Below are 54568 nucleotides of genomic sequence, written 5' to 3' on the forward strand. Positions count from 1 at the left end.
GACGTCGAGGTGCAGCATCCCGCGCAGGCTCGTGACCAGCCACAACCGCTCGTAGTCGCTGCCGCCGGCGTCGAGGCAGATGACCAGCGAGACCTCGCCGATGCGGTCGGCCAGGTGCTCGACGTAGGCGGGCAGGTCGGGGCTGCCGGACTCCTCGCCGGTCTCCAGCAGCAGCACGATGCGGGCGTGCTCGCCGCCGGCCGCGTGCACGGCCTCGATCGCCGTTGTCGCCGCGTAGCCGGAATAGCCGTCGTCGACCGAGCCGCGGCCGTACAGCCGGCCGTCGCGGATCACCGGCGTCCAGGGGCCGAGGCCCTCGGACCAGCCGCCGACCGGGGGCTGCTTGTCGAGGTGGCCGTACATCAGGACGGTGCCCTTGTCCGCCGCGCCCGGGGTCGCCGGGACGTCGACGAGCAACAGCGGAGTCCGGCCTTCGAGCTGTACGACCTCCAGGCTCGCCCCGGGCAGGTCGCGCGCGGCGATCCACTCGCGGACGTGGTCGACGGCGGCGGCGAGGTGGCCGCTCTTCGCCCACTCGGCGTCGAAGGCCGGGGACAAGGCGGGGATCGCCACCAGCCCGGACAGACTCGGGATGACGTCGTTGGTCCACGACGCCACTACGGATTCACGCACGGATTTCTGCTCCACGCGGCCATCGTGCCACTGTGACAACCGGGGCTTCGCCCCGAGCCGGGGGCTTCGCCACCCGGACCCCCGGAAAAGCCGCAGGTGGTCCGACAGTGCGGCACATCACAACGTCGCAGCCGACGCCGGTGATCACGCGATCACGCGAACGTGCGACGCCTGGTGAGCGCGCCCATCGATTCCCTACTCTCGTAGGTCCGATGCTCGGGCTTCCTAGCGTTTTCCCTGTTCAGGGCCCTTTTCTCAGCAACAAATCAGCAACCGCGTCTCACCAAAGCGTGGACCTTCGTGCCAGGATGTCGGCGTGAACCGTCAACGCCGACGGTGACCGAGCGCTTCGGACCCGATGCGCTGGTCCCCGCCGGTGCAGTCGCTGTGGTCGCCACAAGCGGCCGCCAGAGGCACCGACACCGAGGAGTACTGCGCATGCCGTCCGAACAGTGGACGCACCCGGAGCCCGGAGACGGGCCGGCCGCCGTAGCGGCCCAGCCGTCCCCCGAGCAGGTGATCGCCGGATTGCGGGCAACCAGCGAAGGTGGCGCTGAGCTGACTCAGCTGCTCACCCCCGAAGGCGAACGGGTTCCCTCGCCCCAGTTCGACAAGTACGTCGAGGACGTCGACGCCGAAGCGCTGCGCGGCCTGTACCGCGACATGGTGCTGGTGCGGCGGGCCGATCGCGAGGCCAACGCCATGCAGCGCCAGGGCCAGCTCGGCATCTGGGTCCCGCTGCTCGGCCAGGAAGCCGCGCAGATCGGCTCCGGCCGGGCGCTGAAGAAGAACGACATGGCGTTCCCCAGCTACCGCGAGCACGGCGTCGCGTACGCGCGCGGGGTCGACATGAAGGACCTCCTGGGCATCTTCCGGTGCACCGACCACAGCGGCTGGGACTACCAAGGCCACGGCTTCCACCCGTACACCATCGTGATCGGCAACCAGGTGCTCAACGCCGCCGGCTACGCGATGGGGCAGAAGTTCGAGGGCAAGGTCGGTGACGACGACGGCGAAGCCACCATCGTCTACTTCGGCGACGGCGCCACTTCGCAGGGTGACGTCCACGAAGGATTCGTCTGGGCCGCGGTCTACGACGCGCCGCTGGTGTTCTTCTGCCAGAACAACCAGTGGGCCATCTCCGAGCCGACCGAGCGCCAGTCGCGCCTGCCGCTGTACCAGCGCGCCCGCGGCTACGGCTTCCCCGGCATCCGCGTCGACGGCAACGACGTCCTGGCCTGCCTCGCGGTGTCGCGCTGGGCGCTCGACGAGTGCCGCCACGGCAACGGCCCGGTGCTGATCGAGGCGTTCACCTACCGGATGGACGCGCACACCACGACCGACGACCCCACCCGCTACCGGCTCTCCGACGAGCTGGAGGAGTGGAAGCTCAAGGACCCGATCGAGCGCGTCCGCGCGTACCTGGCCCGCAACGGCTACGCCGACCACGACTTCTTCGACAGCGTCCAGGCCGAGGCCGACACCTTCGCCGCCGACCTGCGCGAGTACACGTTCAACATGCCCGAACCGCCGCCGGAGCGGATCTTCAGCAACGTCTACGCCGAGGGCAACCCGGTGCTGGACGCGCAGCGCGAAGAGTTCCTCTCCTACCTCGACGGCTTCGTATCGGCGGGTGAGCACTGATGTCCGACCTCCAGAAACTCACCATCGGCAAGGCCCTCAACCTCGGCCTCCGCCGCGCGATGGAAGAAGACCCGAAGGTCCTGATCATGGGCGAGGACGTCGGCAAGCTCGGCGGCGTCTTCCGGATCACCGACGGCCTGCAGAAGGACTTCGGCGAGCAGCGCGTGCTGGACACGCCGCTCGCGGAGTCGGGCATCATCGGCACCGCGGTCGGCCTGGCCGTCCGCGGCTTCCGGCCGGTGTGCGAAATCCAGTTCGAGGGCTTCATCTTCCCCGGGTTCGACCAGATCTCCTCGCAGCTGGCGAAGCTGCACTACCGCACGCAGGGCAAGGTCAAGATGCCCGTCGTGATCCGGGTGCCGTTCGGCGGCGGGATCGGCGCGGTCGAGCACCACTCGGAGTCGCCGGAGTCGCTGTTCGCGCACATCCCGGGCCTCAAGGTCGTGTCCATTTCGAACGCCGTCGACGCCTACTGGGGCATCCAGCAGGCGATCAAGTCCGACGACCCGGTGCTGTTCTTCGAGCCGAAGCGGCTGTACCACTCCGGTGCGCTGCGGGCCGAAATCGACGTCACCGGCACGCCGGCGCAGGTGTTCTCGTCGCAGGTCGTCCGCGAAGGCACGACGGCGACGGTCGTCGCGTACGGCCCGTCGGTGAAGGTCGCCCTCGACGCGGCCGCCGCGGCCGAGGACGAGGGCAAGTCCCTCGAGGTCATCGACCTGCGCACGCTCTCGCCGCTGGACCTCGGCCCGGTGTTCGAGTCGGTGCGCAAGACCGGACGGCTGATCGCGCTGTCGGAAGCGCCGTCGGAGTCGTCGCTGACGTCGGAGATCGCCGCGCGCGTCCAGCAGGAGTGCTTCTACTCGCTGGAGGCGCCCGTCCTCCGGGTGACCGGGTTCGACACGCCGTACCCGCCGGCCAAGCTCGAGGAGCACTACCTCCCCGACCTGGACCGGGTGCTGCACGCCGTCGACCGTTCGCTCGCCTGGTAAGGGGGATTTCCGCGCAATGCCCACGTACAAACAATTCCCCCTGGCCGACACGGCGGAGGGGCTGACCGAAGCCGACATCCTGAACTGGCACGTGCAGCCGGGCGACACGGTGACGGTGAACCAGATCGTGGTCGAGATCGAGACCGCGAAGGCCGCCGTCGAGCTGCCGATCCCGTGGGCCGGGGTCGTCACGGAACTGCACGTCGAGCCGGGGCAGACGGTGGAGGTCGGCACACCGATCCTCACCATCGACGTCGACCCCGGTGGTGCGGCCGCGCCTGCTCCGGCGGCCGCCGCTCCCGCTCCCGCCGAGGCGGAAGAGGAGATGAAGCCGCTGGTCGGGTACGGCTCGAAGGCCGTGGTCACGCAGCGGCGGGCCCGGAAGAGTGCGGCTCCGGCGGCTGCTGTCGCCACTCCTCCGGCGCCTGCTCCTGCCCCTGCCCCTGCCCCGGCTCCGGCTCCGGCTCCGGCTCCGCGCGGCGGGTACGTCCCGCTGGCCAAGCCGCCGGTGCGGAAGCTCGCGAAGGACCTTGGCGTCGACCTGCACGCCCTGACCGGCACCGCCGAGGGCGGCGTGATCACCCGCCAGGACGTCGAGCAGGCGGCCAACGGCGCGGCCCCGGCCGCCGCGGTCGCCTCCACTGTGGACTCCGGCTACGACCCGGCCACCCGGGAGCGGCGCGTGCCGATCAAGGGCGTCCGGAAGATGACCGCGGCCGCGATGGTGCAGAGCGCGTACACCGCTCCGCACGTCACGGAGTTCCTGACCATCGACGTCACGCCGATGATGGAGTTCCGCGAGAAGCTGAAGAAGTCGCGGGAGTTCGCCGGGGTCAAGGTCACGCCGCTGACGTTCGCCGCGAAGGCCGTGTGCCTGGCGGCGAAGCGGACCCCGGACGTCAACGCGGTCTGGGACGAGCAGGCGCAGGAGATCGTCTACAAGGACTACGTGCACCTCGGGATCGCCGCGGCGACGCCGCGCGGCCTGATCGTGCCGAAGGTCCGCGACGCCGACTCGATGTCGCTGAAGGAGCTGGCTCAGGCCCTGACGGCCCTGACCGACACGGCCCGCGAGGGCAAGACGTCCCCGGCGGACATGGCGAACGGCACGATCACGATCACCAACGTGGGCGTGTTCGGCGTCGACACCGGAACGCCGATCATCAACCCGGGCGAGTCCGCGATCCTGTGCCTCGGCGCCATCAAGGACCAGCCGTGGGTGGTGGACGGCGAGATCAAGGTCCGCAAGGTGCTCCAGCTGTCGCTGAGCTTCGACCACCGCGTGGTCGACGGCCAGCAGGGCTCGGAGTTCCTGGCCGACGTCGGCGCGCTGCTGGCCGACCCGGCGATGGCCATGACGTACTGAAGTTTCCGCAGGTAGAGGGCCGTCTCGGAGTACCGGGGCGGCCCTCGCCGTTTTCGCCGTCGGCGTATTCGTTTGACGGAGTGAGCACTCACTCCGCACACTGGTGGCATGACACCAGCACCCGAGACCCGGCGCAGAGCGCCGAGCATGAGCGCCGAAGACCGGCGCGCCATGATCGTGCACGCGGTGCTGCCGCTCCTGATGGAGCACGGCACGAACGTCACGACCAGCCAGATCGCCCGCGCCGCCGGCATCGGCGAGGGCACCATCTTCCGCGCGTTCAAGGACAAGGACGAGCTGATCGACGCCTGCACCGCCGAGGTGCTGCGCCCCGACCACGTCCTCGACGCGATCGCCGAAATCCCCATCGACCAGCCTCTGGCGGACCGGCTTGTCGAGGCCGCCGAAGCGCTCGGCGCCCACTTCGAGCGGATGGGCGCGCTGATGGGCGCCCTGCACGCGTCCGGCCGCGTCAAGCACCGCGACCCGGAGCAGCGCCTGAAGAACCGCACGATGAAGGGCGGCCGCAGCGAGTCGATGGCCGCGATGCGCGGCGCGATCACCGAACTGTTCGAGCCCGAAAAGGACCGGCTGCGGCTGTCCCCCGAGCAGCTCGCCGCGCTGTTCCTGACTTTGCTGTTCGGCGGCCGCCGGATGGCCCCGATCGACGACGCCCCCACCACGCGCCAGGTGGTCGACGTCTTCCTGCACGGCGCCGTGGAGGCCGAGTGATCCCGGGCGGTGGGGGCGGCATGGAGTTCATGCTGGCTCGGCGAGGACGGCGGCGGCACGCCGTGACCGTGCCGGAGAGCGGGCTCACCGGGCCCGTCGACATCCCCGAACCGAAGCAGGACGACCAGCCGAAGGACCTGCGCTCCCGGCTGCGGCGCGCGAAGACGTCCGTCGCGGGCACGGTCCGCGGCCTGCCGAAGGTCGTGAAGCTGACGTGGCAGGCCAGCCCGGTCCTGACGATCCTCCTGGCGCTGATCACGCTGCTGTCGGGGCTCCTACCGACCGTGACCGCGTACGTCGCGAAACTGCTCCTCGACTCCGTCGTCGCCGCGATCCAGGGCAAGGGGACCACGGGCGACATCGTCAACGTCGCGTTGTTCCAGTTCGGCGTGCTCGCCGCGACCGCGATCAGCAGCGCGCTGACGTCGATCGCGCAGTCGCTGCTGCAGGAGCGCATGACGCTGACCATCCGCCACCAGGTGATGGCGCACGCGAGCGAGCTGCACCTGGCGTACTTCGAGGGGTCCGCGTCCTACGACATGCTGCGCCAGGCCGCGCAGGAGGCCCCGACGCGGCCGCTGTCGATGATGAACTCCGCGCTGGGGCTCGTGCGGACGCTGATCACGTTCGGCAGCATGATCGCGCTGCTCGTGGCGATCAGCCCGCTGCTGGCGCTGGTCGCGCTGGTGGCGCCGATCCCGGCGTTCATCTCGCAGTCCAAGTACGGCTCGCGCGCGTTCTGGCTGACGTTCCTGATGTCGCCGATCAAGCGGCGGATGGACTACCTGTCGTCGCTGGTCACGACGGACACCTACGCCAAGGAGACGAAGCTGTTCGGGCTGGGCCCGTACTTCGTCGACCGCTTCCGCCGGCTCGGCGTCGTCTCGTACGAGCGGCAACGGAAGCTGACGATCAACCGCAACATCAGCTCGACGGCCTGGGGGCTGCTGAGCACGCTGGCGGGTTCGGCGATCGCGCTGTACATCGCCCTGGAAGCGGTCGGTGGCCGGCTGACCCTCGGTGACCTGGCGTTGTACACGGCCGCGGCGACGTCCGTGCAGACGTCGGTGTCCGGGCTGTTCACGGCGTTTTCCGGGATGTACGAGAACAATCTGTACCTGGACACGCTGTACCGGTTCCTGGACACGAAGCCGGAGATCACGGCGCCCGCGTCACCCCGGCCGTTCCCGTCCGTTGTGGACGGTCACATCGAGTTCGACTCGGTCACGTTCGCGTACCCGGGTTCGGAGGAGCCGGCGCTGGAGGACGTCAGCTTCGAGATCCGCCCGGGCGAGACGGTGGCGGTGGTGGGCCGCAACGGCGCGGGCAAGTCGACCCTGTTCAAGCTGCTGTGCCGGTTGTACGACCCCACGGGCGGCCGCATCCTGCTGGACGGCGTGGACATCCGCGAGTACGACCCGGACGAGCTGCGCACGCGGATCAGCGCGATGTTCCAGGACTACGTGACGTACCAGGGAACGGCGGCGGAGAACATCGGCCTTGGCGACCTCTCGCGGCTGGAGGACCGGCCGCACATCGAGGATTCAGCCCGCCGCGCGGGTGCGGACGAGCGCATCGAGCGGCTGCCGTCCGGTTACGACAGCCCGCTGGGCCGTTGGTTCGACCAAGGAGTGTCGCTGTCCGGCGGTGAGTGGCAGAAGATCGCGCTAGCGCGGGCGTTCCAGCGTGAGGCGCCGATCTTGATCCTGGACGAGCCGACGTCGGCGTTGGACGCGCAGGCCGAGCACGACCTGTTCTCCCGCCTGCGTGAGCTGTCCGAAGGCCGGACGACGCTCTACATCTCGCACCGGTTCTCGACGGTTCGGCAGGCGGAGCGGATTCTGTTGCTGGAGCGCGGGAAGGTTGCGGAGTACGGGACGCATGAGGAGCTGATGGCGGCGAAGGCCGGGTACGCGGACTTGTTCACGTTGCAGGCGCAGGCGTACCTGGACGAGGTGCCGGTCAAGGGATGAGCACGACCTTGCCGATCCCCTCGCGGCTCTCGACGCGTGCGTGCGCGGCGGCGACGTCGGCGAGGGGGAAGGTGCGGTCGAGCACGGGGGTCAGCGTGCCGTCCGCGACAAGGCCGAGCGCCTCGGCGCGGCCGGCCGCGACCCGCTTCCCATAGGCGTCCGGCCCACCGAAGCCGATCAGGGTGATCCCGCGGGCGATGAGGCCGGCCACGGGAAAGACCGGGAATTCGCCACTGAGCATGCCGTAGGCCAGGATCCGCGCGTGCGGCGCGAGCTTCGCGGTGAGCTCGGCGGCACGCGGGCCGCCGATGGACTCGAAGACGACGTCGACGCCTTCGGGCACCTGCTGCCGCCAGTCCGGGTCGCGGTGGTCGATGTCGGCTTGGGTGTTCCCAGCGGTCGTGACGACCCGGGCGCCTCGCTGCTCGGCCAGCCGGGCCAGGAACCCGCCGATGGCACCGGACGCGGCTTCGACCAGCACGGTTTCCCCTGATCTGACGTCCGCGGTCTTGATCAGGGCGAGCGCCACCGAGGCCGGAACGGCAGCGGCGACGGCCAGCTCGGGCGAGAGGCCGCCGGGCACGAGCGCGTACTGGCTCGCGGCGACGACCTCGGCGTACGCGCCGCCGGTGTAGGACATGGTGACGACCCGCTTCCCGCGCATGCTCGGGTCATCGGCGTCGAGGACGATCCCTGCGGCCTCGTGCCCGAAGACCGACGGCGGCCCGGCCGGGATCAGCCCGGACCGCAGCTGCGTCTCGTAGAACGGCACGCCGATGGCCTCGGTCCGGACGAGGACTTCGCCGGGGTGCCGCGCCGGTTCGGGCCGGTCTTCGACCACGAGCACTTCCGGACCACCCGTCCCGTGCTGCACGACTGCGCGCATCGCATCCCCTAACTGGACCACCGGTCAACTTACGTCGGCCTACTATATGGACCGACGGTCAACTTGTCGAGGAGGTTCGATGGAACGCGCGGACGCGGCCCGCAACCGCCGCGCGATCCTGCGCGCGACGGAGGAGTTGTTGTCGACGCACGACCTCGCCGACGTATCGATGGACCGCGTCGCGGCCGCGGCCGGCGTGGGCAAGGGCACGGTGTTCCACCGCTTCGGCAACCGCGAAGGGTTGATGCGCGCGCTGGTGGAGTCGCGGGTCGAGGAGTTGTCTGTCGCGTTGACCTCGGGCCCACCTCCCCTCGGCCCAGGCGCACCCCCCGCTTCCCGCTTGGCGGCGTTTTTCGACGCGGTGGTGGAGCTGGCCACCCGGAACGTGAAGGTGATGGCGGCGTTCGAGCAGGCGTCGACGGACCGGTTGAACAGCCCGGTCTACGTGGCCTGGCACGCGCATGTGTCGGGGTTGATCGCTGCGGCGTCACCGGAGTTGGACGCCGACCTGACGGCGCACTTGCTGCTGGGGTCGTTGCACAGCGACTTGATGGTGCGGTTTTTGAAGACGGGCGAGACGGATCGGCTGGCCGCGGGCCTACGGTCGATGGTCACGACGTTGCTGCGCTGACCACCTGGGTGTGGTGGGCCGGCAGCAGCGTCCCGCCGCGCAGCTCGACCCGGCGCCACGGGAGGACCACCTCGCCGTCGTGCCGGTCGACAACGGTCACGGTGTCGAGCACGCAGTCGACGAGCCGGACGTGTCCGGCGACCTGGCTGAGCTCGAGGCGGCACCGCTCGAACCGGCAGTTCTCGGCGGTCACGGGCAGGGCGTCGGTGTCGTAGCCGTGCTTGCTCGAAAGGTCGAGCTCGAGGTCCGCGAAGTCGCAGCGGTCGAACACCACCCGGCCGAAGAGGAAGTCCAGCTGCGAAAAGTCGATCACGGTTGCGGAGAACCGGCAACGGAAGAAGGCCATCGACGAGGACTGGAAGAGCGCGTCGGCGAAGTCCACCTTTTCGCCGGCGAACTCCGTGCCGACGAATTCGGCCTTACCCTTGGTGAGGGTGAGCCCGGCGAAGTTCGTCTCGGCCGCGGTGAAGCGAGTGCCGTGGAAGCTGAGCAGCTTCCCGAACTCGGCGCCCGCGAAGGACGCCACCCCGCCCACGAACTCCGCCCCGTCGAACAGCACCTCGCCGCTGAACTCCAGCCGCGCGAAGTCGGCGTTTTCCAAGGTCACGCCGGTGAAGTCGAAGTCGAGTGCGGACCACGACGTCTTCGCCGACGCCCGGGTGTGGTCGCGCACCATGCGCAGGACCGCCTCCCGCACCTCGGTCTCGCCGTCTCGTTCCTGGCGGATCCGGAGGTAGCCGCACAGGACGTCGACACAGACCTGGCGCTTGTCGGCCCAGTCGTCGGCGAGGCCGGCCATCGCGTAGACGCCGGCGAGCCGGACGGCCGGGCTCTCACTGGCGAGCTGCTCGGCAGCGCTCCCGAAGCGTTCGTTGAACTTCTGGACGACTTCCCGTTCCGCGCGCTCGACGGCGAGGGCGTGTTCGTCCTCGGCCACCCGCTGCTTCCGGTAGCCGACGGCGAGCAGCACGACCCCACCGAACCCGGCGACGACGGAAAGCGCGATCTTCAGCAGGTCCAGCAGCTGGCCGACGTCGAAGGCCCCGGCGCTGGGCAGCCGCGGCCAGCCGAGGAACCAGAGCAGGCCACCCCCGGTGGTCGCGGCGACGAGCAAGGCCACGACCAGCCAGCCGAGGACGGACATCGCCATCCCGCGCCGCCAGAGCGCCGGCTGCCGCTTCGGCCGAGTCCAGACGACACCGCGGAACGCGGAGCGCCGACAGGAACCAAGCCGGACCACGAGCAACGCCACGAACAGGCATAACACGATCAGGAGCCAGCGGAGCCAGTCGGACACGAAGGGTGAGACTAGCCGCTGGTCGACGGCGACGGGAGCAAATCGGACAGGCTGCTCGTTGTAGGGGTATGGCTGTCGCGTTCCTGCTTTACGTCTTCGCCGAGATCGCCGCGATCTGGGCGGTGGGTTCGGCCGTCGGCGTGCTCGGCACGCTGGGCCTCCTCCTGGCGGGCGCGGTCCTGGGATCGTGGCTGGCCCGCCGCGAGGGCGGCAAGGCGATGAGGGCTTTCATGGCCGCAGCTCGTTCAGGGCGCCCGGCGGAGAAGGAACTCACCGACGGGATGCTGGTCGGGCTGGGTGGGGTGCTGATCCTGGTGCCCGGGTTCGTTTCGGACGTGCTTGGGTTGCTGTTGATGCTGCCGCCGTCGCGCGCGGTGGCGCGGCGGTGGTGGTTGAAGCGGATGGAGAAGCGTGCAGTCCGGTTCGCCAACCAGCGGCGGGGGCCGGTGATGGTGGTGGACAGCGAGGTCGTGTCGTCCGATGAGCCGCGGCGGGACCAGCCGCCGGTGATCGAGGGGCGGATCATCGAGGGCTGACCAGCGGCGACGACACGCGAGCAGATGTTGCTAGGCGTTTGCACGTGCAGACTCTAAGATCGAACGCGTGTTCGCGCTACGAGATCGCGGCCTCGACAGCCGAGACGGCATCACGCAGCGGCACGTGTTCCCAGATGCGGACCACCCGCCAGCCCGCGTCTATAAGCGCTTCGGTAACCAGCTGGTCACGACTCATGTTGCGCCGGAGCTTCGGTGTCCAGTACCACTCGTTGCTGGTCGGGTGGCGTCCATGCTCCGGGCAGACGTGCCAGAAACAGCCGTCGACGAAGACCGCGACCTTTCGCTTGGTGAAGACGATATCCGGACGAACACGCACGCCTTCGAGCACTATCGGCAGGTCCTTGCGGTACCGATAACCAAGCCGATGCAGTTCCTTGCGGAGGGTCACCTCCGGCTTGGTGTCAGTGCGCCGGTTGGCTCGCATGTTGCGAGAGCGGCCCTCGCTGGCAGCGGCGGGATAGGGCTTCGCCCTGGTGACCTCGCCCTCCGCAGGAGATGGGACTTCAGGCATCGGCTAGGGACCTCACAGCTGCTCTCATGACGCCAGATAGTCTCAGGCACTCTTTCGCGCTACGCCACCTCGAAGGGATAACGATGACCGGCACCACAGACGACGACACCTCCTACGAGGTCGTTGAGCTCTGCGCGGGCGCCGGCGGGCAAGCACTTGGCCTTGAACTCGCCGGATTCAAGCACCGGCTCGCGGTCGAGCTGGACGCGAACGCGTTCGAGACCCTTCGCAAGAACATCCCCGGTGAGATCGAGATCAACGAACAACCTCGCCCGATCGTTCGGCAAGGTGACGTAGCCGATCCAGCTATCTTCAAGCCCGAGGAGCACCGGGAAGTGGCGCTCCTGGCAGGCGGCGTGCCATGCCCTCCCTTCACCATTGCAGGGAAGCAGCTAGGCGCCAATGATGAGCGTGATTTGTTCGCGTGGGCGGTGGAGCAAGTCGACAAGGTGCGGCCACGCGCTTTGATGCTAGAAAACGTCCGTGGGCTCAGCCTTCCCCGGTTCTCGGGATACCGACAATACGTCCTCGATCGCCTAGCCGAATTCAAGTATGTCGCTGAATGGCGCTTGCTGAACGCCTGCGACTTCGGTGTTCCTCAGCTGCGCCCACGGTTTGTCCTGGTCGCCATGCAAGAAGATGACGCCAAGTACTTCAAGTGGCCAGAGCCACACTCAGAGCAAATCACTGTCAGCGACGCCATCTCTGATCTTATGGGTGTTAATGAATGGGAAGGGCTCGAAGACTGGCAGAAACTCGCCAGCAAGATCGGTCCGACAATCGTCGGAGGCTCGAAGAAGCACGGAGGTGCTGATCTGGGTCCCACACGAGCCAAGCGCGCATGGGCTGAACTGGGGGTGGATGCGATGGGCGTCGCGAACGCCGCCCCAAGCAAGTACGACAAGTTTGATACAGCACCCGGACCAAAGCTGACAAATGAGATGGTAGCCCGAATCCAGGGCTGGCGCCCCGAGTACAAATGGGAGTTCACAGGGAAGAAGACCTCTCGTTACCGCCAGATCGGTAATGCCTTCCCGCCTCCAGTCGCCGAAGCCGTGGGTACGGCGATCCTCAGAGCACTCAAGCACCAAGGCGAAGTAGTGCAACGAGAGAACCCAAGCCACGACCCGGTGTACAAGGTCCTTCGCGAGCAAGGGGGCCTTGTTCCCGCTAGACTGATCGTAGACCTTGCTCAGCTGAAAAATGGTATACCCGAACTCGAAGAGCGGATTGCCCAGCTCGGACGCGACTTCCATATCGTCACTACGCCAACTGGTGATGAAACCTTGGCCTACCAGCTTGGTGAATTCAAGGCTTTCATTGGTCAAGAAGACCATGAGCGCCATGAGAAATTCCACCAGAACAGGACGAAGATCAGCTGATCCTATGCTGCCGGATGTGCGCGAGCAACGCCTTCAAGTCGGCATTGTCCATACCCGCGACCGCAGATGGCTCCTCATAGGGATCGCCGAGCTGCTGGACCGAGGAATCGTCTAGCAGCTTGCCCATGAATTCGAGCTTCTCGTTCAGCCGCTTTGCAACAACCTCGTCGACTGTTCCGCGCGAGGCCAAGACCGTGACCCGCGTCTGTGTATTAGGAGCAAGACCCAGCCGGTGGATCCGATCGAGGCTCTGCAGGAACCGGCCGGCCTGGAAGTCGCGGTCGACGTAGACGGCGTCATGGCACACCTGGTGCAAGCTGATGCCTTCACCCAAGGTAGCAGGGTTGGAGATAAGAACGGCGCAGGCTGGATCATTGCGGAAGGCTTCGATCTGCTCGTCGCGGTCCGCGGTCCCGCCATGCACGACCGCGGGCCGGAAGTCCTCGAGAAGCACCCCGAGCGTAGTGAGGCTACGTACAAAGCTCGCCCAGACCAAAGTTTTTCTCCCCCGCGCGGCATTCTCCTGCACAATGGCTAATACCTCTTGATACTTGGGGGGAAGCTCGTAGGCAGAGAGAGAAGCAAGCAAGCTGTGGAGCGGATCATGAGGCGGGATTTCCAACGGCGGGACTCGAAGCGACAGTGGCTCATACCGCGTTGCCCCTTCAGCGAGAAGCGCTGGGCTGGTAGCTGCCATGATCAACCGTAGGACCGTTCGGCCTATCGCATCGAAGTCTGACCTGCTCCGCGCTGCGCGATCCGTGAATCGTCCCATGATGGCGTCGTAGATTTCGCGGTGGAGGGGTGGAAGGTCTACCGTACGTGTCACCAGCGACACGGGGGGAAGTCCCAGCTCCTGCTTTGTGGTTCGCGTATACAACGGTTTCAGGGCACGACTAGCGTAAACTAGGTTTCCACCGTCAATAGCCTCATTCACCACCCGCTTCCCGCGGCCAGGCCAGACGAAAGCGAACAAGCTTTCTAGATCTTTCGGTCCGTTCGGCGCCGGAGTACCGGTGAGGATCATCCTTACCTTGCTTAGCGGCCCAAGCGCCATACAGGCAGCACCATAGACGCCTGCCGCGCCAAGCTTCATCCGATGAGCCTCATCGAGGACCATCATCGTCGGTAGCGCTTCAAGCCAGTCGGTTATGGTGCCCAGCGACCGGTCGAGCCGTTCGTAATTCACGAGGAGCACGTCAGCCGAAAGCGACGCTTTCCCGTCGAATATCTGTATTTCAAGCGTGCCAGCGAGGCATTTCTCCCCTTCCTCCCTCCACGCTTCGTACGCTGACTTCGGGCAGACCACCAGAAGACGCACAACCTCGCCGCGCCGCCGCAAGATTGAGAACGCAGCGAGGGTGACACGCGTTTTTCCGGCACCAGGGACGCTAAAATTCGCGCCGTGGCCGAGCGACACGAGCTTAGCAACGTCCCGGCGCTGGAATGGAGTGAGATCCCCAGACCACTCGGTTTCCAGCGCATCCGCTACATCGCTATCGTGGACAACTAGCTCGTCATCTTCACCAGCGAGAAGACGCTCTGATCGCTCGGCATCTGCGAGCATAGCTGTGACCAGCGCCCGGAATGATTCTTCCCAAACTACGGACTCTGGGGCTGGCCAAGCCGCCAACGATTCAAGGTTGCCGACAAACTCATCAACGGGGATTGCGGCTGCTAGACGCTCCGTCATCTGCCCGCTGGGGAACCGGGCAAGAAGCCTGGCAAGGTCCTCCCGGAACTCGCTTGCGGCAACCAGCTTGGCCTGCGTCCGGGTCAGGTCGAACCCGATGAACAGGCTCGGCTGCACCCCGCTCAACTCACGACTCCAGCTCAAGGACCTGGCGCAGCCAAGTAACACCTTCGCTCTGCTCTTCTACAGTCCGGACAGACTCAACAGCCAGCTTTCGCAGGCTTCGGCGGAAGCTCAGCAGTGCGTCGTTGAAGGCCTCTTCGTCCAGCGCACGCGATGCCCGCGACATCACTAGCTCAGTGACACACTGATCAATCTCCGCTTTCGCCGAATTAAGGCGATCAGGCACAGCCTGCTTTTTCTTGCGCAACTGAGTAGTACGACCAGCTAACTTGATCGCACTGTCGACCGCCTCCTTTACCGCGGCAATATCGTCAGCAGATGGATCAATTTCGCCGCCAGGCGCGATCTTTCCCTCAGTACGCGCCCTTAGCACAGTGTCGGTCAGCTCCCTGGCCTGTTCGACCTTGTCTGACGCTCCCTTGACGGCGAGGCCCAGCCCCGGAATTGCCACCTTCGCAGCCGCCGTCTTTGGCTCGAGCACCGCTGGCAGCTTGTCTTGGAGGTAGCGGGACTGGAAATCAGACTCAATGAACCTGACATCGGTCTTTGAAAACCCCAGCATGATCGCCGCGAGCCGCGCCTCTTTGGTCAGCTCGGCTCGTTCGGTACTGCTGGCAAGATCCTTCTGGTAACGCCGGTGAAGTTCTTTGAGCTTCTCTTGGTGATCTTCGAAGGCAATGAGTGGAATCTGACGGCCGACGACTTCACTGCGTTCCACCATGGACTTGATGCACGAAAAAACCCATTGGTCCTGCTTGCACGCTGCCACTGTCGTACGGAAGGTTGACGCAATCACCGGCAAGGGAACACCCTGGCTCACGAGTTCGTCGATCGCCAGCAACCGGTTGATGTACGAGTAGTCGCGGCGATGCTCCCGGCGGAGCTGAAGTGAGAGCTCCACGTCCTGGATGTCGGACCAGTCACACGACGCCGGCAGCACAGCTACCCTAATCGGTTGCTGGGGGCCACCGACCTTCAAGAGAGCGGCGCGCCGCGTGTTGCCGTTCACCAGGATGCCGTCGCGGGTGATCAGACCTGGATCGGTCTGACCATACTGCTTTAGGCTTCCGAGGAGCTCTTCGAACGCAGGATCAGTTTTGCTGGGGTCAACGGGCAGTGCTTGCAGCAGATACCCCAGGTACTCCTGGCTCTCAGTGCTCCACGGATCACTCTCGACGAGCTGGTCGAGCTTGGGATCGTGGCTGCGCTGCGCACGCACCCGGTGCGTGGCCGGGTTGTAGTAGAGATCACCGACGGTCATCTGGATGACATCCAGATGTACCTGGTTGCCGCGCCATTCGACGCTCTGGGTCTCACGAGCGCCGCTACGAGCGCTGACCTCCTGGAGGCGGCGTTCTACGACGGCGCGGTTCTCGTCAGCCCGAGGCGGTCGGCCGTAGTCCTTTATCACTGTTTCTCCTGTACCAACCACGCACCGCAAGGAACACCAACATAGCGGGACCGCCCGAGCGGCTCAGGCCAAGCCCAGGACTTCGCGCAAGCTGGCGCGCGCGTCCGCCGGCAGAGCGCGGTAGTCCGCCCAAACCCTCTCAACGTCGCTGAAGGTACGCTCATCTGCTTCCGTCCAACTCACCAGGAGGGCACGATCAGCCGGGCTGAGCGCGCCGGCACGGTTGACCACCTCGCCCAGGTCCGCCCTCAGCCCTCGCCCGCCGACACGACAACGATTACACTCCGTGATCAGCTGCACCTCGTGCCGCCCATCAGGGAGCAGCACTTCACGGCGAGCGATGTCGAGCTGAGCGCTCTCGTAAGTGCCGGCGTAGAACTGCCCCGGCGTGATACCACATGACCGGCACATGTTGTTGTCGCCCGAGATGACTTCACGCCTTCGGACAGCGCCAATCGCTGATGCTGTCGGCGGCCTCGAAGTCATACCCTTCTCCCAGACGGGCTGCCCACGCTTCACGAAACGGTGCTGAGCAGCCGTCAGCGAGGAGTCCTCCCTGTTGGTGTCGATCCGCCAGTCGAAATCCCGGAGATCACGCATTCTGCGATCGATCTGCGACACTCCGGGAAATGCGCCCCGCATCTGCTCCTTGGTAAACTCGTTACCCTCTCCGATCTCCGAAATCAGCCATAAGGCGACCCTCTTCATAGTCGCAAGCTTCGGGTCTTCCCACGATGGCAGCACGGCGTGTCCTCACTTCCCTCTTGCTCCTGCTTGAACTCGGGTGACGCGCAGCGTCCTTGCTCCGGAACCGAGGCATCCCAACGAGCTGCGTGTTCCATCTTTGTAGCACGACGCGTTGCCCCAAGGTCACCCATCGGTGTTTACAAGAAGATTTGTAAACACCGAGCCAGACTTTGCGAATGCAACAGACCACGCCCGCAAGGAGAAGGGGACCGCAGGTACTGGGCGGCGTCAGTCTCCACATCTCATAACACGACCGTTGCGCGACCTGGGCGCCTGCGTGAATGTCCAGAATTTGTCCAGAAGGCAGCGCCGGAGCACAGACTGTCTACTGTTGACAATCTACAATCTTCGTTGCGTATTGCCCGTTGCGCATACTCGCTTCGCGCGCGTACACCCCTTCTTGCGCAACCCGGGTGTTGCGCGCGACATGCGCACCTCGACCCGCTACCATCAACCAATCGGGCTCTTGCTGTCCCACACGCAGTACGGACAGACACGCCGGTGAACATCCACGGCAAGCCAGAAGCGCCTGCTGGAAGGAGGAGACACGCCACGAACCCCGACCAACACCTGACTTGAGCTGGTCAGGATTTGAACTGGTTCAAGTTTGACCGCATTGATGAGCAGGACAAGTAATCGCCAACTGCTTAGTTCAACGTGCCCTGATCAACATTCAGGTTCGTATTCAGCGTGACAAACGAAGCCAGAGAGGACCAGTGGATGAGACTGGGACACATAGGGGGCAGCTTTCCCTCGGATTCCACACCCGAGCAACGTCAGTTAGCGATGACACTCAGGTGCTTGTGCAGGTGCATGGAGGCGCCGACCCAGGCCGACAGAGCCGCACAGATCCTGGTCTCAGGCCCGGCGCTGTCTCACTACGTGAATGCCCGCAGAATTCCCAGTGTCGACACCTTGCGAGTGATGTACTCACTCGCAGAACGCGGAAACTGCGCATCACTGCCTTGCACGTGGGATGAACTGCTTGACATGCGCACCGCAGCCCGGTTCGGCGGCAGGTTCGTTGGCACCATCAATAGCCAGCCGGGAGCGAGGAGCTCTTGCGTGGCCTCCATGTCCGAACCCATGTCCGAACCCATGTCCGAACCAATAGCCGAGAACTTCGAAGACCGGCGGCCTTGCGGTCCTTACGCGGCTTCGGGATCCTTCCTCCAAGCCGGACTCCCAGCTGATGCAGCCCACATCACTGACATTTGCACCGGCGCAACCAAGATTCGCCCCTCCGTCCGCACCGGCGCAACAGAAAATTGGGCATGCCGCCGCGAAGCTACGGTGACCAGCCAGCCATCCGCCGTCAGAACGTCTGCCGCGGCAAGTCGAAAAGTCGTCGTATTGCTCCCCTGCCTGTTGACGCCGACGCCTCTGGCGCACCCGCCACAGCAGCAAGCCCGCCACAGCTGACTATGGGTGGCTGCTCCTCCTGCAGGCTCCCCCGCCGCTCGCCGAGCGAGTGTTCGTGACTGAGCGTAAAGAGTGATCGAGTGCAAACTGTGAGCAAGCGCACGGTGATGGCTCACTCGTCAAGTGCCCGGACTAACAGGACCCGGGCTGGCCCCTCCATTGCAGCAGCACACCGTTCACCCAGCTCGTCTAAATCAAGACGAGCTCGGGGAAAGCCAGCCGGCCATGCCTCGCAAGCGATTACCGGCGGGCCTTCCCCTTCGCGGACCCCTAACAAGTAAGGAGGCCCTCGTGGCCAAGTGTAAGCGCCGGAAGCACAGTTCGCGGCCGCGCCAGGAGATGATCACGCCTTCCGGGTGGCCGGCGTCGAGGGGGGCGCAGAACCCGCGGGAGCCCAGCTGGCTCTCGATGATCGCGCGAGGGGCGCTGATGGAGTTCGGCAAGGCGGCCGTCGGCCGGTTGCTCGAGTGGCTCCTCCGCGAGGACTGGCAGTAGCAGCCCGACCGTAGGGCTTGCCGGCGATCGGCAAGCCCTACGGGCCAGTTGGCTTCGGGATGTCGAAGTAGCTGCTGAACCGCACCGCCGGCGCGTACTCGCCCTTCACCTTCACCCGGCCCGTCACGAACATCGCCGCTACCGCCGCATTGCCCGTGGCCATCCGGATGAAGTCGTCCACCGACAGCGTGATCGTCGTGTCCGGGGTCCGCGACAGGTCGGCCGACGACACGCACACGCCGTCCTCGATCACCGTCTGGAAACGGTCGTAGCCGTCCTCTCCTGAGCCCTCCGAGAAACGCCAGGAAACCACGAAATCCACGTGACGTGCCCGGGCCGGTGAGAAATGCTCCGACATTCGGCGGAAAATCTCGTCCAGGAACACCGATCGCAGTTCCGGATGCGAAGCGATCGCCTTCAGCTGCTCCCGGGAGGCCCGGCGGACCACGTCCACCAGGACGTCCGTCGACAGCGAACTCAGCTCGATGCCCGCCCCCGCGGAACCCAGCATGTGCAAGGTTTCCAGCACCTGGGTGAACTGGGCGGGGGTCAGGCGGTCGATGACCAGCTTCTCCGCGAACGCGTTCACCACGTGGCCGCCGCGGATGCGGTGGGGGCGTGGGATACGCCATTTCGCGTTTCGGGGCACGGGCGGACTATACGGGGTGTGGTAAGTCGAAGAAACCGATCAAGCCCGCCGCGAAGGCCAGGTCGCCTTTTACCTTGATTCTTCCCGTGACGAACAACACCGCCGGCGTTGCCTGGTGGGTGATGAGCCGGAAGAAATCGGCGGGGGCGATGGTGATCGTTACTCGCGGAGAAGAGTGCATCTCGCGGCTGACCGTGCACGAGCCGTGCGAAATCGCTGTCTCGTAGCGGTCGTAGCCGCCTTCTCCGGCGCCGCCGGACAGGCGCCAGTGGACCACCGCGTGCAGGTCGCGGGCCCGGTCGGGCCTGATGTGGGCGCCCATGCGGGCGAAGATCTCGTCCAGGACGCGCTCGCGCAGGGCGCGGTCCGCGACGACGCTCTCCAGCTGGGCGCGCGACGCCGAGGCCACCAGGGACGCGAAGCGGGCCGGCTCGACTTTGCTCAGGTCGAACGCCGGAGCTCGGGACGCCAGCGCGAGCAGGGCCTTCAAGAACCGGCTGAAGTCGTCCTTGCGGAGCTCGCCGGGGTCCACGGCTTCGGCGAGCTCGTTGACGTCGAGGGCGTGGGCCTCCGGGCCCAGCGGGTCGAGCCGCTCCAGTGCGTCGAGCAGCGCCGCCCCGCGGAGGTCCGCGATCCGATCCGCGCTGGTCATCCCGGCGTTTTCGGCCATGGTCACCCCTCTCCCGGTTACTCATGCGTAAGGCTACCCGTCAGTAGGTAGGCGGGCAAGCGTGCCGAAATCACCCGCGCGGGGCAACGCCCGGTACCGTCTCCGGGCAGCAACGAGGAGGTCCAGCGTGTCAGAGGAAGATCAGCGTCCGCCCGAACGGGCCAGGCGGCTGCCGCGTGCGGTGCGCGAGCGGCAGATCCTGGACGCGGCCGTCCAGGTCTTCTCGCGGCACGGCTACCACGCCGCGTCGATGGACGAGATCTCCGACGTCGCCGGGGTCTCGAAGCCGATGATCTACACCTACCTCGGCTCGAAGGAAGACCTCTTCGGCGCGTGCATCCGCCGCGAGGCGACGCGCCTGCTCGAGGCCATCCAGGCCGGCGTGCAGCCCGACCTGCCGCCGGACATGCAGCTCTGGCACGGCCTGCGGTCCTTCTACCGCTTCGTCGCCGAGTACCGCGAGTCCTGGACGGTCCTGCACCGCCAGGCCCTCACCGTCGGCGGGGCCTTCGCCGCGGAGATCACCGACATGCGGGCGCGCGCGATCCAGCTCGTCGCCGCGCTCGTCGTCTCGGCCGGCACCCGCAAGGGCGTCGGCGAGCAGGCCGAGTTCTCCGGCGAAGGGCTGGCCGCGTCGCTGGTCGGCGGGGCCGAGTCGCTGGCCGACTGGGCCCTCGACCACCCCGACATCTCCGACGGCGTCCTCGCCTCCTGGCTGATGAACCTCGTCTGGCTGGGCTTCAACGACCTCATCGAAGGCGCGGTCTGGAAGCCGTCAGAGTGAGCTGATCGTCCCCTCCAGGTGCGGCTTCGCCTTGCTCCACAGCTCGAACGCCCAGCCGTCGCCGACGGACCACGACGTGAACGCCGCCTTGGCCGGCAGCAGCACCGGCTGCTTGAAGCGGACGTCCACGGTGAACGCCTCCGGCAGCCGGCCTTCGAACGCGGCCAGCGCATGGGCCTTCGTCCACATGCCGTGGGCGATCGCGCGGGGGAAGCCGAACAGGCGGGCCGTCAGCGCGTGCAGGTGGATCGGGTTGCGGTCGCCCGAGACCTCCGCGTAGCGCCGCCCGATGTCGCCCGGGACGCGCCAGATCGCGTCCGGAGTCGGCGGGGCCAGCTGCTCGCGTCGCGCGGAAGATCCGGAACCAGAACCCCGACGCAGGTACGTGCTGACGTCGGTCCACACGAGGTGATCACCGACCCAGGCCTCGCTGATGACGTCGAACTGACGGCCCTTCTCGTGCGGACGCAGGTTCTCCGCCCGCACGCGCACGGTCAGCGGCTCGCTCACCCGCAGCGCGCGGTGCTGGGTGATCCGGTTGCTCACGTGCACCATGCCGAGCAGCGGGAAGGGGAACCCCGGCTCGGTCATCAGCGCCATCTGCAGCGGGAACGCCAGCATGTGCGGGTACGTCGCCGGCAGCTCGTCGCTCAGCCGGAAGCCGCACACCGTGTTGTACGCGGCCAGGTGCGCCGGGTCGACGACGACGCCGGTGCGCACCAGTTCCGTGTCGGGCAGCGAAGAGCCGGACGGCTTGCGCAGCACGCCGCCGACCAGGGCCTTCGGGTACAGCGTGGCCAGGCTCGGCGTGCTGTCGAGTTCGCGGATCGCCACGTCACGCCCCCAGCAGGGCCTGGCCGCAGACGCGGACCACGTTGCCGTTCACCGCGGCCGACGCCGGGTTCGCGTACCAGGCGATCGTCTCGGCGACGTCGACCGGCAGCCCGCCCTGGCCGAGGCTGGACAGGCGACGGCCGGCCTCGCGGATGAACAACGGCACCGCGGCCGTCATCTTGGTCTCGATGAACCCGGGCGCAACGGCATTGATCGTGCCGCCGTACGCCGCCAGCTGCGGCGCGCCGACGTTCACCATGCCGATCACACCCGCCTTCGACGTCGCGTAGTTCGTCTGGCCGACGTTGCCGGCGATGCCCGCAATCGACGAGACGCCGATGATCCGCCCGTTCTCGTTCAAGACGTGGTCCGCAAGCAGCTTGTCGTTCACCGCGAGCTGCGAGGCCAGGTTCACCGCGATCACCGAGTCCCACGCGCTCTCGCTCATGTTCCCCAGGGTCTTGTCGCGGGTGATCCCGGCGTTGTGCACGACGATGTCGACGCCGCCGTGCCGCTCCTTCAGGTACTCCGCGAGCTTCGCAGGCGCGCTCGGCGAAGTGATGTCGAGCTGCAGCGACGATCCGCCGACCTGGTTGGCCACCTTCGAGAGATCGCCGCCCTGGGCGGGGATGTCGAGCGCGACGACGTGCGCGCCGTCGCGGGCCAGCACCTCGGCGATCGCCGCGCCGATGCCGCGGGACGCGCCGGTGACCAGCGCGACCTTGCCCTCGAGGGGCTTCTCCCAGTTCGCGGGCGACGACGCCGTCTTGCCCTCGGTGCCGATCCGGATCACCTGCGCGTCGACGAACGCCGACTTCGCCGAGAGCAGGAAGCGCAGCGTCGACTCCGTGGCCTCTTCGGCGCCGTCAGCGACGTACACGAGCTGGGCGGTCGCGCCGCGCTTCAGCTCCTTGCCCACCGAACGGATGAAGCCTTCGAGCGCGCGCTGGGCGATCCGCTCGCGGCCTTCGACCTGCTCCGGCGGCGTGCCCAGCACGACGACCCGGCCGGACGGGCCGACGCTGCGGATCACCGGATGGAAGAAGTCGTAGACCTCGCGCAGGCGCGCGGGGTCGGTGACGCCGGTGGCGTCGAAGACCAGCGCCGCGTGCCGGTCGGCCGGGGTGGCGATCACCTCGATACCCGCGTCGGCCAGCTGGTCGCGCAGGGTCTTCTCCAGCCGTCCGCCGGGCGCGGCGCCGAGAAGTGCGGGACCCTCGAGGGCGGGCTGCCCGGGCCGGTACCGGCGCAGCGTCGCGGGATTCGGCAGGCCGAGCTTCGGCACCACGAACTTCCCCAGCGGGGTTTTCGTGAACTGCTGGTACCTGTCAGCCATCGGTTGCCTCCCGTGCCGTCTGCGTCACGCCGCAGTCTAACCTACTCCTGAGTAGGTTACAGTGTGCAGGAGCCGACCAGAGAGGTGAAGTTCATGCCGCCGAAGAAGACACCCGCCGTGCGCAAGGTCGCGATCATCGGGGGCAACCGGATCCCCTTCGCGCGGTCGAACGGGCCGTACGCGAAGGCGTCGAACCAGGACATGTTCACCGCCGCCCTCGACGGCCTGGTCAGCCGCTTCTCACTGCAGGGCGAGGTGATCGGCGAGGTCGCGGCCGGCGCCGTGCTCAAGCACTCGAAGGACTTCAACCTGGCCCGCGAGAGCGTGCTGGGCAGCAAGCTCTCGCCCGCGACGCCGGCGTCCGACGTCCAGATGGCGTGCGGCACCGGCCTGCAGGCGATCGTCAACGTCGCCAACAAGATCGCGCTCGGCCAGATCGACTCGGCCATCGCCGGCGGCGTCGACACCACCAGCGACGCGCCGCTCGCCGTCAACGAGGACCTGCGTCAGATCCTCATCCAGCTCAACGCCGCGAAGACGCTCGGCGACCGCCTCAAGCTCGTCGCGAAGATCCGCCCCGGGCACATCGTCCCGGCGATCCCGCGCAACGAGGAGCCGCGCACCGGGCTGTCGATGGGCGAGCACGCCGCGCTGACCGCGAAGGTCTGGGAGATCACCCGCGAGGCGCAGGACGAACTGGCCGCGAGCAGCCACCAGAAGCTCGCCGCCGCCTACGAGCGCGGGTTCTTCGACGACCTCGTGACGCCGTTCCTCAAGCTGGCGCGCGACCAGAACCTGCGGCCGGACTCGACGGCGGAGAAGCTCGCCAAGCTCAAGCCGGCCTTCGGCGGCCCGGACGGCACGATGACGGCGGGCAACTCGACACCGCTGACCGACGGCGCGTCGACGGTCCTGCTCGCCACCGACGAGTGGGCCAAGGCGCACAAGCTGCCGGTGCTGGCGTACCTGACGTTCTCGCAGACCGCGGCCGTCGACTACGTGCACGGGGACGAGGGCCTGCTGATGGCGCCGGCCTACGCCGTACCGCGGATGCTCGCGCGGGCCGGGCTGTCGCTGCAGGACTTCGACTTCTACGAGATCCACGAGGCGTTCGCGTCGCAGGTGCTGGCCACGCTCAAGGCGTGGGAGGACCCGGTGTTCGCCAAGGAGAAGCTGGAGCTGGACGAGCCGCTGGGCGCGATCGACCGGGCGAAGCTGAACGTCAACGGCTCGTCGCTGGCGGCCGGGCACCCGTTCGCGGCGACCGGCGGCCGGATCGTCGCGACGCTGGCCAAGCTGCTGCACGAAAAGGGGTCCGGCCGCGGCCTGATCTCGATCTGCGCGGCCGGCGGCCAGGGCGTCACCGCGATCCTGGAGAAGTAGCTTTCATAGGGAAAGTGCCGCCCGCGGGGTTCCGGGGCGGCACTTTCCCTATGAAAGTGGCCCTTAGTTGGGGAGGGCTTTCTGGGCGCGCTTCGCGAGCTTGTTCGCCCGCTTCTCGGCCTTGCGGCTCAGCTTGCCGGCCGCGACGCCGACGTCCTTCGCGGCGTGCTTCGCGCGCCAGGCCGCCGACGGCTTCCCGTGCGTGTCCGCGACCGCGAGCAGCAGGCCGCCGGCCAGGCTCGCGTTCTTGAAGAACTGGATCTGCTGCTGTTGCTTCTCGCCCGGGTCCTTGATGGCCCAGAAGCTGTGCGTCGCGAGCGTCGTCGGCACCAGGCTGCCGAGCAGCAGCCCGGCCGCGAGCCGCGGCGCCTTGCCGGCCGCCAGGGCGAGACCGGCGCCGACCTTCACCGCGGCGTCGATCCGGACGAGCGTCACCGGGTCCCGCGGGATCTGCTCCGGGAGTTTGTCGCCGAACTTGTCGATCGCGCTGTTGAGGAACGGTTCCGCCGCTTTGGCGTGGCCCTCGGCCTGCCTCAGCGCATTGATTCCGCCCGTCACGAAGATCGTGGCGAGCAGGGGACGTGCCACTCGACGGAGTATCACGGTCGTTTGCCTTCCTCGTACGGGCCACTGCCTGGTCGAACCTACTCCGTGGGTGCCCGCTCGGCCCGCGCTCGAATCCTCATCGGGCTTTCTCGCGCTTTATAGCTGTAACGCTAGAGAGCGTTATAAGGCTTTAGCGGTTGACCTTGACGCAGCGTCAACTTCTATCGTCGACGTCATGGAGTGGTCGATCCAGGACATCGCCCGCTCGGCGGGGACCACGAGCCGGACGCTGCGCCACTACGGCGCGGTCGGCCTGCTCGAGCCCAGCCGGATCGGCGGCAACGGCTACCGCTACTACGACGAGCAGGCGCTCGTCCGGCTGCAGCGGATCCTGCTGCTGCGCGAGCTCGGGCTCGGGCTGCCGGCCATCGCCGAGGTGCTCGACGGGCAGCGCGACAGCGCCGCGGCGCTCGAAACCCACCTGGAGCTGCTCGAAGAGGAGCAGCAGCGGATCGGACGGCAGATCGAGTCGGTCCGCACGACCCTCCGGAAACTGAAGGGAGGTGAACGACTGATGGCAGAAGAAGTCTTCGACGGCTTCGACCACACGCGCTACGAGGAGGAAGTCACGCGCCGCCGGGGCGCTGACGCGTATCGGCGCGGCGACCAGTGGTGGAGCTCGCTCTCCGCGGCGGAGAAGGAGGCCCACCAGCAGGAGCAGCGGGACATCGCGGCGGCGTTCGGCGCGGCCCGGACGTCCGGACTCGCTCCGGACTCCGACGAGGTCCAGGCGATCACGCGGCGGCTGCACGAGTGGCTGCGGCCGGCGGTCTCGTCGGTGTCCGCGGGGTACTTCGCGGGCCTGGGCCAGCTGTACGTCGACGACCCGCGCTACGGGTTCGAAGGCGACGGAGCGGAATTCGTCCGGGACGCGATGAAGATCTACGCGGAACGGAACCTGAACGCCTAGTGGTGCGTCGTAAGGGCGCACTGGGGGTAGGGACGAGCAGGGCTGCAGACCTGTTCGTCTCTATGTACGGCCATCCGGTCGAACCTCGGCGACACGCGCTAGCCGTCTATGGCGGAATATCGGGCTCACCCTAGAAACGCCGATAGCTTGGCAGAGTGGACCCCATCCGCAACCCCTTCGCGCCGGGCGCCGGGCAGCGGCCCCCCGAGCTGGCCGGGCGTGAGCGTGAGCTCAAAGCCTTCGAAGTGGTGCTGGAGCGGGTGGCCAGGGGGAGACCCGAACGCAGTCTCGTGCTCACCGGCCTGCGCGGAGTCGGGAAGACCGTCCTGCTCGGGGAGCTGCGGGCGATGGCCGTGCGGCACAAGTGGGGGGCGGGGAAGATCGAAGCCCGGCCGGACGCCGAGCTGCGGCGGCCACTGTCGGCCGCGCTGCACCGGGCGATCCGGGACCTCGCCGTGCGGCACCGGGCGCCGGACCGGGTCGAAGAGGTGCTCGGGGTGCTCAAGGCATTCGCGCTGCGGGCCAACAAGCCGGACGCCAAGCTGCGTGACCGGTGGCAGCCGGGCATCGACGTGCCCGCCGCGCAGGGGCGCGCGGACTCCGGGGACATCGAGATCGACCTCGTCGAGCTGTTCACCGACGTCGCCGAGCTGGCCGCGGACGTCGGCACCGGCGTCGCGCTGCTCATCGACGAAATCCAGGACCTGCAGCCGGACGACGTCTCGGCGTTGTGCGCGGCCTGCCACGAGCTGTCCCAGTCCGGTGCGCCGCTCGTCGTCGTCGGGGCCGGGCTGCCGCACGTGCCCGCGGTGCTCTCGGCGTCGAAGTCCTACTCCGAGCGGCTCTTCCGGTACGCGCGCATCGACCGGCTCAGCCGCGAGGACGCCGACTTCGCCGTGATGGCGCCGATCGAGCGGGAGGACGCCGGCATCGAGCCGGAAGCCCTGGACGCGCTCTTCGACGCGTCCGGCGGCTACCCGTACTTCATCCAGGCCTACGGCAAGGCGGCCTGGGACGCGGCGCCGTCCGACCCGATCACGGTCAAGGACGTCCAGGTCGCGGCGCCGGAGGCGGAGTCGGAGCTGGCGGTCGGCTTCTTCGGGTCGCGCTACGAACGCGCGACGCCGGCCGAGCGGGAGTACCTGCAGGCGATGGCGTCGCTGACGCAGGGCCGGGACGAGCCCGCGGGCACCGCCGACGTCGCCGTGTTCCTCGGGCGGAAGCCGTCGTCGTTGTCGCCGGCGCGCGACAGCCTGATGAAGAAGGGCCTCGTGTACTCCGCCGAGCGGGGACAGATCGCCTTCACCGTGCCGCACTTCGGCCACTACCTGCTCGGCCGCGACTGACCTGGTCTTTTCCGGCTGTCTCGCGGTCTATGAACGTCGCTAAGTCTTTATAGTCTCTTCGCTAGATCACCTTAGATAGTGGTAGCGGGTTGCTTCGCCGTGATCGCCGCCACCCCGAATCTCTCCGGCCAATACCCAAGTTTGCCGATGATTCATCGGCCAGTGCGCCAGATCACCGGATATTCATTGGCGTCCCTGTGAAAAAAGGCGCATACTAGACCCACAAGCCACCAAGACCCTCGAAGGGGATGCAGAAACCGATGAACAACATCGCCGCCAAGCTCCGTGCCCGTCGCGCCGAGGCTCGCACTCGCCGGGCGCTGAACCGGGCGATCGACACCGCCGCCACCGCGACGGTCCGTCAGGAACTCATCGCGATCGCGCAGGCCCGCTCCGGCTACATGCGCTGATCTCTTCACCCCGTGGCGGTCGCCCGTTCGAGTGACCTAGGCCACATCGTGCTCATGGTGTAACGCCGCCCGGAGGGGCGTCGATACCCAGTACGACCCCGTGATGCTGGCGGACCCCCGACCTGGCAGCATCGCGGGGTTTCCCATTTCCCCGGTATTTCCCTTGCCACGGGAGCCTTCTGCAGTAATCTTTGACTTCGTCAACAAACTTGTTGAGGTGGTCAATGAACGACGCTCAGCTGGCCGATCGGGTCGCCGCGGTCCGCGCCTTCAACCGGCTCTACACCGGGGTCATCGGCGTGCTCGACGAAGGTCCGGCGGACGCCGAGTACTCGCTGCCCGAGGCCCGGGTCCTCTTCGAACTCGCCCACCAGGACCCGCTTCCGGTGACTGACCTGCGGAAGCGCCTCGACCTCGACGCCGGTTACGCCAGCAGGCTGCTCGCGCGCCTTGAGTCCCGCGGGCTGATCGTGCGCGAACGGTCCGACGAGGACGCCCGCCGCCAGCTCGTGCGCCCGACCGCGGCGGGCCGGGACGCGTTCGCGGTGCTGAACCGCCGTTCCACCGACCAGATCGGCGGGCTCTTGCGCCGCTTCGCCGATGAAGACCAGCAGCGCCTGCTGGCCGCGATGCGCACGATCGGCGACCTGGTCGGCGACCGCCGTCGCAACCCGGCCCTCGTCCTCCGCCCGCCACGACCGGGTGACCTCGGTTGGGTGGTGGAACGACACGGCGCGTTGTACGCCCGCGAGTACGGCTTCGGCGCTCTCTTCGAGGCCCTCGTCGCCCGGCTCGCCGCGGAGTTCCTCGAGAACCGCGACAACCCGCGGCAGGCGTTCTGGATCGCCGAGCTCGACGGCGAGCGGGTGGGCAGCATCGGCTGCGGCCGCGGGCCGGACGCGGACACCGCGAAGCTCCGGCTGCTGCTGCTCGAGCCGTCGGCCCGCGGCCACGGCGTCGGCAAGCGGCTGGTGACCGAGTGCGTGACGTTCGCCCGGGCGCACGGCTACCGCGCGATGGAGCTGTCGACGGTGTCCGTTCTTGATGCCGCGAGGTCGATCTACCGGGCGGCCGGGTTCGAGCTCGTCGGCGAGAAGGACTTCGACGACTGGGGGCGGAAGCTCACCGACGAGACCTGGCGCCTGGAGTTCTAGCGGGGCGTCCGGCCGAGCAGGAAGAACTCCGGGTTCGGGCGGAGCGCGGTGAGGTGAGCGAGCCGGTTCGACATCGCGAACAACGCCGTAATCGCGCCGATGTCCCAGATCTCGTCGTCGGTGAGGCCGGCGTTGCGCGCGGCTTCGAGGTCGCCTTCGCCGAACAACGCCGAGTCTTGGGCGAGCGCGAGGGCCAGGTCGACGATCGCGCGGCCGCGCTCGTCCAGCTCGACCTGCCACGGGTTGCTCGACACGCGGTCAGCCAGCTCGGGGTCCTTGGCGCGGATGCGCAGGATGGCGCCGTGCGCGACGACGCAGTACGTGCAGTGGTTGGCGCCGGACGTGGCGACGACGACCAGCTCGCGTTCGGCCTTGCTGAGTCCGCCGGCGCGGTCCATCAGGGCGTCGTGGTAGTCGAGGAACGCGCGCAGCTCGGCGGGGCGGTGGCCGAGCGCGCGGAAGATGTTCGGCACGAACCCGGACTTCTCCGCGATCACGCCGATCCGCTCGCGGAGGTCTTCGGGCAGGTCTTCGAGTTCGGTCACGGGGAACCGGCTCACCGCTTCGCTCATACCCCGCACGCTAGTCGTGGTTGGGTGGGTGCGTGACCGACTACGTCGACGGGTACTGCGAACGCGTCGGGCCCGGGCTCTGGGGTGAGCCGCTCAACAGTCTCAGCAACCTGGCCTTTCTCGTCGCCGCCGTGCTGGTTTGGCGGCTGGCCGACGGCGGTCGCGTCGGGCGGTTGCTGGCCGGGCTGATCGGGCTGATCTTCGTTGCCAGTACCACTTTTCACCTGGTCGCGACGCGCTGGGCCGCGGTCGCGGACTCGGTGAGCATTCTCGTGTTCGTGCTCGTATACGCCGGGCTGTTCCCGCGTCTCTTCCTCGGGTGGCGGCTGTGGTGGCTCGGGCCGCCCGCGTTTCTCGCGCTGACCGTCGGCACCGCGTTGCTGGGCGGCGGGCTGTACCTGTCCGCGCTCATCGGGCTCGGGATCTTCGCCGCGATCCTCGCCTTCCGGCGCGACCCGCACTGGACGCACTTCGCCGTGGCGGGCGCGATCTTCGCCCTCTCTCTGAGCTTGCGCGCGCTCGACCGGGACGTGTGCGACTACGTCCCGGCCGGCACGCACTTCCTCTGGCACCTGCTCAACGGGCTGGTGCTCTGCCTCGTTTCCCGAGCGGCCATCCGTCGTTAGTGGACGCCGATCGGGCGGAGGTTCTTGTCGTGCTCGTCGGTGTGGTAGTCCTCGGGCTCGGTGTCGTCGGTTCCGTTGAAGACCTTCAGCTGCCGGGCCACCACCGTGACGATCGCCGCCACCACCAGGTTCGCGATCAGGGCCACGAAGCCGACGTAGATCTGGACCAGTGAACCCGAGAACGGGTGCCAGCCGAAGATCGACATGTTGCCCAGGGCCAGCGCCGAGCCGCCGAAGTGCTGCTTGCCGTTGGCCGGGTTGGGGATGCCGTACAGCATGATCAGGCCCCAGCCGATGCCGACGACCCAGCCCGCGATCAGGCCCCAGCGGTGGAACCAGCGCGTGTACAACGCGAGCGCCACGGCCGGCAGTGTCTGCAGGATCAGCACGCCGCCGATGAGCTGGAGGTCGATCGAGAACTGCGGGTCGATCAGGATGATCACGGCGACCGCACCGAGCTTCACGACCAGCGAAGCGAGCTTCGCCTGCTTCGCCTCTTCCTGCGGGGTCGCGTTCTTGCGGATGTACTCCTTGTAGATGTTCCTGGTCCACAGGTTGGCCGCGGCGATCGACATGATCGCGGCCGGCACCAGGGCGCCGATGCCGATCGCGGCGAACGCGATGCCGGCGAACCAGGACGAGAACTGGTTGTCGAACAGGACCGGGACGATCGTGTTGCCGTCCGCCTTGCCGGTGGCCGCGTTCGTCAGCGGCTTGACCCCGGCGGTGATCGCCACGTAGCCGAGCAGCGCCAGCAGGCCGAGCACCAGCGAGTACGCCGGCAGCGCGACCATGTTCCGCTTGATCACGCTGCGGCCGCGCGAAGCCAGCACGCTGGTCAGCGAGTGCGGGTACAGGAACAGCGCGAGCGCCGAGCCCAGTGCCAGCGTCGCGTACTGCAGCTGGTTGTTGGCCGTGAGCAGGATCGACCCGGCCGGCTTGCCGGTGGTCGGGTTCGGCGTGCCGAGCTTCTTCGCCGCCGCGTCGAAGATGTGCGACCAGCCACCGAGCTTCGAGGGCAGGTAGATGATCGCCACCAGGATCACGATGTAGATCAGGATGTCCTTGACGAACGCGATCAGCGCGGGCGCCCGCAGGCCGGACTGGTAGGTGTAGAAGGCCAGGATGACGAAGGCGACCAGCAGCGGCAGGTGCCCGACGATGCCGCCGCCGTTGATGCCCATCGTCCGCAGCACGGCTTCGAGGCCGACCAGCTGCAGCGCGATGTACGGCATGGTCGCGACGATGCCGGTGATCGCCACCAGCAGCGCGAGGATCGGCGAGCCGAAGCGGCCGCGCACGAAGTCGGCCGGAGTGACGTAGCCGCGGACCCGCGAAACCGACCACATCCGCAGCGCCGGGAGCAGGACGATCGGGTAGACGACGATCGTGTACGGCAGCGCGTAGAGGCCGAGCGCACCGGCGCTGAACACCAGCGCGGGCACCGCGACGAACGTGTATGCCGTGTAGAGGTCGCCGCCGAGCAGGAACCAGGTGATCCACGAGCCGAACTTGCGGCCGCCGAGGCCCCATTCGTCCAGGTGGTCCAGGGTACTGCCGCGCTGCCAGCGTGACGCCATGAAGCCGAGCACGGTGACCAGGGCGAACAGGAGCGTGAAGATGATCAGCTCGGGCCACTGCAGGTTGCTCATCGAGCGTCCCCCTCGTCCAGGTCCTCGACGCTCAGCTTGTCCGGCGCGTCAGCGGTCGGCTTGTCCCGCGTCATCAGGTAGACGATCCAGGTGCTCAGCACCCCGACGCCGACCATGAGGAACTGGAACCAGTAGAAGAACGGCATCCCGAACAACCGCGGACCGTCCATGTTGAACAGTGGCGTGACCAGGACCAGCAGCGGGACGATCAGGAGCAGGTTCCACGGGCTGAACTGGAACCCGCGCACCTTTCCGTCGTGCTTCGCAGTCGACATCGGACCTCACCTAACACTCCCGTAACCGACCGCCTGACCTTAAGACCTCAGTGACAGCGAGTCACGCTTGTCCGATATCGATTTGATCGCCACGGTCCGCGATGCCGACCAAGGTCGGTTGCCCTGCCCCAGTGCGGCCTATATCAATAGGCCGACTCCGCACGCGCAAACCCAAAAGGGGCAACTGTATGACACGACTCCGCTACGCGGTGGTGATCCCGGCCATTGCCGGCACCCTGCTGGCCGGGTTCACTCCTGCGTTCGCAGGGCAGGAGGTCGCGGCCGGTAAGCAGCCGCTGAACTCCACGAACATCCCGGCGCAGTACGCGAACCAGAAGCTGGACTGGCACAAGTGCGCGGTCCCCTCCGAGCTGCCGACGGCTCCGCCCGCGGGCGCCGAGGACATGGAGTGCGCGACCTACAAGACCCCGCGCAACTGGTACCAGGCGAACGCCCAGATCGACCTGACCATCGCGGTCAGCCGCCTGAAGGCAACCAAGGACGCGACCGCCAGCGTCGTCACCAACCCCGGTGGCCCGGGCGCGCCCGGGCGCAACTTCCCGGCCCGCCTGCGCAACCAGCCGAAGCTGCGCGAGCACCAGGAAATCGTCGGCTTCGACCCGCGCGGCACCGGCAAGAGCACCAACATCACCTGCGGCGGCGCCATCGGCACCGGGTCGGACCTGGACCCGCGTGACCGCGACCGCGGCAACCTGAACCTGATCCTGCAGGCGACGAAGTACGCGGCGCTGTCCTGCCAGCAGAAGTCCGGCGAGCTGAGCCCGCTGATCAACACCGACCAGACGGTCAAGGACATCGACCTGCTGCGCGTGCTGCTCGGTCGCGACAAGATCAACTGGGTCGGCTACTCGGCGGGCACCTGGATGGGCGCGCACTACGCGCAGGCCTACCCGACCCGCACCGGCCGGTTCGTGCTCGACTCGGCCACCGAGTTCACCACGACCTGGCAGAAGTCGTTCGACTGGCAGCCGCTCGGCTTCGAGCGCCGCTGGCGGCAGGACTTCCTCCCGTGGATGGCGAAGTACGACAACCTCTACCACTTCGGCACCACCGGTGAGGCCGCCCGCCAGACCTACGAGCAGGTCCGCTACGCCCTGACCCAGGGCGCGGTCACCCTGCCCGACGGTTCGACCGTCTCGGCCAACGGCCTGGACTCGTTCATCGCGTCGCAGATCTACTCGAAGCGCGCGTTCCCGGGCCTGGCCGACTACCTGGTCAGCGTCCGCACGCTGACCCAGGGCACCGCCTCGGCGGCGGCCAAGTCCTCGGCCGCGCAGAAGGCCAAGGTCGCCGACAAGAGCACCGTCACCTACGGCCCGCAGCCGCTGATGGTGCCGGCCGACGGCGACGCCTACGACGCCAGCTTCTGGACCATCCCGTGCAACGAGGGTCCGTGGACCGGCTCGCCCAACAGCGCCATCCGGGACTCTCAGAAGCTGATCGACCAGCAGCTGCCGCTCCTGGGGGCCGGCTGGTTCATCCAGCCGTGCCTGTTCTGGAAGAAGCCGCCGTCCCCGCTGCCCGTGCTGGACGGCAAGGGTGTCCCGCCGGTGCTGATCGTCGAGTCGGAGCACGACCCGGCGACGCCGATCGAGGGCGCGCGCCGCGCGCACAAGGCGTTCGCGGGTTCGCGGATGCTGACCATCACCGGCGAGGGTGACCACGGCATCTACGCCGGCGGCAACGTGGGTGTGGACAAGGTCGTGGAGGCCTACCTCGTCGACGGCGTGGTGCCGAACGACCAGAGCCTGCCCGGCATGCCACTTCCGGTGCCCGCGGGCGCCTGAAGGCACTAGATGTGGTGGGGCCCCGTCGAGCGGAAGCTCGGCGGGGCCTTTTCCACACCTGTGCACAGAGTTATCCACAGCCGGTGGACAACTACCGGTATTAGAATGCCGTTCATGGTACGAGTGCCGCTGACGGACGAAGAGCGCGAGCGAGGCGAACGCCTCGGCCAGGCGCTGCGGGCGGCGCGGGCCGGCCGGAGCATGGTCGACGTCGCCGCGGAGGCCGGAATCTCGGTCGAGACGCTCCGGAAGATCGAAACCGGCCGCATCCCGACGCCGGCGTTCTTCACGGTCGCGGCCATCGCCGACGCCGTCGGCCTGCCGCTGGACGAGCTGCGCGCGGCCGTCACGCCCGCCGCGTCACCCCCGCTGTCCCAGGCCAGTTAGAGCGGCCGCAGCTGCTTGAGGATGTGCTCGCGGTCGTTGAGGAACGCGCACCCTGGCACCGGCAGGTCGTAGCTGTTGAGCAGCTTCTCGAAGTCCGAAAACTCGTCGGCGGAGAAGTCGAAGCCGACCCGGTAGGCGTGGGCGGCCAGCACGTCGGCCAGCTCCTCCCACTCACCGGCCCACAGCAGCGTCCGGTAGTGCGTGTAGTCCTCCGGGGAGAGCCGGTTGCCGATCATGGTCAGCACGCTGTCGGCGAAGAAGCTGATCCGGTTGCCCTTGAGGTCGGCGACCGTCGGGTTCGCCGGGTCCCGCGCGGTGTCCGGGTTGCGGATCACGCCCGGCCCGGCCACCGGGTAGGCGGTGTGCACGTGCCCGTTGTCCTCGACCAAGACGATCAAGTGGACGTTGAACCGTTCGCCGGCACAGCGCCACCGGCCGTTGCGCTGCTGCCGTCGGGCCTCGCTGGGGTCGTTGGCGACGTCCTTGACCACGGAGATGATCTGCTCGTCGGTCCAGCCGGCCGGGAACTCGCTGGTCGCCCTGCGCCCGACGCCCGGTGCGTGCCCGCCGCCCACTCGCTGCTCCCTTCGTCGCAACGAGAGTAGGTCAAACGGCTGCGGCAAGCAGCACGATGCCGACGACCTGGAGATCGAGACCGCGGAAGAGCTGGCGCACGAGGTTGGCGGGCATCGGGCCCATCGGGGTGTCGGTGAACCCGGGATTCGCGTAGTCAACGGCGGTGCGGGTGACCGTGCGCAGGATCGAGAGCACCGACAGCGGCACGGCGAGCCACGCGCCCACGGCGAACGACGTCCCACCCGCGAGGGTGACCACGAAGAGCGCTGTCGCCCAAAGAAGACCCACTCCGGCGAGCACCAGGCCGTGGGCCAGGACGAGCGTGCGGTCCCCCGAGCCGAGCCACCGGCGGCGGCCCGGGTTGCGCCAGAGCTCGCCGAGGCCGCCGGCGAACGGCGTCAGCGCGACGTACGCGCCGACGCCGACCAGGACCGCGCCCGGCACGGTCGGCACGGCGATGTGGGCGACGACGACCGCCAGGCCGACCAGCAGCGCCGCGCCCGCGTACCGTGACCGGCCGAGCGTGCCCGCCCAGGCCAGCCGCAACGGCGTCGGACGGCGCAGCGAAATCCCGCCCACTGGCGTGGACGGCGGGAGCAGCATCATCGGGTCGAGGAAGGTGACGGCGACCGACCGCAGGACGCGGCCGTCCCACCCGGCGAGCAGCGCCGCCCGGCCCGCGCGCGACACCGGTTCGCCGCCGAAGGCCAGCGGGAGCGCCGCGACCAGCACGCCGGCCGCCACGAACTGGACGGTGGCGGGACCGAGGCCGAGCGCGGCGATCCCCAGGCCAAGGACCGCGAGCACCAGCGGGCCCAGCGCGTCGAACCACAGCGACGTGCGCCGAGCCGAAGCGAAGGCCGCCACCCCGGTCGCGACGACGATCGCGACCGCCGCCCGCCACTGCTCCAGCCCGGCGCCGCCGACGGCGAGCAGCAGCGCGGCGAGGTAGCCGGTCACCGCGACCACGCCCGTCCACGCGCCGAGCAGCCGCAGCGTGACGACGCGGCCGCGGTCCACCGGGGCGAAGTCGAGCCAGGTCAGCTCCGCCGGCTCGACCCAGGCGAAGCCGCGGCGCAGCAGCCCGCGCCAGCCGACCGCGCAGCAGAGCGTCAGCAGCCCGAGCACGGCCGGGAAGGCGGGAGTGGACGAGCCGTAGAGCGCGGGCCGCCAGCCGTCGACGTGGAAGAAGGCGGTGAACAGGAACCCGAAGCCGAACAGGAGCACGAAGGTCGCGGTGTCGCCGCTGAAGATCCCGCCGAACCGCTTGCGCCCGGGGATCCGCATCCGCCTCGGCGTCAGTGTCGGCAAAGCGGTCACCACAGTTCGAGCACGCTGTCGGCGGCTTCCAGCAGCGGCGGGTGGTGGGTGGCCACCACGACCGCCGCGCCGGCCGCCGTCGACCGGGCGATCAGCTCGACCAGCCACTCCTTGCCCGCGGTGTCCAGCGCGCGTTCCGGCTCGTCGAGCAGGAGCACCCGGTGCGGACGGGCGGTGACGCCGAGCAGCAGCAGGCGCCGGCGCTGGCCGGCGGAGAAGTGCCCGGACGTCACGCGCATGCGTTCGCCGAGACCCGCGTCGCGCAACAGTTCCTCGTGGTCGCCCAGGTCGGCGCCGAACGAACCGGCGAGGAGTTCCAAGTGCTGCACCGGGGTCAGCTCGGCGAAGAAGTCGGAGTCGTCGAAGAGCACCGACACCTTGCGTCGGAATTCGACGTCCCGCTCGTCCGGCGCCTTGCCGTCGACCAGCACGCGGCCCCGCTGCGGCTTCTGCATGCCGTAGAAGCAGCGCAGCAAGGTCGACTTGCCGACTCCGTTGGGCCCGACGATCGCGGCGCACTCGCCGGGGTCGACGGAGAAGTCCAGGTCGTCGAACAGCCAGAGCTCGCCGGCCCGGACGCCGAGCGCCTTCGCGTCGATCACCGGAGGTGCTCGAGGACCGGGGCGAACTCGTCGAGGAACGGCTCCAGGATCGTGAAGTAGCTGAACCCGAACCGTTCGCGGTGGCCCCGCAGCTGGTCGGCGACTTGCGCGGCCGTGCCGACGAGGGCGACCGGGAGCTCGCCGATCTCCGCGGCGCTCAGGCGGCCGCCCACGAGCTGCTCCAGCTCGGCCAGGCCGGCCGCGCGGTCGTTCGTGATCTTCACGAACTGGCAGAGCAGGTTGAACTCGACCGAAGACGCGCGGTCGCCGAGCTTGGCCCGCACGAACGCCACGCGCTCGTCGACCTCTTCGGGGGCCGCCGCGGCCAGTGGCGCGCCGTCGGGGGTCTTGGTCGTCCCGGTGAAACCGATGATGTCGGCGTGCTCCGCGGCCAGCGTCAGTACCCGATCGCCGCGGCCGCCGAGAAGCAGCGGCGGCCCTTCGGGACGGGTGGGCGCGGGCTTGTGCTCCGGATCGGCGTACCGCCGCTTGAGCTCGGTGATCGTCCGCTCGAGGTGGTCGACGCGCTCGCGGGCGGACGGGAACGGCATCCCGGCGGCCTCGAACTCCTCCTTGACGTACCCGGCGCCGAGGCCCAGTTCCAGCCGTCCGCCGGTGAACTGGTCGGTGCCCGTGACGTCCCGGGCGAGCAGCACCGGGTTGTAGAAGGACGTGTTGAGCACGAAGGTGTTCAGCTGGACGCGCGAGGTGACCTCGCCGGCCAGCACGAGCGCCGGGAAGGGCGGCGCCATGCCCAGGTGGTCGGCCGCGGACAGGACGTCGTAGCCGAGTTCCTCGGCCCGGCGGCACTTTTCGGTCCAGGCGGCGCGGCTGTCCGGCACCACCATGTTGATCCCGAAGCGAAAATCCCCAGTCATGCCGACCAAGGTACTCAACGGAGCTTTTCGATCACCGGGGCGAGCCTGGTCAGATCGTCTTCGAGCACCGTGAAGTAGCTGGCGCCCAGAGTTTCGCGGGTGTGCTGGAGTTGCTCGGCCACGGCTTCGGCCGAGCCGGCGAGGACCGTGGCCAGCGCGCCGAGTTCCTCGACGCCGAGGTGCGGCACGAGTTCGTGGGCCTCCTCCAGTGCCGCCCGGCGGTCGTCGGTGATCCGGACGAAGTGAACCATCAAGTTCACCTCGGTGTCCCGGCCGTCGAGCACCTGCTTCACGAATCCGGCGCGGTCGGCCAGCGCGGCGGAACCGGCCAGGGCCAGCCGCCCCTCGGCCGCGCCGGGCGCGGTGCCGGTGAGGGCGATGGTGTCGGCGTGCGCGGCGGCGAAGGTCAGCATCCGGTCACCGCGGCCGCCGAGCAGCAGCGGCGGCCGCGGCCGGTCGGTGAACGCGCGGTCGACCTCGGTGACCACGTCGACGAGCCGCTGGAACCTGCGGCCGGGCGTCCCCCAGTCGATCCCGGCGGCGTCGAACTCCGCCTGGACGTACCCCGCGCCGATGCCGATCTCCACGCGGCCGCCGGTGAACTCGTCGAGCGCGACGAGGTCACGGGCCAGGAGCACCGGGTTGTGGAAGCTCGCGTTGAGGACGTAGGTGTTGAGCCGGATCCGCTCGGTGGCTTCGGCCGCGAGCAGCAGCGCGGGGATCGGCGCGACCCGGCCGAGGTGGTCGACCACGCCGACGACGTCGTAGCCGAGGTCCTCGGCCCGGCGGCACTTCGCCATCCACTCGGCCCGTGAGCCGGGCACGTACATGGCGACGCCGAACCGGAACGGTCTCATGCCCGCGAAGCTACCGGGAAAAGGCGTCGTGAGTGGTAAGGCGGGTTCTAACCCGCCTTACCACTCACGACCAGGTGCGGCAGGGGGCTCAGGCGAGGCGCTGGGCCAGCGCGTCGAGCTCGTCACGCAGCGACGTGGGGACCTTGTCGCCGATCTTCTCGAACCACTCCTCGATCAGCGGCAGCTCTTCGCGCCACTCCTCGGGCTTGACGTCCAGGGCGGCCTGGATGTCCTCGAGCGGCTCGGTCAGGCCCTCGGTGTCGAGGTCCTCGGCGCGCGGCACGAAGCCGACCGGCGTCTCGACGGCGTTGCCCTTGCCCTCGACGCGCTCGATGACCCACTTCAGGATCCGCGAGTTCTCGCCGAAGCCCGGCCACAGGAAGCGGCCGTCGTCGCCACGGCGGAACCAGTTGACGTAGAAGATCTTCGGCAGCTTGTTCGCGTCGGCGTTCTTGCCCAGGTTCAGCCAGTGCTTGAAGTAGTCACCGGCGTGGTAGCCGAGGAACGGCAGCATCGCCATCGGGTCGCGGCGGACGTTGCCGACCGCGCCGGCCGCCGCGGCGGTGGTCTCCGAGGACATGGTGGCGCCCATGAACACGCCGTGCTGCCAGTCGCGGGCCTCGTTGACCAGCGGAACCGTCGTCTTGCGGCGGCCACCGAACAGGATCGCCGAGATCGGCACGCCCTTCGGGTCGTCCCACTCCGGCGCGAGGATCGGGCACTGCGACATCGGCGTGCAGTAGCGCGAGTTCGGGTGGGCGGCCTTCTCGTCCGAGTCCGGCGTCCAGTCCTGGTGCTTCCACGAAGTGGCGTGCTCGGGCTGGTTCTCCATGCCCTCCCACCAGATGTCGCCGTCGTCGGTCAGGGCGACGTTCGTGAAGACCGTGTTGCCCTTCTCGATCGTGCGCATGGCGTTCGGGTTGGTGTGCCAGTCGGTGCCCGGCGCGACGCCGAAGAAGCCGAACTCGGGGTTCACCGCGTACAGGCGGCCGTCCTCGCCGAAGCGCATCCAGGCGATGTCGTCGCCCAGGGTCTCGGCGCGCCAGCCCGGGATGGTCGGCTGCAGCATGGCGAGGTTGGTCTTACCGCAGGCGCTCGGGAACGCGGCCGCGACGTAGTGGACCTTGTCCTCCGGCGAGATCAGCTTGAGGATCAGCATGTGCTCGGCGAGCCAGCCCTCGTCACGCGCCATCACCGAGGCGATGCGCAGCGAGTAGCACTTCTTGCCCAGCAAGGAGTTGCCGCCGTACCCCGAGCCGTAGCTCCAGATCGCGCGCTCCTCGGGGAAGTGCGAAATGTACTTCGTTTCGTTGCAGGGCCAGGAAACGTCCTGCTCGCCCGGTTCGAGCGGCTTGCCCACCGAGTGCAGCGCGGGCACGAATTCGCGCTCGCTGCCGTCCGGGGCAATGAACTTCTCGAGCGCGGCCTTGCCGGCGCGGGTCATCACGCGCATCGAAGCGACGACGTAGGCGAAATCCGTGATTTCGATACCCAGCTTGGGATTGTCGTCGCCGAGCGGGCCCATGCAGAACGGGATGACATACATCGTGCGGCCGCGCATCGAGCCGCGGAACAGCTCGGTCATGGTGGCCTTCATCTCGGCCGGGTCCATCCAGTTGTTGGTCGGACCGGCGTCCTCGGGACGCTCCGAGCAGATGAAGGTCCGGTCTTCGACGCGGGCGACGTCGTTCGGGTCGGAAGTGGCCCAGAAGGAGTTCGGCTTCGACTTGAGCTGCACGAACGTGCCGGCCTCGACCAGCTCCTGGTTGATCCGGGCGGCTTCTTCGTCTGACCCGTCGACCCACACCACGCGGTCCGGGGTGGTCAGTTCGGCGACCTCCCGGACGAAGGACAGCACGCCGGTGTGCGTCGTCGGCGCGGTGTCCAGTCCGGGGATGGCGACTGCGGTCATCTCTACTCCTGACTTCCGACGACAAATGCGCCCGCACCGGAACGACGTTGTCCCGGTGCGGGCGTCATTGCCGGCGACCGAATGGCTTCGCGCACCGGCTGGCGAACCGGTGTGCGCGATTTGGGATTCCTCGAGAGTAGCCGCATGACCGGCGAGTAACCGAGAGCTGACGTGTAGGTTCTCTCACAAGAACGATAAGGGAATCGATTCAGATGTCACTTGATCGGTGCATTCGCGGAAAATCTTCCGGTGGTGCGCGACACAGCCGTGACCTGGTCGTTTTCATTGAAGACATGAAGAAAGCCCGAGGCCGGAGCCTCGGGCTTTCAAACTATGACCTGGGTCACTTTCAGTTCGGCGAAATCCACTGTCCGGTGCCAGAGTCGATGCGCGCGACGCCTTCCAGCGTCTGCGTGCCGGCCTCGCCCCAAGCGGCGTCGGCGGCCGGATCGCCTTCGGCTCCCGAGTCCATCAGTCCACTGGAGACTTCGGTCCACTGGCCGGGGCCGGAGTGCTCGAACGTCGTGGTCGTGCCGTCGGACTCGGTCTGCACCGCGATGTCCGCTTCGCCGTCGCCGTCCTTGTCGGTGAAGGCGATGGTGCCGCCGCTCTTCGTCTCGACGATGACGGTGTCGTTGTGGCCGTCGTGGTCGGTGTCGATGGTCGCGACCCCCGCGTCCACCTCGCCCTCCGGCAGGTCGGCGTGGATGTGGCCGCCCGAGCTGTCGTCACGGCCGGTGCCGGAGTCGTCGTGGCCGCCGGAGCCGCCGTCGTGGACCCACTGGCCGCTGGCCTCGTCGTAGACCGCCTGCTCGACGACCTTCCCGTTCTCGTCCAGCACGGCGTAGTGGTCGGCCTCGCCGTCGTGGTTCGTGTCGATGAAGGCCTGGGCCGAGCCGTCTTCGTGCTCGATGATCGCGGTGTCGTTCACCCCGTCTTCGTTCACGTCGTAGTTGACCTCGGCCTGGTACTCCTGGCCGTCGACGTGGACGGTCATCGCGTCCGGGCTGCTCGCGTCGGTGTCGCTGCCGCCGCTCTCGTCGACCCACATGGGACTTCCCCCTTCGAACCGGGTAACACGCTCCGACCTGCTGTCTGAGGGTATGACTCACCGTAGGCCCGTTCGGTTCCGCTTCACAACCGGACCGGCGCTCAGGCGGTTTTGTCCCGCAACGCCCGGATCCGCGTCAGGAAGGCTTCGGCCCGCTCACGGCCGTCGCTGACCTCCTTGAGCCGCTTCGAGACGATCGCGATCTTCTTGGCCCGCTCCTGCGCGCCCATCTTGATCGTCTTGTCGACTTCCTTCAGCTCGGCCTCGATCGCGTCGATGCGCCGGCCCAGCGCCTCGTCGAGGGCCATCGACAGCTGCTGCTCGGCCTCGATGAGCTGCTCGGCGACGAGCTGGTCGAGCGTCGAGCGGGCGTCCGCGATGGCCTCGACCAGCCACTGCTTCATGTGCTGCTTGTCGGCCGCGTGCTTGCGCGTGCGGGCCATCCACCAGCCGGCGCCCAGGCCGATGATGATCGTCGCGGGCAGCACGACCGGGTTGAGGATCGCCACGCCGGCCAGCGGCAGCGCGGCCACCTTGCCGGCCCCGACGCCGCCGGAGATGCCCATGAAGACGAGCAGCTTGTCCTCGGCCGTCGGCGGCTTCTTGTCCGGCGGGCGCAGCACCACCGGCGGGCCGCCCGCCCTGGCGAACTGCGCGCGGATGACGTCCAGCTCTTCCGGCGAGAACAGCTCCGAGAGCGAGACGTTGGTGACCTGGTTCAGGCGCTGTGCGAGCAGCATCGAGATCCGCTGCGACGTCGTCTGCAGCGCGATGTCGACCTGCTGGGGCAGCGCGGCCAGCTCGTCGCGCTTGGCCGCGTCGATCAGCTGGCGGAAGTGGGTCTGCGCGTCCCGCATCTGCCGGCTGCTCTCGTGGCCGACCTCGACGCGGGTGCGCTGGACCTCGCCGCGCAGCTTCAGCTGCCAGCCGCGGGTCGAGCTCCGGCGTTCGGCCTGCAGCTTGTCGCGGCGGTCCCGCAGCTGCTCGGCCTCGGCCTCGCCCGCGGACAGCGCCCGGCTCTCGGCCTGCAGCTTCGCCTTCAGTTCGCCCAGCGCACTGGACAGCGCGCGCAGCGTGTTCGCCTCGCCGAGCATCGCCGAGCGGCCGACGAGCAGTTCCTGCAACGCCGTCTGGATCGCCGCGACCCCGGACTTCTCCCGCAGCATCGCGGCCATCTGCTCGTTGGGCGCTTTCGCCGCGGTCTCGAACAGCCGCGCCGACACGGGGTGGAACACCGCGTCGGCGAAGCGGGGCGCGTGCTCGCGCAGCAGCTGCTTGTCGGCCTCCATGACCTCGCGCCAGCCGCGGAACATGTCCACCTTGGTCAGCGCGAAGACGACGGTCTCGACGCGCTCGCCGACATCACGCAGGAACTGCAGCTCGGTCGAGGTGAACGGCGCCGAGGCGTCGACCACGAACAGCAGCGCGGTGGCCCCCGCGGCGGCTTCCTTGGCGAGCTCGCCGTGCATCGAGTCGAGGCCGCCGACGCCCGGCGTGTCGACCAGCGAAAGCCGTTCGAGCAGCGGGACCGGTCCGGTGACCTCGACGTACCGCGGCGGGATCTGCCCGGGCGGCAGCTCGTGCGCGGCGGAGACCCAGTGGATCAGCTGGCCGAGGTCGATCGGCACCGGGGCGAGCTGGCCGGGGTAGCAGGCGTGCGCGCCCCAGGTGTCCGCGTGGTCGAACACCAGGTAGGTCGCGGTGGCCACGTCGGCGTCCACGGGGGACAGTCCCGGCATCGCGAGCAGCGCGTTGACCAGCGAGCTCTTCCCCCGGTTCGTCTCGCCGACGACCACGACGGCCGGCTTCTTCGGCCGGGCCTTCCGGATGTCCTCGACCCACTTGGCGGCGGCCGGATCGGCTTCGCGGACGACGGTCAGCAGCTGGTCGCGGGTCGCGGCGACCTGCGTGGGCAGGCTCGGCGCGGTCGGTGCGCTCACGGGTTCTTCTTCGCGTAGACGGTGACGATCGGGGCGCGCAGCAGGCGGTCGTGGTCGGCGAAGCCGGTGACCTCGGTTTCCGCGACGATGCCGTCGAGCGCCGGGTCTTCGGTCGGGACCGCGCCGCCCGCTTCGTGCCGGGCCGGGTCGAAGCGCTCGCCGTCGGGCCGCAGGGCCTGGACGCCGATCGCGGCGAGGCCCTCCTCGAGGCGTTCGACCACGCCGCCGCTGCGGGCACGGTCCAGCGCGTACAGGCACATCTGGATCAGCGCCTGGCGATCCGCGAGTGCCCGCTCAAGATCGGTGACCTGCTGCTGCAAGGGGTGCACATCGGTGTCCGACGCGGGCGAGCCGCCGTCGGTTCCCTCCTTGCGAAACCACGCCATGGGCTCAGTCTGGCGGATTCAGCCGCCTGCCGGGGGCGGAACCGGGCGAAGGAACCGGATCAGGATCGTCCGGAGGATCGCCTGTTCCGCGGGCAGATCGAGGCCAGGGTCGAGACTGGCCCGGGAGATCATCGCGTCGATCAGCCCGGCGACCCAGCCCGCGGCCGCGCGCGGTTCCACCCCCGGGTCGATCAGCCCGGCGTCGACGGCCCGCCCGAGCAGCACCGCCAGGCCGTCGCGCAGCGCGCTGTCGTTGCGGTGGACGAGCTGGGCGAACTCGTCGTCGCGCGCGGCCTGGGCGGCGGCTTCCAGCACGATCCGGACGACTCCCGGCTGGGCGATCTGCCCGGCCAGCTCCGCGACGACGTCGAGCAGGGCGGCGAGCGGGTCACTGGCCTTGGCGGCGGCTTCGAGGCGTTCGGCCGTCTCGGCGGCGTCGTGGGTGAAGATCGCCGTGAAGACCGCGCGCTTGCTGGGGAAGTAGTGGAAGAGGCTGCCGGAGCTGATGCCCGCGGCGCGGCAGATGTCCGCCGTCGTCGTCCGCTCGAAGCCCTTCTCGGCGAAGCAGCCGGCGGCGGCGTCGACGATCGCGCGGCGCTTGGCCGCGTGCTTGGCCGGGTCGACGGTCCTCATCGTTCGACCGGCGGTTCGTCGTGCCAGGGGTAGCCGTGCTCGGCGAAGGCCGGCGCCAGCTCGTGGTTGCGCAGGTCCGTCTTCTCCCGGGCGATCTCCCGGCCGTCGGTGGTGCGCAGCACGAGGTCCTTGCCGTCGAGGTAGACGGCTTCGAGGTCGGCCTCGATGCGGCGGGTCTTGTCGCCGCGGACCAGGGTGACGCGAGTCGGCGAGACCGTGACGACCAGCCGCTCGTGGGCCCAGATCGCGGCGAACACCAGGCCGAGCACCAGCCCGCCGGCGACCGCGGCCAGCGTCGCCCACGGCTGCGGCAGTTTCGTGAGCACCTTGAACACGCCCTGGAACGGGAAGGCGGGCAGCTCGCTCACCCAGGCGGCGACGGCCCAGACCCCCACGCCCAGCGCGCCCCCGATGAGCGGGCAGCCGACCCAGGACCCGGTGCGCAGCCACGACGGCTCGTCGACGGTCGTCTCCATGCGGTCCATTATTAGACCGCGTGCTCGGTTTATGTAAACCGGGGGTTCAGACGAGCTCGTCGATGACCTCGCGGAGGACCGCTTCCAGGCCAGGGCCGTTTTCGGCGAGGCGGGAGGAGACGAGCAGCTGGTCTTCGGCCGTGCGCAGCCAGATCGAACCGGCGACCGAGATCTCGATGACGTTCAGGCGGAAGGGGTAGGCGCGGCGGCCGTGCCGGACCTCGGCCTCGCGCACCAGCTGGCCGAGCCGCTCGCCGGCCACGATCTGGCGGCGGTAGAAGCCGGGCGCCCAGGGGGTGTTGCCCGCCGGCTCGCCGCCCCCGCGCAGGGCGGGGCCGCGGGCGTTGGCGAAGTGGCGGGCCGCGGCCGGGCCGAAGAACTCGAGCGCCTGCCGCATCGCCGACCCCTGCGCGAACGCGGGCCTGCCGTAGCGGGAGCGCGGGTTGCGCGGGTCCGGGTCCTCGCGGTTGCGGAGAAAGGCCAGCAGGTCGACCCACCAGTCGGCCCACTGCGCCTGGACGGCGGCCCGGTCGAGGCCGGCCGGGACGTGCACCGGGACCTGCGGCTCCACCGGCGGCAGCACCTGTCCTTCGGAAACGGACAGTGCCAGGGCGTCACGGATGTACAGCGCGACGTCGACCTCGGTCTCGCTGCTCCAGCCGGCTCGCCAGGATGTCGTGTTTTCTAGGCGCACGATTCAACAGTACGCGGGAAAACGGTCCTACCAGGGAAAGTTGGCAAGCGGAGACAAACTCACGCTTCCCTGAGCTGTTGCCAGATCAAGAAGTACGCCCGGTGCACGACGTGGGCGACGCGGCTCTGCGCCGGCGTCGCGCCGAAGGACGCGAAGGACCGCCACCAGCCCGCGCGCTCGAGGGCGTGCGCGGCCAGTTCCGGCCGCGGGGCGCCGGGCTTGCCGAGCTGGGCGCCGAAGTCGGCGTTGCTGCCCACCCGCAGCACCTCTTCGGACAGGTCCTCCGGCATGTCGACCGCGCCGGAGGCGACCAGCGTCAGCGCTTCCAGCAGCCGCAGCTGGTGGGCCTCGGGCTTGGCGAGCAGCACCTCGATGGCGTCGTGGACGCGCTGGCGCTCGGCCGGGTCGGCCGACGCGTGCGCGAGCGCCGTCACCGAGGCCAGTGCCGCGGCCGCCTTGATGCCGTCGGCGCGGGCGGCGAACACGATCGACAGCCGCTGCCGGACCGCTTCCAGGCCGGACGCGTCGAGCAGGGACCGCCGCAACGCGCCCGCGGTGATCTCCGGCTCCTTGCGGATGGCCTCGACGGCGTGCGAAACGCCGAACAGGTCGAGCTTCTCCAGCAGCCGCAGCCGGGTGCCCGCCGGGACGTCGCAGTCCCAGCTCGTGAAGATGTCGGCCGAGATCAGCATGGTCTGCAGGACGTCGTCGTCGAGCTCGGCGAGCTGCCGCAGGGCCTCGGCGTCGGCGGAGGTGAACCCGCCGGACTCGGCGGATTCGGCGATCAGGCCGATCACCGGCAGCACGTCGGCGACCCGCGGCTTCAACGTCGACGCCTGCTTCTCCGCGAGCAGCGTGGCGGCCCGCCAGATGTCGCCACCGGAGCCTTCGACGGACTCGGGCGCGATCGTGTCGGCCTTGTTGAGCACGGCGATCGCGTTGACCGGGCCCGCCTCGCGGCTCGCGGTGGCCGCGGTGAAGGCGGCGAGGGCCTGCTGGTCGTCCGCGCGGACGCCCTGGGTGACGACGTACAGGACGGCCTCGGCGCCGGCGACGGCGTTGCGCGAGGTGTCGTCGAGCTCGTCGGAGCCTTCTTCGTCCTCTTCTTTGCGGTGCTTGGCCGCGCCCAGCAGCTGCTCGGTGCGGGACACCGAAGCGGCGTCGAGCGAGCCGAGGCCCGGCGTGTCGATCACCGTCATGCCCTGGAGGACGGCGTTGGTCAGGTACGCCTCGATGTGCGACACCTGCTCGATGTCGACACCCAGCTCGGCGGGGATCATGCCGTCGGAGGCGAACGGGAGCACCTGCTTGCGGCCGTCGGTGAAGACGATCTCGACGCGGTCGACCGTGCCGTACTGGAACCGGGTCACCAGCCGCGTGCACTCACCGATGTCGGTGGGCGCGACCCGGCGCCCGATCAGCGCGTTGACCAGCGTCGACTTGCCCGACTTGATCCGGCCGGCGACGGCCACCTGCAGGGGCGCGCCGAGCCGGCGCAGCACCTCGGCGAACCCCGCGGCGGTGCGCGCGGAGACCTGCGGCTGCAGGCGGTGGCACAGGGTGGCCACCGACATCGACAGCGGACCCGCGAGCCGGCCCTGCTCCGGTGACGTCACGGCCCCCAGCCCTCCCCGTCGTAGGCGACCACCCGGTGAATCGTGCCATGCGGGTCATCCCCAGGTCGCACCGAAGGTGGTACCGGCGGCCGACGCGCGGTTCCCGCGGCGCCACCTAGTGTTGCCTGGTGCGACGGCTGAGCCTGTGGATGCGTGCCCACCCCATGGCGGGCGACTCGGTGCTCGCCGTCCTGCTCGGCCTGTTCGACCTGCTGCTGTTCGCCGCCGACGGGCTGGCCGAGCTCCCGGACGTGCCGCCCTGGTACGTCGCCGTGCCGGTGAACATCGCGATGGTGACGCCCCTGGTGTTCCGGCGGAAGTCGCCGCTGTGGTCGGCGTACGTCGTGCTGGTGGTGAGCGTCGTGCACGCGTCGCTCATGCTCGGCATCGGCAGCGTCGCCGGGCTGGCCATGAGCATCTACTCGGTCGTCGTCTACGCCGGGCGGCGGCAGGGACTGGCGTACGTCGGCGCGGTCGTGGCCGCTTCGGTCCTGCAGGCCGTGCTGGACCGGCCGGACGAGCTCGTCATCTCCGCGTTGTTCCTCGCGTTCGGGATCGCCCTGTGCTGGACCCTCGGCGAGTTCGTCGGGGCCCGGCGCGCCTACGACGTCGAAGTGGAGGCCCGGTTGCACCTGCTCGAGACCGAACGCGACCAGGCCACCCGGATCGCGGTGGCCGAAGAGCGCGGGCGGATCGCGCGCGAGCTGCACGACGTCGTCGCGCACGCGGTGAGCGTCATGGTCGTGCAGGCCGACGGCGCGTCGTACGCGATCCAGAGCAACCCCGAGCTCGCTCACCGGGCCCTGCAAACGATTTCCGAGACCGGCCGCGGCGCGCTCGGCGAACTGCGGCGCCTGCTGGACGTGCTCCGCAGCGACGACGCGGACGGCGAGCCCCGGGTGCCGCAGCCGGACGCGCACGCCCTCGCCGACCTGGCCGACCGGATGCGCGCCGCCGGGGTGCCGGTGGACCTGGAGCTCGGCGAGCTCGGCGACCTGCCGGCCGGCGTCTCGCTCGGCGTCTACCGGATCGTGCAGGAGTCGCTGACCAACACGCTCAAGCACGCCGGGCGCGGCGCGACCGCTTCGGTGCGGGTGCACCGCACCGGCGACCTGGTCGAGGTGCTGGTGTCCGACGACGGCGCCGGCCGCGTCCCGCAGCTGGTGCCGTCCGGGCGGCGCGACCCCCGGCTGCCGGGCGGGAACGGCTTGATCGGCATGCGCGAGCGCGCGCACGTGTACGGCGGGAAGTTGGACGTGGGCCCGGCTCCGGGCGGTGGATGGCAGGTCCGGGCGACCCTGCCGGTTAGGTTGGACAAGTGATCCGGGTGGTGGTCGTCGACGACCAGGAACTGATGCGCGTCGGGTTCCGGATGGTGCTGGGTGCCCAGGCCGACATCGACGTCGTCGGCGAGGCGGGCGACGGCGCGCAGGCGATCGAGCTGGCTTCGCAACTGCGGCCCGACGTCGTGCTGATGGACGTCCGGATGCCGGTGCTCGACGGCGTCGAGGCGACGAAGCGGATCGTCGCCGACGGCACCGCGCGCGTGCTGGTGATGACGACGTTCGACCTCGACGAGTACGTCTACGCGGCACTCCAGGGTGGGGCGAGCGGGTTCCTGCTCAAGGACACCCAGCCCGACCACCTGGTGTCGGCGCTGCGCGCGGTCGCTTCGGGCGACGCGGTGGTTTCGCCGTCGGTGACCCGCCGGCTCCTGGACCGCTTCGTCGGCACCGGCGGTCCCCCGATGCGGGACACCGCCGAGCTGGACGTGCTCACCGACCGCGAGCGCGAGGTGCTCGTGCTGATCGCCAAGGGCATGTCGAACCTGGAGATCGCCGAGGCGCTGTTCCTGTCCGAGGCGACGGTGAAGACGCACGTCGGGCGGATCCTGGCGAAGCTGGAGCTGCGGGACCGGGTGCAGGCGGTGGTGCTGGCCTACGAAACCGGCCTCGCCCGCCCCGGCCTCGGCTGAATCCTCAGCGCAACTTTCATAGGGAAAGTTCCGCGCGAACGCTCGCGACCACGCGCTTCGGCTCGCCGTACAACTCCGCCTTGGTGACGATCAGGAAGCGCCAGCCCTCGGCCTCGATCGCGGTGCGGCGCTGCGCGTCGAGCTGCGGCTGAATGCCTTCGAGATGCCACTCGCCGTCGTATTCGATCGCCAGTTTCTGCGCGGGGAACCCCAAGTCGAGACGACCGAGGAAGTGACCTCTTCTGCTCACGACGTCGACCTGAACCTCCGGCTTGAGGCCGGCGACGGTGAGCCACACTCGCAGCTCCGACTCGGGAACACTCTCCGAACGCGCGTCCGCCAGCTCGACCGCCTTCCTGGCCCGCACCATTCCGTTGTCGCGGCGTGATCCGAGGTAGTCGTGCAGCTCGGCCAGGTTCACCAAGCCGCTGCGGAGGAGAACGTCGAGGTAGCCGACGACCCGGGGAAGCGAACGGTGGAGCTTGGTGTTCGTGAGGGTGTCCAAGGCGAGCCGCAGGGGTGTGGCGAGCCGGACGCCTTCCCACGGCTCACTGTCGATGTCTCTCCGGCAGGTTCGCCGGATGTGCAGCCCCGCCTGTCGCGCGAACCCCACGTTTTCCGGCACGACGAATTCGACCGGGTCGTGCGAACCGACCAGTTCCAAGCCCTTGACGGCCGCAGCCGAACACCCCGACAGGACGGCGTCACCCGGTGCGAGCAAAGCAGCGGCCCGGCATCGCATCGCATGCGTCACTTCGGTCGTCGAGGCGACGTAGACGTTCCGGAACAACCGGGTGAACAGAGGCGATCGCAAGGCACACGACGTCAACGCACCTTCGGCCACGGCGTGGGTCCCGATGAAGGGCTCGGCGAAGTCGATCAGGTCACTGTTGCGGAGGCTGAACATCTGCCCAGGCTGCGGCGGACCACCGACAGCCAGGCCGCCTCAAGATCAACTGGGCCACGGTTGTCCCCATCCCCCGAATTCCCTCCCCAACCCGTCACTTTCCCTATGAAAGTTGCACCTACGGACGTCCGGCGCGGCACTTTCATAGGGAAAGTGCCGCTCAGCGGTAGTCGTCCGGCGGGGTGGTCACCTCGTCCTTGCCCCCGTGGCGGACTTCGGTGAGCCAGCGGCCGAAGTCCGGGCGGTCGCCGTCGATGTCGGTGTAGCCGTACTCCTTCATCAGGGTCCAGGACGCCAGGGTCTGCCCCGCGAAACGGGCGACCTCCGGGTCCTGCGCCAGGGCCGCGACGCCGCGGGCCAGCAGGTACGGCGTCTCGGAGATCTTGAAGTCGACCGGCGCGAGCTTGCCGACCGCGTCGCGCCAGTTCTCCTCCGTGACCTCGAAGTGGTCGAGCATCGACTCCGAACGCAGGAAGCCCGGCGTCACCGCGAGGCCGACGCAGTCGTACTTCTTCAGCTCCACACCCAGCGCCCGGCCGAGCGCGCGGATGCCGCACTTGGCCAGGTAGTAGGGGAGGCCCGCGCCGACGTAGTCGTCGTTGTCGCCGTCGGTCACCTCGAGGACCAGGCCGCGGCGGGCGACCACCAACGGCAGGAGCTTGTGCAGCGCGATGAGGTGCGTGTCGAGCGCGTTGTGCGTGAGGGTGAGCGCGTCCTCCAGCGGTGTCTCCCAGTAGGGCGCGTCGAAGTGGAAGTACATGTCGCCGCCCCAGACGTCGTCGACCAGGATGTCGATTCCATCCACTTCGGACTCGATGCGAGCCTTCAAAGCGTCCACATCGGACACCGAGGTGAAGTCGCAGCGGACGACGACCGCCTTGCCGCCCGCCGCTTCGACCAGCTCGCCCGTCTCTTCGATGGTTTCCGGGCGCTGCATGGGCGAGCGCGTTTCGCGGGTGGTGCGGCCGGTGACGTACACCGTCGCCCCCGCCCGGCCCAGCTCCACCGCGATCGCGCGCCCGCAGCCCCTCGTCGCCCCGGTGACCACGGCGACCTTGCCTGCCAAACTCATGAATCCTCCCGTCCCCGCCACGCGGTCAGCACCGCGTCGACGTCCTCCGCCAGCCGGTCGGCCAGCCGCCCGTGCGGCCGGATCGACCAGTCGAGCGACACCCCGTTGATCACGTCCAGCACGACCCGGGCCGCCCGCGGCACACTCGGCGCGCGCGGCAGCGAAGGCGCCGCCGCCCGCACGAGCCGCCGCAGTTCTTCTTCGACCGCCGTGAAGTGCTCGCCCAGCAGCGACCGCAGCACCGGGTCGCCGATGTCCACGCCGAGCTGGCCCAGGTGGTTCGCCGCCTCTTCGGCGTCGCCGAGCACCGCGTAGACCGACACCGCCGCGGCGCGCAGGCCGCCGACCGGGTCGTCCGCCCGCTCGGCGCACTCCCGCATCTGCTCGACCGCCCGCCGCGTCGCCCGCCGGCTCATCGCCTGCAGCAGGCCGCTCTTCGAGCCGAACCGCTGCGCGACCGTGCCGACCGAAACCCCGGCCTCCGCCGCCACCTGCGCGAGCGTGAAACCGGGGCCGCAGCGGCCGATCACGGTCTCCGCCGCGGCCAGCAGCCGCTCGTCGGTGATGCTCCTCGGCCGGGCCACGCAGTTATTGAACCACAGTTCATTAATGAAGTCGTTCTCAGGGTCGACTCAGGGTCATCACGGATCGCGCATCGGCCGAAGAGCCAGCAAGGTACTACTCAGGTAGGGGGAGCGGTTCGGCCTTCAGGGTGACGCGCAACCGTCCCCGGACCCGCGACGATGAACGCGTCGTAAGCGAGGGGCGGAAGAGGAGCAGCCATGATCGAGGCAACGGGCCTCACGAAACGGTACGGAAAGACGCTGGCGGTGAACAACCTGTCGTTCTCCGTGTCCGCGGGACAGGTCACCGGCTTCCTCGGTCCGAACGGAGCCGGCAAGTCCACCACCATGCGGATGATCCTGGGCCTGGACAACCCGACGGGCGGCCAGGTCACCATCGGGGGCAAGAAGTACCACGACCTCAAGGAGCCGCTGCGCACCGTCGGCGCGCTGCTCGACGCGAAGTGGGTGCACCCGAACCGTTCGGCGCGCGCCCACCTGCTCTGGATGGCGAAGTCCAACCGCATCCCGGCGAGCCGCGTCGACGAAGTCCTCGAGACGGTCGGCCTGACCAGCGTCGCGAACAAGCGCGCCGGCGGGTTCTCGCTCGGCATGTCGCAGCGCCTCGGCATCGCGGCCGCCCTGCTCGGCGACCCCGAGGTGCTGCTGTTCGACGAGCCGGTGAACGGCCTCGACCCCGAGGGCATCCTCTGGATCCGGAAGTTCATGCACCGGCTGGCCGACGAAGGCCGCACCGTTTTCGTGTCGAGCCACCTGCTTTCGGAGATGGCGCTGACCGCGAGCAACCTCGTGGTGATCGGCCGCGGGCAGCTGATTTCGCAGTCGTCCACCCAGGACTTCGTCTCCCGCGCGGCCGAGAACACGGTGAAGGTGCGCTCTCCGCAGCTGGCCGAGCTCCAGGACGCCCTGCAGCGCGCCAGCGCCGGGGTCGCCGCCGAGGCCGGCGCGCTCGTGGTGTCCGGGATGGACAGCGACAAGATCGGCGAGATCGCCGCCGCCAACCGGATCGTGCTGCACGAGCTGAGCCCGCAGACCGGCTCGCTCGAGCAGGCCTTCATGCAGATCACCGGCGACTCCGTCGAGTACCACACCGGCCTCGACGCCGAGGCGCAGCACGTGCTCGAGTCCGCCAAGTAACCGGGGAAACCAAGATCATGAACCTGCTCGCGGTCGAACGCATCAAACTGTTCAGCACCCGCTCGCCCTGGTGGTGCGCGCTCATCACCCTGGCACTGGCCGTCGGGTTCGCCGCCATCTTCTCCGGCGCGTCGCCCGCCGACGAGCCGGTCACCGTGGCCGCCACCCAGTTCGGCGGTTCCCAGTTCGGCATCGCCGTCGTCATGGTGCTCGCCGCGCTCGCGGTGACCACCGAATACCGCTTCAACACGATCCGGACGACCTTCCAGGCGGTGCCGCACCGCTCGCCGGCGCTGGTCGCCAAGGCGATCGTCGTCGCGCTGATGGCGCTGGTCATCGGGGAGATCGCCGCGTTCGGCGCCCTCGGCCTCAGCATGCTGATGCGGCCGAACGACGGCATCGGCCTGCACACCACGCAGGACTGGCTGAACGTCGCCGGCCTCGGACCGGTGTTCGCGGTCGCCGCCGTGCTCGCCGTCGCGGTCGGAATCCTCATCCGGCACAGCGCCGGCGCGATCGCCCTTCTGCTCATCTACTACTTGGCCGTCGAAGAGCTGGTGCAGCTCATCCCGAAGATCGGGCACCACATCCACGAGTGGCTGCCGTTCAACGTGGCGAGCAAGTTCCTGCGCGGCTCCGCCGCCGGGGGCGACGGCCCGCCGCCGTCGGACTCGCCGCTGAGCCCCGGCTGGGCGCTGGCGTACTTCGCCGGCATCGCCATCGTGTTCCTGCTCGTCGCGCTCGGGGTCGCGAAGAAGCGGGACGCCTAGGGGGTAACAGGGGAAAAGGGGAAACACCGGATCCGGGTCGCGCTGTCGGGGGGCGACCCGGATCCGGTGTTTCGCAGTAGGCTCGCCTGGACGGACGGGGAGCTCATGATCGAAGCGACAGCACTGACCAAGCGGTACGGCGCCACCACCGCGGTCAGCGAACTGACGTTCACCGCCCGGTCGGGGCGCGTCACCGGCTTCCTCGGCCCGAACGGCGCCGGCAAGTCCACGACGATGCGGCTGATCCTCGGCCTCGACCGCCCCGACGCGGGCCGGGTGCTCGTCGACGGCGTCCCGTACCGCGAACTGAAAGATCCACTGAGGACGGTCGGGGCGATGCTGGACGCCACCTGGCGTCACCCCGGCCGCAGCGGGCGCGACCACCTGCGCTGGCTGGCCGCGACCAACGGCATCCCGGACAAGCGCGTCGAAGAGGTGCTCGCGCTGGTCGGGCTGACCAGCGTCGGCAAAACGCGCGTCCTGCAGTACTCGCTCGGCATGCAGCAGCGCCTCGGGATCGCCGCCGCGCTGCTCGGCGACCCGCGGGTGCTGCTGTTCGACGAGCCGGTGAACGGCCTCGACCCCGAGGGCATGGCGTGGATCCGGCAGCTGCTGCACGCGCTGGCCGCCGAAGGCCGGACCGTGTTCGTGTCCAGCCACCTGCTACCGGAAATGGCGCAAACCGCGCAGGACCTCGTGGTGATCGGCCGCGGCCGGCTGATCTACCAGGGCACCATGGACGACTTCATCGCACAGACGAGTGAACACGGCGTCCGCGTCCGCACCCCGCACGCCGAGCAGCTGCGCGCCGCACTGACCGGGCAGGCCGAGTTCACCGAAGCCGACGGCGCCTTCGTGGTGTCCGGATTGGACAGTGACCGGATCGGGCAGCTCGCCTTCGACGCCGGCGCGACGCTGCACGAGCTGAGCCCGATCACCGGCTCGCTCGAGCAGGCCTACCTCGACCTCACCCGCGACGCCGTCGAGTTCGCGGTGCCGTCCGTGCCGTCTGTGCCGTCTTCGGAGGCCGCCCGATGATCACCAACCTCCTGCGCGCCGAGCGCATCAAGCTCTTCAGCACCCGCGCGCCGGTGTGGTGCCTGACCATCGCGATCGTCGCGCCGATCGCGCTGACCGCGCTGTTCTTCGCACTGGCCGGCCCGGAACTCCCGCCGACCGTCGGCAACAGCCAGCTCGTGAGCGGCAACGGCCGGACCGTGCTGCTCGTCCTCGCGGTGCTCGCGACGGCGTCGGAGTTCAACTGGGGCACCATGCGGCTGACGTT

At 68.7% G+C, this 54568-nt stretch carries 55 protein-coding genes (2 of these 55 cut by a window edge); 24 read left to right on the forward strand and 31 right to left on the reverse strand.

All coding sequences use genetic code 11. From position 1 onward, the window contains the following. Window positions 1-648, reverse strand: the 5' portion of a protein-coding gene (locus tag ACFPLC_RS13545; RefSeq protein ID WP_378191636.1) for a M20/M25/M40 family metallo-hydrolase. The gene continues 771 nt to the left of window position 1, outside the view; 648 of the gene's 1419 nt are visible here — the first part of the coding sequence; the start codon lies at window positions 646-648; its stop codon lies off the left edge, out of view. 423 nt (window positions 649-1071) lie between these two features. On the opposite strand from ACFPLC_RS13545, the gene pdhA reads away from it, so the two are divergent. The 5 genes from pdhA to ACFPLC_RS13570 all read left to right on the forward strand — a co-directional run bounded on the left by pdhA (window position 1072) and on the right by ACFPLC_RS13570 (window position 7340). Beyond that, the gene (gene pdhA, locus ACFPLC_RS13550; RefSeq protein ID WP_378191638.1) at window positions 1072-2277 is read left to right on the forward strand and encodes a pyruvate dehydrogenase (acetyl-transferring) E1 component subunit alpha; all 1206 of its coding nucleotides are present in this window, start codon (window positions 1072-1074) and stop codon (window positions 2275-2277) included. Next, entirely contained in the window at window positions 2277-3269 is a 993-nt protein-coding gene (locus ACFPLC_RS13555) for an alpha-ketoacid dehydrogenase subunit beta (protein WP_378191640.1), read from the forward strand. Before pdhA ends, ACFPLC_RS13555 begins: the two co-directional genes overlap by 1 nt. A gap of 16 nt (window positions 3270-3285) precedes the next feature. After that, a complete protein-coding gene (locus tag ACFPLC_RS13560; protein ID WP_378191642.1) occupies window positions 3286-4635 on the forward strand; it encodes a dihydrolipoamide acetyltransferase family protein in 1350 nt (449 codons plus the stop codon). Between the two features lie 147 nt (window positions 4636-4782). Continuing rightward, window positions 4783-5367: a TetR/AcrR family transcriptional regulator gene (locus tag ACFPLC_RS13565; RefSeq protein WP_378191935.1), complete on the forward strand. Its 585-nt coding sequence runs from the start codon at window positions 4783-4785 to the stop codon at window positions 5365-5367. Window positions 5368-5387: 20 nt separating this feature from the next. Beyond that, a complete protein-coding gene (locus ACFPLC_RS13570; protein WP_378191644.1) occupies window positions 5388-7340 on the forward strand; it encodes an ABC transporter ATP-binding protein in 1953 nt (650 codons plus the stop codon). Here the strand turns inward: ACFPLC_RS13570 and ACFPLC_RS13575 are convergent. After that, entirely contained in the window at window positions 7330-8226 is an 897-nt protein-coding gene (locus ACFPLC_RS13575; protein WP_378191646.1) for a quinone oxidoreductase family protein, read from the reverse strand. The genes ACFPLC_RS13570 and ACFPLC_RS13575 overlap by 11 nt on opposite strands. 46 nt (window positions 8227-8272) lie before the next feature. Between ACFPLC_RS13575 and ACFPLC_RS13580 the strand changes: the two genes are divergently transcribed. Beyond that, a complete protein-coding gene (locus tag ACFPLC_RS13580) occupies window positions 8273-8857 on the forward strand; it encodes a TetR/AcrR family transcriptional regulator (RefSeq protein ID WP_378235822.1) in 585 nt (194 codons plus the stop codon). Here the strand turns inward: ACFPLC_RS13580 and ACFPLC_RS13585 are convergent. After that, on the reverse strand, window positions 8838-10154 hold the full coding sequence (locus ACFPLC_RS13585; RefSeq protein ID WP_378191650.1) for a pentapeptide repeat-containing protein: 1317 nt from the start codon (window positions 10152-10154) through the stop codon (window positions 8838-8840). The genes ACFPLC_RS13580 and ACFPLC_RS13585 overlap by 20 nt on opposite strands. 68 nt (window positions 10155-10222) lie before the next feature. Between ACFPLC_RS13585 and ACFPLC_RS13590 the strand changes: the two genes are divergently transcribed. Then, window positions 10223-10690 carry an FxsA family protein gene (locus ACFPLC_RS13590; RefSeq protein ID WP_378191652.1) on the forward strand — a complete coding sequence of 156 codons (468 nt, stop codon included), beginning with the start codon at window positions 10223-10225 and terminating at the stop codon, window positions 10688-10690. Window positions 10691-10766: 76 nt separating this feature from the next. Here ACFPLC_RS13590 and ACFPLC_RS13595 read toward each other — a convergent pair whose 3' ends face one another. Beyond that, window positions 10767-11222: a very short patch repair endonuclease gene (locus ACFPLC_RS13595; RefSeq protein ID WP_378191654.1), complete on the reverse strand. Its 456-nt coding sequence runs from the start codon at window positions 11220-11222 to the stop codon at window positions 10767-10769. 83 nt (window positions 11223-11305) lie between these two features. Between ACFPLC_RS13595 and ACFPLC_RS13600 the strand changes: the two genes are divergently transcribed. Further along, entirely contained in the window at window positions 11306-12604 is a 1299-nt protein-coding gene (locus ACFPLC_RS13600) for a DNA cytosine methyltransferase (RefSeq protein ID WP_378191656.1), read from the forward strand. Here the strand turns inward: ACFPLC_RS13600 and ACFPLC_RS13605 are convergent. The 3 genes from ACFPLC_RS13605 to ACFPLC_RS13615 all read right to left on the reverse strand — a co-directional run bounded on the left by ACFPLC_RS13605 (window position 12597) and on the right by ACFPLC_RS13615 (window position 16539). Then, entirely contained in the window at window positions 12597-14414 is a 1818-nt protein-coding gene (locus ACFPLC_RS13605; RefSeq protein ID WP_378191937.1) for a DEAD/DEAH box helicase, read from the reverse strand. The genes ACFPLC_RS13600 and ACFPLC_RS13605 overlap by 8 nt on opposite strands. A 10-nt stretch (window positions 14415-14424) precedes the next feature. After that, window positions 14425-15831: a transcriptional regulator gene (locus ACFPLC_RS13610; RefSeq protein WP_378191658.1), complete on the reverse strand. Its 1407-nt coding sequence runs from the start codon at window positions 15829-15831 to the stop codon at window positions 14425-14427. A gap of 63 nt (window positions 15832-15894) precedes the next feature. Continuing rightward, complete coding sequence (locus tag ACFPLC_RS13615) at window positions 15895-16539, reverse strand: hypothetical protein (protein ID WP_378191660.1); 645 nt, start codon at window positions 16537-16539, stop codon at window positions 15895-15897. A 1752-nt stretch (window positions 16540-18291) separates the two neighbouring features. Between ACFPLC_RS13615 and ACFPLC_RS13620 the strand changes: the two genes are divergently transcribed. Beyond that, window positions 18292-18495: a hypothetical protein gene (locus tag ACFPLC_RS13620; protein WP_378191662.1), complete on the forward strand. Its 204-nt coding sequence runs from the start codon at window positions 18292-18294 to the stop codon at window positions 18493-18495. Window positions 18496-18532: 37 nt separating this feature from the next. Here ACFPLC_RS13620 and ACFPLC_RS13625 read toward each other — a convergent pair whose 3' ends face one another. Further along, entirely contained in the window at window positions 18533-19084 is a 552-nt protein-coding gene (locus ACFPLC_RS13625; protein WP_378191939.1) for an SCP2 sterol-binding domain-containing protein, read from the reverse strand. A gap of 67 nt (window positions 19085-19151) precedes the next feature. Next, complete coding sequence (locus tag ACFPLC_RS13630; protein ID WP_378191664.1) at window positions 19152-19814, reverse strand: SCP2 sterol-binding domain-containing protein; 663 nt, start codon at window positions 19812-19814, stop codon at window positions 19152-19154. 127 nt (window positions 19815-19941) lie between these two features. Between ACFPLC_RS13630 and ACFPLC_RS13635 the strand changes: the two genes are divergently transcribed. After that, the gene (locus tag ACFPLC_RS13635) at window positions 19942-20598 is read left to right on the forward strand and encodes a TetR/AcrR family transcriptional regulator (RefSeq protein WP_043787198.1); all 657 of its coding nucleotides are present in this window, start codon (window positions 19942-19944) and stop codon (window positions 20596-20598) included. Here the strand turns inward: ACFPLC_RS13635 and ACFPLC_RS13640 are convergent. Then, a complete protein-coding gene (locus tag ACFPLC_RS13640) occupies window positions 20590-21432 on the reverse strand; it encodes a MaoC family dehydratase (RefSeq protein ID WP_378191666.1) in 843 nt (280 codons plus the stop codon). The genes ACFPLC_RS13635 and ACFPLC_RS13640 overlap by 9 nt on opposite strands. A gap of 1 nt (window position 21433) precedes the next feature. Next, entirely contained in the window at window positions 21434-22768 is a 1335-nt protein-coding gene (locus ACFPLC_RS13645; RefSeq protein ID WP_378191668.1) for a 3-oxoacyl-ACP reductase, read from the reverse strand. A gap of 93 nt (window positions 22769-22861) precedes the next feature. Here ACFPLC_RS13645 and ACFPLC_RS13650 point away from each other — a divergent pair, with 93 nt between their 5' ends. Continuing rightward, window positions 22862-24151, forward strand: a complete 1290-nt coding sequence (locus ACFPLC_RS13650) for an acetyl-CoA C-acetyltransferase (protein ID WP_191313546.1) — start codon at window positions 22862-22864, stop codon at window positions 24149-24151. Between the two features lie 63 nt (window positions 24152-24214). Here the strand turns inward: ACFPLC_RS13650 and ACFPLC_RS13655 are convergent, their stop codons facing one another. Then, window positions 24215-24754 (reverse strand): DoxX family membrane protein, encoded by a 540-nt coding sequence (locus tag ACFPLC_RS13655; RefSeq protein ID WP_378191670.1) that lies wholly within the window; start codon window positions 24752-24754, stop codon window positions 24215-24217. Between the two features lie 178 nt (window positions 24755-24932). On the opposite strand from ACFPLC_RS13655, the gene ACFPLC_RS13660 reads away from it, so the two are divergent. From ACFPLC_RS13660 to ACFPLC_RS13675, 4 genes are all read left to right on the forward strand, one after another. Continuing rightward, window positions 24933-25667 carry a MerR family transcriptional regulator gene (locus tag ACFPLC_RS13660; protein WP_378191672.1) on the forward strand — a complete coding sequence of 245 codons (735 nt, stop codon included), beginning with the start codon at window positions 24933-24935 and terminating at the stop codon, window positions 25665-25667. A 155-nt stretch (window positions 25668-25822) separates the two neighbouring features. Continuing rightward, entirely contained in the window at window positions 25823-27013 is a 1191-nt protein-coding gene (locus ACFPLC_RS13665) for an ATP-binding protein (protein WP_003058004.1), read from the forward strand. Between the two features lie 248 nt (window positions 27014-27261). Next, on the forward strand, window positions 27262-27423 hold the full coding sequence (locus ACFPLC_RS13670; RefSeq protein ID WP_003058002.1) for a hypothetical protein: 162 nt from the start codon (window positions 27262-27264) through the stop codon (window positions 27421-27423). Window positions 27424-27647: 224 nt separating this feature from the next. After that, window positions 27648-28577 (forward strand): bifunctional helix-turn-helix transcriptional regulator/GNAT family N-acetyltransferase, encoded by a 930-nt coding sequence (locus ACFPLC_RS13675; protein WP_378191675.1) that lies wholly within the window; start codon window positions 27648-27650, stop codon window positions 28575-28577. On the opposite strand, the gene ACFPLC_RS13680 is transcribed toward ACFPLC_RS13675, so the two are convergent. Then, window positions 28574-29149: a peroxidase-related enzyme gene (locus ACFPLC_RS13680; RefSeq protein WP_378191677.1), complete on the reverse strand. Its 576-nt coding sequence runs from the start codon at window positions 29147-29149 to the stop codon at window positions 28574-28576. The two genes, ACFPLC_RS13675 and ACFPLC_RS13680, sit on opposite strands and share 4 nt — an antisense overlap. Before the next feature lie 32 nt (window positions 29150-29181). Between ACFPLC_RS13680 and ACFPLC_RS13685 the strand changes: the two genes are divergently transcribed. After that, entirely contained in the window at window positions 29182-29775 is a 594-nt protein-coding gene (locus tag ACFPLC_RS13685) for a hypothetical protein (RefSeq protein ID WP_378191679.1), read from the forward strand. On the opposite strand, the gene mctP is transcribed toward ACFPLC_RS13685, so the two are convergent. Continuing rightward, window positions 29772-31427 (reverse strand): monocarboxylate uptake permease MctP, encoded by a 1656-nt coding sequence (mctP, locus tag ACFPLC_RS13690; RefSeq protein WP_378191681.1) that lies wholly within the window; start codon window positions 31425-31427, stop codon window positions 29772-29774. The genes ACFPLC_RS13685 and mctP overlap by 4 nt on opposite strands. Next, a complete protein-coding gene (locus ACFPLC_RS13695) occupies window positions 31424-31702 on the reverse strand; it encodes a DUF3311 domain-containing protein (protein WP_191313540.1) in 279 nt (92 codons plus the stop codon). Before ACFPLC_RS13695 ends, mctP begins: the two co-directional genes overlap by 4 nt. 188 nt (window positions 31703-31890) lie before the next feature. Here ACFPLC_RS13695 and ACFPLC_RS13700 point away from each other — a divergent pair, with 188 nt between their 5' ends. Together ACFPLC_RS13700 and ACFPLC_RS13705 are read left to right on the forward strand one after the other, a co-directional pair. After that, window positions 31891-33510 carry an alpha/beta hydrolase gene (locus ACFPLC_RS13700; RefSeq protein WP_378191683.1) on the forward strand — a complete coding sequence of 540 codons (1620 nt, stop codon included), beginning with the start codon at window positions 31891-31893 and terminating at the stop codon, window positions 33508-33510. A 114-nt stretch (window positions 33511-33624) separates the two neighbouring features. Then, the gene (locus ACFPLC_RS13705) at window positions 33625-33897 is read left to right on the forward strand and encodes a helix-turn-helix domain-containing protein (protein ID WP_191313538.1); all 273 of its coding nucleotides are present in this window, start codon (window positions 33625-33627) and stop codon (window positions 33895-33897) included. Here ACFPLC_RS13705 and ACFPLC_RS13710 read toward each other — a convergent pair. From ACFPLC_RS13710 to ACFPLC_RS13770, 13 genes are all read right to left on the reverse strand, one after another. Next, window positions 33894-34472, reverse strand: a complete 579-nt coding sequence (locus ACFPLC_RS13710; RefSeq protein WP_378191685.1) for an EndoU domain-containing protein — start codon at window positions 34470-34472, stop codon at window positions 33894-33896. The two genes, ACFPLC_RS13705 and ACFPLC_RS13710, sit on opposite strands and share 4 nt — an antisense overlap. Window positions 34473-34503: 31 nt before the next feature. After that, window positions 34504-35784: a hypothetical protein gene (locus ACFPLC_RS13715; protein ID WP_378191687.1), complete on the reverse strand. Its 1281-nt coding sequence runs from the start codon at window positions 35782-35784 to the stop codon at window positions 34504-34506. A gap of 5 nt (window positions 35785-35789) precedes the next feature. Then, a complete protein-coding gene (locus ACFPLC_RS13720; protein ID WP_378191689.1) occupies window positions 35790-36395 on the reverse strand; it encodes an ABC transporter ATP-binding protein in 606 nt (201 codons plus the stop codon). Then, on the reverse strand, window positions 36392-37273 hold the full coding sequence (locus tag ACFPLC_RS13725) for an LLM class F420-dependent oxidoreductase (RefSeq protein WP_378191692.1): 882 nt from the start codon (window positions 37271-37273) through the stop codon (window positions 36392-36394). The genes ACFPLC_RS13720 and ACFPLC_RS13725 overlap by 4 nt, the downstream gene beginning before the upstream one ends. Before the next feature lie 14 nt (window positions 37274-37287). Then, window positions 37288-38130 carry a TIGR03621 family F420-dependent LLM class oxidoreductase gene (locus ACFPLC_RS13730; protein ID WP_378191694.1) on the reverse strand — a complete coding sequence of 281 codons (843 nt, stop codon included), beginning with the start codon at window positions 38128-38130 and terminating at the stop codon, window positions 37288-37290. Window positions 38131-38218: 88 nt separating this feature from the next. Then, window positions 38219-40042 carry a phosphoenolpyruvate carboxykinase (GTP) gene (locus ACFPLC_RS13735; RefSeq protein WP_378191696.1) on the reverse strand — a complete coding sequence of 608 codons (1824 nt, stop codon included), beginning with the start codon at window positions 40040-40042 and terminating at the stop codon, window positions 38219-38221. Between the two features lie 349 nt (window positions 40043-40391). Next, window positions 40392-41093 (reverse strand): hypothetical protein, encoded by a 702-nt coding sequence (locus tag ACFPLC_RS13740; RefSeq protein ID WP_191313531.1) that lies wholly within the window; start codon window positions 41091-41093, stop codon window positions 40392-40394. Window positions 41094-41194: 101 nt separating this feature from the next. Continuing rightward, entirely contained in the window at window positions 41195-43033 is a 1839-nt protein-coding gene (locus tag ACFPLC_RS13745) for a dynamin family protein (RefSeq protein WP_378191698.1), read from the reverse strand. Beyond that, window positions 43030-43419 carry a nucleotide exchange factor GrpE gene (locus ACFPLC_RS13750; protein WP_191313529.1) on the reverse strand — a complete coding sequence of 130 codons (390 nt, stop codon included), beginning with the start codon at window positions 43417-43419 and terminating at the stop codon, window positions 43030-43032. The genes ACFPLC_RS13745 and ACFPLC_RS13750 overlap by 4 nt, the downstream gene beginning before the upstream one ends. 18 nt (window positions 43420-43437) lie before the next feature. Next, on the reverse strand, window positions 43438-44052 hold the full coding sequence (locus tag ACFPLC_RS13755) for a TetR/AcrR family transcriptional regulator (RefSeq protein ID WP_378191701.1): 615 nt from the start codon (window positions 44050-44052) through the stop codon (window positions 43438-43440). Then, window positions 44049-44528 (reverse strand): YqeB family protein, encoded by a 480-nt coding sequence (locus ACFPLC_RS13760; protein ID WP_378191703.1) that lies wholly within the window; start codon window positions 44526-44528, stop codon window positions 44049-44051. The genes ACFPLC_RS13755 and ACFPLC_RS13760 overlap by 4 nt, the downstream gene beginning before the upstream one ends. 46 nt (window positions 44529-44574) lie before the next feature. Then, the gene (locus ACFPLC_RS13765) at window positions 44575-45222 is read right to left on the reverse strand and encodes a hypothetical protein (protein WP_191313526.1); all 648 of its coding nucleotides are present in this window, start codon (window positions 45220-45222) and stop codon (window positions 44575-44577) included. Between the two features lie 59 nt (window positions 45223-45281). Beyond that, window positions 45282-46796, reverse strand: a complete 1515-nt coding sequence (locus ACFPLC_RS13770) for a dynamin family protein (protein ID WP_378191941.1) — start codon at window positions 46794-46796, stop codon at window positions 45282-45284. 191 nt (window positions 46797-46987) lie between these two features. Here ACFPLC_RS13770 and ACFPLC_RS13775 point away from each other — a divergent pair, with 191 nt between their 5' ends. Then, the gene (locus ACFPLC_RS13775; RefSeq protein ID WP_446681633.1) at window positions 46988-48160 is read left to right on the forward strand and encodes a sensor histidine kinase; all 1173 of its coding nucleotides are present in this window, start codon (window positions 46988-46990) and stop codon (window positions 48158-48160) included. Then, window positions 48157-48813 carry a response regulator gene (locus tag ACFPLC_RS13780; RefSeq protein ID WP_378191705.1) on the forward strand — a complete coding sequence of 219 codons (657 nt, stop codon included), beginning with the start codon at window positions 48157-48159 and terminating at the stop codon, window positions 48811-48813. Before ACFPLC_RS13775 ends, ACFPLC_RS13780 begins: the two co-directional genes overlap by 4 nt. A 16-nt stretch (window positions 48814-48829) precedes the next feature. On the opposite strand, the gene ACFPLC_RS13785 is transcribed toward ACFPLC_RS13780, so the two are convergent. The 3 genes from ACFPLC_RS13785 to ACFPLC_RS13795 all read right to left on the reverse strand — a co-directional run bounded on the left by ACFPLC_RS13785 (window position 48830) and on the right by ACFPLC_RS13795 (window position 51376). Beyond that, complete coding sequence (locus ACFPLC_RS13785) at window positions 48830-49720, reverse strand: endonuclease domain-containing protein (RefSeq protein WP_378191707.1); 891 nt, start codon at window positions 49718-49720, stop codon at window positions 48830-48832. A gap of 160 nt (window positions 49721-49880) precedes the next feature. Next, entirely contained in the window at window positions 49881-50792 is a 912-nt protein-coding gene (locus ACFPLC_RS13790; protein WP_378191709.1) for an SDR family NAD(P)-dependent oxidoreductase, read from the reverse strand. After that, entirely contained in the window at window positions 50789-51376 is a 588-nt protein-coding gene (locus tag ACFPLC_RS13795) for a TetR/AcrR family transcriptional regulator (protein ID WP_191313522.1), read from the reverse strand. Before ACFPLC_RS13795 ends, ACFPLC_RS13790 begins: the two co-directional genes overlap by 4 nt. Before the next feature lie 198 nt (window positions 51377-51574). Here ACFPLC_RS13795 and ACFPLC_RS13800 point away from each other — a divergent pair, with 198 nt between their 5' ends. The 4 genes from ACFPLC_RS13800 to ACFPLC_RS13815 form a co-directional block, all read left to right on the forward strand. Further along, window positions 51575-52513 carry an ABC transporter ATP-binding protein gene (locus ACFPLC_RS13800; protein ID WP_378191711.1) on the forward strand — a complete coding sequence of 313 codons (939 nt, stop codon included), beginning with the start codon at window positions 51575-51577 and terminating at the stop codon, window positions 52511-52513. A 17-nt stretch (window positions 52514-52530) separates the two neighbouring features. Next, on the forward strand, window positions 52531-53283 hold the full coding sequence (locus ACFPLC_RS13805) for an ABC transporter permease (protein WP_378191713.1): 753 nt from the start codon (window positions 52531-52533) through the stop codon (window positions 53281-53283). A gap of 105 nt (window positions 53284-53388) precedes the next feature. Next, on the forward strand, window positions 53389-54321 hold the full coding sequence (locus tag ACFPLC_RS13810; protein ID WP_378191715.1) for an ABC transporter ATP-binding protein: 933 nt from the start codon (window positions 53389-53391) through the stop codon (window positions 54319-54321). Then, window positions 54318-54568, forward strand: partial view of a hypothetical protein gene (locus ACFPLC_RS13815; protein WP_378191717.1) — the 5' end (the start) only. The gene runs 505 nt beyond the window's last position; 251 of the gene's 756 nt are visible here — the first part of the coding sequence; it begins with the start codon at window positions 54318-54320; its stop codon lies off the right edge, out of view. Before ACFPLC_RS13810 ends, ACFPLC_RS13815 begins: the two co-directional genes overlap by 4 nt.

Origin of the sequence: Amycolatopsis plumensis (assembly GCF_042652605.1) — a bacterium.
In the GTDB taxonomy this organism is placed as follows: domain Bacteria; phylum Actinomycetota; class Actinomycetes; order Mycobacteriales; family Pseudonocardiaceae; genus Amycolatopsis; species Amycolatopsis plumensis.

What these genes read in the sequence shown, in the direction of transcription:
- pdhA (WP_378191638.1), top strand. Translation starts at nt 1,072, where the DNA reads ATGCCGTCCGAACAGTGGACGCACCCGGAGCCCGGAGACGGGCCGGCC.
- ACFPLC_RS13555 (WP_378191640.1), top strand. Translation starts at nt 2,277, where the DNA reads ATGTCCGACCTCCAGAAACTCACCATCGGCAAGGCCCTCAACCTCGGC.
- ACFPLC_RS13560 (WP_378191642.1), top strand. Translation starts at nt 3,286, where the DNA reads ATGCCCACGTACAAACAATTCCCCCTGGCCGACACGGCGGAGGGGCTG.
- ACFPLC_RS13565 (WP_378191935.1), top strand. Translation starts at nt 4,783, where the DNA reads ATGAGCGCCGAAGACCGGCGCGCCATGATCGTGCACGCGGTGCTGCCG.
- ACFPLC_RS13570 (WP_378191644.1), top strand. Translation starts at nt 5,388, where the DNA reads ATGGAGTTCATGCTGGCTCGGCGAGGACGGCGGCGGCACGCCGTGACC.
- ACFPLC_RS13575 (WP_378191646.1), bottom strand. Translation starts at nt 8,226, where the DNA reads ATGCGCGCAGTCGTGCAGCACGGGACGGGTGGTCCGGAAGTGCTCGTG.
- ACFPLC_RS13580 (WP_378235822.1), top strand. Translation starts at nt 8,273, where the DNA reads ATGGACCGACGGTCAACTTGTCGAGGAGGTTCGATGGAACGCGCGGAC.
- ACFPLC_RS13590 (WP_378191652.1), top strand. Translation starts at nt 10,223, where the DNA reads ATGGCTGTCGCGTTCCTGCTTTACGTCTTCGCCGAGATCGCCGCGATC.
- ACFPLC_RS13595 (WP_378191654.1), bottom strand. Translation starts at nt 11,222, where the DNA reads ATGCCTGAAGTCCCATCTCCTGCGGAGGGCGAGGTCACCAGGGCGAAG.
- ACFPLC_RS13600 (WP_378191656.1), top strand. Translation starts at nt 11,306, where the DNA reads ATGACCGGCACCACAGACGACGACACCTCCTACGAGGTCGTTGAGCTC.
- ACFPLC_RS13615 (WP_378191660.1), bottom strand. Translation starts at nt 16,539, where the DNA reads ATGAAGAGGGTCGCCTTATGGCTGATTTCGGAGATCGGAGAGGGTAAC.
- ACFPLC_RS13630 (WP_378191664.1), bottom strand. Translation starts at nt 19,814, where the DNA reads ATGGCCGAAAACGCCGGGATGACCAGCGCGGATCGGATCGCGGACCTC.
- ACFPLC_RS13645 (WP_378191668.1), bottom strand. Translation starts at nt 22,768, where the DNA reads ATGGCTGACAGGTACCAGCAGTTCACGAAAACCCCGCTGGGGAAGTTC.
- ACFPLC_RS13650 (WP_191313546.1), top strand. Translation starts at nt 22,862, where the DNA reads ATGCCGCCGAAGAAGACACCCGCCGTGCGCAAGGTCGCGATCATCGGG.
- ACFPLC_RS13660 (WP_378191672.1), top strand. Translation starts at nt 24,933, where the DNA reads ATGGAGTGGTCGATCCAGGACATCGCCCGCTCGGCGGGGACCACGAGC.
- ACFPLC_RS13670 (WP_003058002.1), top strand. Translation starts at nt 27,262, where the DNA reads ATGCAGAAACCGATGAACAACATCGCCGCCAAGCTCCGTGCCCGTCGC.
- ACFPLC_RS13675 (WP_378191675.1), top strand. Translation starts at nt 27,648, where the DNA reads ATGAACGACGCTCAGCTGGCCGATCGGGTCGCCGCGGTCCGCGCCTTC.
- ACFPLC_RS13680 (WP_378191677.1), bottom strand. Translation starts at nt 29,149, where the DNA reads ATGAGCGAAGCGGTGAGCCGGTTCCCCGTGACCGAACTCGAAGACCTG.
- mctP (WP_378191681.1), bottom strand. Translation starts at nt 31,427, where the DNA reads ATGAGCAACCTGCAGTGGCCCGAGCTGATCATCTTCACGCTCCTGTTC.
- ACFPLC_RS13695 (WP_191313540.1), bottom strand. Translation starts at nt 31,702, where the DNA reads ATGTCGACTGCGAAGCACGACGGAAAGGTGCGCGGGTTCCAGTTCAGC.
- ACFPLC_RS13700 (WP_378191683.1), top strand. Translation starts at nt 31,891, where the DNA reads ATGACACGACTCCGCTACGCGGTGGTGATCCCGGCCATTGCCGGCACC.
- ACFPLC_RS13705 (WP_191313538.1), top strand. Translation starts at nt 33,625, where the DNA reads ATGGTACGAGTGCCGCTGACGGACGAAGAGCGCGAGCGAGGCGAACGC.
- ACFPLC_RS13725 (WP_378191692.1), bottom strand. Translation starts at nt 37,273, where the DNA reads ATGACTGGGGATTTTCGCTTCGGGATCAACATGGTGGTGCCGGACAGC.
- ACFPLC_RS13730 (WP_378191694.1), bottom strand. Translation starts at nt 38,130, where the DNA reads ATGAGACCGTTCCGGTTCGGCGTCGCCATGTACGTGCCCGGCTCACGG.
- ACFPLC_RS13735 (WP_378191696.1), bottom strand. Translation starts at nt 40,042, where the DNA reads ATGACCGCAGTCGCCATCCCCGGACTGGACACCGCGCCGACGACGCAC.
- ACFPLC_RS13740 (WP_191313531.1), bottom strand. Translation starts at nt 41,093, where the DNA reads ATGTGGGTCGACGAGAGCGGCGGCAGCGACACCGACGCGAGCAGCCCG.
- ACFPLC_RS13750 (WP_191313529.1), bottom strand. Translation starts at nt 43,419, where the DNA reads ATGGCGTGGTTTCGCAAGGAGGGAACCGACGGCGGCTCGCCCGCGTCG.
- ACFPLC_RS13755 (WP_378191701.1), bottom strand. Translation starts at nt 44,052, where the DNA reads ATGAGGACCGTCGACCCGGCCAAGCACGCGGCCAAGCGCCGCGCGATC.
- ACFPLC_RS13760 (WP_378191703.1), bottom strand. Translation starts at nt 44,528, where the DNA reads ATGGAGACGACCGTCGACGAGCCGTCGTGGCTGCGCACCGGGTCCTGG.
- ACFPLC_RS13770 (WP_378191941.1), bottom strand. Translation starts at nt 46,796, where the DNA reads ATGTCGGTGGCCACCCTGTGCCACCGCCTGCAGCCGCAGGTCTCCGCG.
- ACFPLC_RS13775 (WP_446681633.1), top strand. Translation starts at nt 46,988, where the DNA reads ATGCGTGCCCACCCCATGGCGGGCGACTCGGTGCTCGCCGTCCTGCTC.
- ACFPLC_RS13785 (WP_378191707.1), bottom strand. Translation starts at nt 49,720, where the DNA reads ATGTTCAGCCTCCGCAACAGTGACCTGATCGACTTCGCCGAGCCCTTC.
- ACFPLC_RS13790 (WP_378191709.1), bottom strand. Translation starts at nt 50,792, where the DNA reads ATGAGTTTGGCAGGCAAGGTCGCCGTGGTCACCGGGGCGACGAGGGGC.
- ACFPLC_RS13800 (WP_378191711.1), top strand. Translation starts at nt 51,575, where the DNA reads ATGATCGAGGCAACGGGCCTCACGAAACGGTACGGAAAGACGCTGGCG.
- ACFPLC_RS13805 (WP_378191713.1), top strand. Translation starts at nt 52,531, where the DNA reads ATGAACCTGCTCGCGGTCGAACGCATCAAACTGTTCAGCACCCGCTCG.
- ACFPLC_RS13810 (WP_378191715.1), top strand. Translation starts at nt 53,389, where the DNA reads ATGATCGAAGCGACAGCACTGACCAAGCGGTACGGCGCCACCACCGCG.